The organism is Nonomuraea sp. NPDC049421 (assembly GCF_040677005.1).
Lineage (GTDB): Bacteria > Actinomycetota > Actinomycetes > Streptosporangiales > Streptosporangiaceae > Nonomuraea > Nonomuraea salmonea.
In genome coordinates, this window is sequence record NZ_JBFAQA010000001.1 from 361,497 (window position 1) to 415,503 (window position 54,007).

General features: G+C 71.0%; 61 protein-coding genes (1 of these 61 running past the window's edge). 33 read left to right on the top strand and 28 right to left on the bottom strand.

Annotation, left to right across the window (positions count from 1 at the left end; all coding sequences use genetic code 11):
* Positions 1 to 145: 145 nt before the first annotated feature.
* From AB0K18_RS01615 to AB0K18_RS01645, 7 genes are all read left to right on the top strand, one after another.
* Positions 146 to 1,039: a hypothetical protein gene (locus AB0K18_RS01615; RefSeq protein ID WP_364908323.1), complete on the top strand. Its 894-nt coding sequence runs from the start codon at positions 146 to 148 to the stop codon at positions 1,037 to 1,039.
* Positions 1,036 to 1,845: a deaminated glutathione amidase gene (locus AB0K18_RS01620; RefSeq protein WP_364908325.1), complete on the top strand. Its 810-nt coding sequence runs from the start codon at positions 1,036 to 1,038 to the stop codon at positions 1,843 to 1,845. The genes AB0K18_RS01615 and AB0K18_RS01620 overlap by 4 nt, the downstream gene beginning before the upstream one ends.
* On the top strand, positions 1,838 to 2,758 hold the full coding sequence (locus AB0K18_RS01625; RefSeq protein ID WP_364908326.1) for an ABC transporter substrate-binding protein: 921 nt from the start codon (positions 1,838 to 1,840) through the stop codon (positions 2,756 to 2,758). The genes AB0K18_RS01620 and AB0K18_RS01625 overlap by 8 nt, the downstream gene beginning before the upstream one ends.
* Positions 2,755 to 3,678 carry an amino acid ABC transporter permease gene (locus AB0K18_RS01630; protein WP_364908329.1) on the top strand — a complete coding sequence of 308 codons (924 nt, stop codon included), beginning with the start codon at positions 2,755 to 2,757 and terminating at the stop codon, positions 3,676 to 3,678. Before AB0K18_RS01625 ends, AB0K18_RS01630 begins: the two co-directional genes overlap by 4 nt.
* Positions 3,675 to 4,439 carry an amino acid ABC transporter ATP-binding protein gene (locus AB0K18_RS01635; protein WP_364908331.1) on the top strand — a complete coding sequence of 255 codons (765 nt, stop codon included), beginning with the start codon at positions 3,675 to 3,677 and terminating at the stop codon, positions 4,437 to 4,439. Before AB0K18_RS01630 ends, AB0K18_RS01635 begins: the two co-directional genes overlap by 4 nt.
* 5 nt (positions 4,440 to 4,444) lie before the next feature.
* Positions 4,445 to 4,969 (top strand): GNAT family N-acetyltransferase, encoded by a 525-nt coding sequence (locus tag AB0K18_RS01640; protein ID WP_364908334.1) that lies wholly within the window; start codon positions 4,445 to 4,447, stop codon positions 4,967 to 4,969.
* Positions 4,970 to 5,033: 64 nt separating this feature from the next.
* Complete coding sequence (locus AB0K18_RS01645) at positions 5,034 to 5,726, top strand: phenylalanine--tRNA ligase beta subunit-related protein (RefSeq protein ID WP_364908337.1); 693 nt, start codon at positions 5,034 to 5,036, stop codon at positions 5,724 to 5,726.
* Here the strand turns inward: AB0K18_RS01645 and AB0K18_RS01650 are convergent.
* From AB0K18_RS01650 to AB0K18_RS01665, 4 genes are all read right to left on the bottom strand, one after another.
* Entirely contained in the window at positions 5,723 to 5,920 is a 198-nt protein-coding gene (locus AB0K18_RS01650) for a DUF5708 family protein (RefSeq protein WP_364908340.1), read from the bottom strand. The genes AB0K18_RS01645 and AB0K18_RS01650 overlap by 4 nt on opposite strands.
* A 116-nt stretch (positions 5,921 to 6,036) precedes the next feature.
* Positions 6,037 to 6,384, bottom strand: a complete 348-nt coding sequence (locus AB0K18_RS01655) for a hypothetical protein (RefSeq protein WP_364908343.1) — start codon at positions 6,382 to 6,384, stop codon at positions 6,037 to 6,039.
* 135 nt (positions 6,385 to 6,519) lie between these two features.
* Positions 6,520 to 7,944: a type I glutamate--ammonia ligase gene (glnA, locus tag AB0K18_RS01660; protein ID WP_345400843.1), complete on the bottom strand. Its 1,425-nt coding sequence runs from the start codon at positions 7,942 to 7,944 to the stop codon at positions 6,520 to 6,522.
* A gap of 126 nt (positions 7,945 to 8,070) precedes the next feature.
* Entirely contained in the window at positions 8,071 to 9,108 is a 1,038-nt protein-coding gene (locus AB0K18_RS01665) for a hypothetical protein (protein ID WP_364908346.1), read from the bottom strand.
* A 78-nt stretch (positions 9,109 to 9,186) separates the two neighbouring features.
* On the opposite strand from AB0K18_RS01665, the gene AB0K18_RS01670 reads away from it, so the two are divergent.
* The 3 genes from AB0K18_RS01670 (at position 9,187) to AB0K18_RS01680 (ending at position 11,269) form a co-directional block, all read left to right on the top strand.
* Entirely contained in the window at positions 9,187 to 9,648 is a 462-nt protein-coding gene (locus tag AB0K18_RS01670) for an RDD family protein (RefSeq protein ID WP_364908348.1), read from the top strand.
* Positions 9,649 to 9,713: 65 nt separating this feature from the next.
* Complete coding sequence (locus AB0K18_RS01675) at positions 9,714 to 10,334, top strand: helix-turn-helix domain-containing protein (RefSeq protein WP_364908350.1); 621 nt, start codon at positions 9,714 to 9,716, stop codon at positions 10,332 to 10,334.
* Positions 10,331 to 11,269, top strand: coding sequence for a hypothetical protein (locus AB0K18_RS01680; RefSeq protein WP_364908353.1), 939 nt, complete (start codon positions 10,331 to 10,333; stop codon positions 11,267 to 11,269). The genes AB0K18_RS01675 and AB0K18_RS01680 overlap by 4 nt, the downstream gene beginning before the upstream one ends.
* On the opposite strand, the gene AB0K18_RS01685 is transcribed toward AB0K18_RS01680, so the two are convergent.
* From AB0K18_RS01685 to AB0K18_RS01750, 14 genes are all read right to left on the bottom strand, one after another.
* Positions 11,250 to 12,014 carry a class I SAM-dependent methyltransferase gene (locus tag AB0K18_RS01685; RefSeq protein ID WP_364908356.1) on the bottom strand — a complete coding sequence of 255 codons (765 nt, stop codon included), beginning with the start codon at positions 12,012 to 12,014 and terminating at the stop codon, positions 11,250 to 11,252. The two genes, AB0K18_RS01680 and AB0K18_RS01685, sit on opposite strands and share 20 nt — an antisense overlap.
* On the bottom strand, positions 12,014 to 12,694 hold the full coding sequence (locus AB0K18_RS01690; protein ID WP_355427017.1) for a DUF4191 domain-containing protein: 681 nt from the start codon (positions 12,692 to 12,694) through the stop codon (positions 12,014 to 12,016). Before AB0K18_RS01690 ends, AB0K18_RS01685 begins: the two co-directional genes overlap by 1 nt.
* A 68-nt stretch (positions 12,695 to 12,762) precedes the next feature.
* A complete protein-coding gene (locus AB0K18_RS01695; RefSeq protein ID WP_364908359.1) occupies positions 12,763 to 13,065 on the bottom strand; it encodes a hypothetical protein in 303 nt (100 codons plus the stop codon).
* Positions 13,066 to 13,352: 287 nt separating this feature from the next.
* A complete protein-coding gene (locus AB0K18_RS01700) occupies positions 13,353 to 14,147 on the bottom strand; it encodes an alpha/beta hydrolase (RefSeq protein ID WP_364908362.1) in 795 nt (264 codons plus the stop codon).
* 20 nt (positions 14,148 to 14,167) lie between these two features.
* Positions 14,168 to 14,554 (bottom strand): VOC family protein, encoded by a 387-nt coding sequence (locus tag AB0K18_RS01705; protein WP_364908365.1) that lies wholly within the window; start codon positions 14,552 to 14,554, stop codon positions 14,168 to 14,170.
* A gap of 99 nt (positions 14,555 to 14,653) precedes the next feature.
* Positions 14,654 to 15,610 carry a helix-turn-helix domain-containing protein gene (locus tag AB0K18_RS01710; RefSeq protein ID WP_364908368.1) on the bottom strand — a complete coding sequence of 319 codons (957 nt, stop codon included), beginning with the start codon at positions 15,608 to 15,610 and terminating at the stop codon, positions 14,654 to 14,656.
* Positions 15,611 to 15,749: 139 nt separating this feature from the next.
* Positions 15,750 to 16,679, bottom strand: coding sequence for a lipoyl synthase (lipA, locus tag AB0K18_RS01715; RefSeq protein WP_364908370.1), 930 nt, complete (start codon positions 16,677 to 16,679; stop codon positions 15,750 to 15,752).
* Positions 16,680 to 16,721: 42 nt separating this feature from the next.
* A complete protein-coding gene (locus tag AB0K18_RS01720; protein ID WP_364908373.1) occupies positions 16,722 to 17,702 on the bottom strand; it encodes a hypothetical protein in 981 nt (326 codons plus the stop codon).
* A gap of 58 nt (positions 17,703 to 17,760) precedes the next feature.
* The gene (lipB, locus tag AB0K18_RS01725) at positions 17,761 to 18,453 is read right to left on the bottom strand and encodes a lipoyl(octanoyl) transferase LipB (RefSeq protein WP_364559621.1); all 693 of its coding nucleotides are present in this window, start codon (positions 18,451 to 18,453) and stop codon (positions 17,761 to 17,763) included.
* Between the two features lie 37 nt (positions 18,454 to 18,490).
* Positions 18,491 to 19,228: a peptidase E gene (locus AB0K18_RS01730; RefSeq protein WP_364908376.1), complete on the bottom strand. Its 738-nt coding sequence runs from the start codon at positions 19,226 to 19,228 to the stop codon at positions 18,491 to 18,493.
* 39 nt (positions 19,229 to 19,267) lie between these two features.
* Positions 19,268 to 20,161: a TIGR01777 family oxidoreductase gene (locus tag AB0K18_RS01735; protein WP_364908379.1), complete on the bottom strand. Its 894-nt coding sequence runs from the start codon at positions 20,159 to 20,161 to the stop codon at positions 19,268 to 19,270.
* A 205-nt stretch (positions 20,162 to 20,366) separates the two neighbouring features.
* Positions 20,367 to 21,824, bottom strand: a complete 1,458-nt coding sequence (gene sucB / locus AB0K18_RS01740; RefSeq protein WP_364908382.1) for a 2-oxoglutarate dehydrogenase, E2 component, dihydrolipoamide succinyltransferase — start codon at positions 21,822 to 21,824, stop codon at positions 20,367 to 20,369.
* 38 nt (positions 21,825 to 21,862) lie between these two features.
* Complete coding sequence (gene lpdA / locus AB0K18_RS01745) at positions 21,863 to 23,227, bottom strand: dihydrolipoyl dehydrogenase (RefSeq protein ID WP_364908385.1); 1,365 nt, start codon at positions 23,225 to 23,227, stop codon at positions 21,863 to 21,865.
* A 51-nt stretch (positions 23,228 to 23,278) separates the two neighbouring features.
* Positions 23,279 to 24,748, bottom strand: a complete 1,470-nt coding sequence (locus tag AB0K18_RS01750) for a leucyl aminopeptidase (RefSeq protein ID WP_364908388.1) — start codon at positions 24,746 to 24,748, stop codon at positions 23,279 to 23,281.
* Positions 24,749 to 24,853: 105 nt separating this feature from the next.
* Between AB0K18_RS01750 and AB0K18_RS01755 the strand changes: the two genes are divergently transcribed.
* The 3 genes from AB0K18_RS01755 to AB0K18_RS01765 are packed head-to-tail and all read left to right on the top strand — an operon-like array spanning position 24,854 to position 27,122.
* Positions 24,854 to 25,201 (top strand): GntR family transcriptional regulator, encoded by a 348-nt coding sequence (locus tag AB0K18_RS01755; protein ID WP_345400901.1) that lies wholly within the window; start codon positions 24,854 to 24,856, stop codon positions 25,199 to 25,201.
* Positions 25,198 to 26,157, top strand: a complete 960-nt coding sequence (locus AB0K18_RS01760) for a hypothetical protein (RefSeq protein ID WP_364908390.1) — start codon at positions 25,198 to 25,200, stop codon at positions 26,155 to 26,157. Before AB0K18_RS01755 ends, AB0K18_RS01760 begins: the two co-directional genes overlap by 4 nt.
* A complete protein-coding gene (locus AB0K18_RS01765; RefSeq protein ID WP_364908392.1) occupies positions 26,154 to 27,122 on the top strand; it encodes a CPBP family intramembrane glutamic endopeptidase in 969 nt (322 codons plus the stop codon). Before AB0K18_RS01760 ends, AB0K18_RS01765 begins: the two co-directional genes overlap by 4 nt.
* 4 nt (positions 27,123 to 27,126) lie before the next feature.
* Here AB0K18_RS01765 and AB0K18_RS01770 read toward each other — a convergent pair whose 3' ends face one another.
* A complete protein-coding gene (locus tag AB0K18_RS01770; protein WP_364908395.1) occupies positions 27,127 to 28,092 on the bottom strand; it encodes an adenosylcobinamide-GDP ribazoletransferase in 966 nt (321 codons plus the stop codon).
* Between the two features lie 34 nt (positions 28,093 to 28,126).
* Here AB0K18_RS01770 and AB0K18_RS01775 point away from each other — a divergent pair, with 34 nt between their 5' ends.
* Complete coding sequence (locus tag AB0K18_RS01775) at positions 28,127 to 28,927, top strand: ATP-binding cassette domain-containing protein (protein ID WP_355425035.1); 801 nt, start codon at positions 28,127 to 28,129, stop codon at positions 28,925 to 28,927.
* A gap of 15 nt (positions 28,928 to 28,942) precedes the next feature.
* On the opposite strand, the gene AB0K18_RS01780 is transcribed toward AB0K18_RS01775, so the two are convergent.
* Positions 28,943 to 29,956 carry a bifunctional adenosylcobinamide kinase/adenosylcobinamide-phosphate guanylyltransferase gene (locus AB0K18_RS01780; RefSeq protein WP_364908398.1) on the bottom strand — a complete coding sequence of 338 codons (1,014 nt, stop codon included), beginning with the start codon at positions 29,954 to 29,956 and terminating at the stop codon, positions 28,943 to 28,945.
* Between the two features lie 198 nt (positions 29,957 to 30,154).
* On the opposite strand from AB0K18_RS01780, the gene AB0K18_RS01785 reads away from it, so the two are divergent.
* The gene (locus AB0K18_RS01785) at positions 30,155 to 30,367 is read left to right on the top strand and encodes a hypothetical protein (protein WP_364908401.1); all 213 of its coding nucleotides are present in this window, start codon (positions 30,155 to 30,157) and stop codon (positions 30,365 to 30,367) included.
* A gap of 68 nt (positions 30,368 to 30,435) precedes the next feature.
* On the opposite strand, the gene AB0K18_RS01790 is transcribed toward AB0K18_RS01785, so the two are convergent.
* A complete protein-coding gene (locus AB0K18_RS01790) occupies positions 30,436 to 31,434 on the bottom strand; it encodes an aldo/keto reductase family protein (protein WP_355425027.1) in 999 nt (332 codons plus the stop codon).
* A gap of 57 nt (positions 31,435 to 31,491) precedes the next feature.
* Here AB0K18_RS01790 and AB0K18_RS01795 point away from each other — a divergent pair, with 57 nt between their 5' ends.
* Positions 31,492 to 32,466, top strand: coding sequence for an SMI1/KNR4 family protein (locus AB0K18_RS01795; RefSeq protein ID WP_364908404.1), 975 nt, complete (start codon positions 31,492 to 31,494; stop codon positions 32,464 to 32,466).
* Between the two features lie 30 nt (positions 32,467 to 32,496).
* Here AB0K18_RS01795 and AB0K18_RS01800 read toward each other — a convergent pair whose 3' ends face one another.
* A complete protein-coding gene (locus AB0K18_RS01800) occupies positions 32,497 to 33,081 on the bottom strand; it encodes a DUF3043 domain-containing protein (RefSeq protein WP_364374027.1) in 585 nt (194 codons plus the stop codon).
* Positions 33,082 to 33,234: 153 nt separating this feature from the next.
* Between AB0K18_RS01800 and AB0K18_RS01805 the strand changes: the two genes are divergently transcribed.
* The 7 genes from AB0K18_RS01805 to AB0K18_RS01835 all read left to right on the top strand — a co-directional run bounded on the left by AB0K18_RS01805 (position 33,235) and on the right by AB0K18_RS01835 (position 40,059).
* The gene (locus tag AB0K18_RS01805; protein WP_355425019.1) at positions 33,235 to 34,062 is read left to right on the top strand and encodes a PspA/IM30 family protein; all 828 of its coding nucleotides are present in this window, start codon (positions 33,235 to 33,237) and stop codon (positions 34,060 to 34,062) included.
* Complete coding sequence (locus AB0K18_RS01810) at positions 34,059 to 34,337, top strand: hypothetical protein (protein ID WP_355425016.1); 279 nt, start codon at positions 34,059 to 34,061, stop codon at positions 34,335 to 34,337. The genes AB0K18_RS01805 and AB0K18_RS01810 overlap by 4 nt, the downstream gene beginning before the upstream one ends.
* 4 nt (positions 34,338 to 34,341) lie before the next feature.
* A complete protein-coding gene (gene htpX / locus AB0K18_RS01815; protein WP_364908407.1) occupies positions 34,342 to 35,241 on the top strand; it encodes a zinc metalloprotease HtpX in 900 nt (299 codons plus the stop codon).
* 5 nt (positions 35,242 to 35,246) lie between these two features.
* A complete protein-coding gene (locus AB0K18_RS01820) occupies positions 35,247 to 35,807 on the top strand; it encodes a hypothetical protein (protein ID WP_364908410.1) in 561 nt (186 codons plus the stop codon).
* 83 nt (positions 35,808 to 35,890) lie between these two features.
* Positions 35,891 to 37,381, top strand: a complete 1,491-nt coding sequence (locus AB0K18_RS01825) for an alpha/beta fold hydrolase (protein ID WP_364908413.1) — start codon at positions 35,891 to 35,893, stop codon at positions 37,379 to 37,381.
* Positions 37,382 to 37,441: 60 nt separating this feature from the next.
* On the top strand, positions 37,442 to 39,346 hold the full coding sequence (locus AB0K18_RS01830) for a serine/threonine-protein kinase (RefSeq protein WP_364908415.1): 1,905 nt from the start codon (positions 37,442 to 37,444) through the stop codon (positions 39,344 to 39,346).
* 53 nt (positions 39,347 to 39,399) lie between these two features.
* Positions 39,400 to 40,059, top strand: coding sequence for an SIMPL domain-containing protein (locus tag AB0K18_RS01835; protein WP_364908418.1), 660 nt, complete (start codon positions 39,400 to 39,402; stop codon positions 40,057 to 40,059).
* Positions 40,060 to 40,067: 8 nt separating this feature from the next.
* On the opposite strand, the gene nadA is transcribed toward AB0K18_RS01835, so the two are convergent.
* Positions 40,068 to 41,219, bottom strand: a complete 1,152-nt coding sequence (nadA, locus tag AB0K18_RS01840) for a quinolinate synthase NadA (protein ID WP_364908420.1) — start codon at positions 41,217 to 41,219, stop codon at positions 40,068 to 40,070.
* Positions 41,220 to 41,383: 164 nt separating this feature from the next.
* Between nadA and erpA the strand changes: the two genes are divergently transcribed.
* A complete protein-coding gene (gene erpA, locus AB0K18_RS01845) occupies positions 41,384 to 41,737 on the top strand; it encodes an iron-sulfur cluster insertion protein ErpA (protein ID WP_043638338.1) in 354 nt (117 codons plus the stop codon).
* Positions 41,738 to 41,847: 110 nt separating this feature from the next.
* Positions 41,848 to 42,834 (top strand): carbohydrate kinase family protein, encoded by a 987-nt coding sequence (locus AB0K18_RS01850; RefSeq protein ID WP_364908423.1) that lies wholly within the window; start codon positions 41,848 to 41,850, stop codon positions 42,832 to 42,834.
* 126 nt (positions 42,835 to 42,960) lie between these two features.
* Here the strand turns inward: AB0K18_RS01850 and AB0K18_RS01855 are convergent, their stop codons facing one another.
* The 3 genes from AB0K18_RS01855 to AB0K18_RS01865 form a co-directional block, all read right to left on the bottom strand.
* Positions 42,961 to 43,356, bottom strand: a complete 396-nt coding sequence (locus AB0K18_RS01855) for a CBS domain-containing protein (RefSeq protein ID WP_364908426.1) — start codon at positions 43,354 to 43,356, stop codon at positions 42,961 to 42,963.
* Between the two features lie 112 nt (positions 43,357 to 43,468).
* Positions 43,469 to 43,714 (bottom strand): sulfurtransferase TusA family protein, encoded by a 246-nt coding sequence (locus tag AB0K18_RS01860; protein ID WP_195899870.1) that lies wholly within the window; start codon positions 43,712 to 43,714, stop codon positions 43,469 to 43,471.
* Positions 43,711 to 44,853, bottom strand: a complete 1,143-nt coding sequence (locus tag AB0K18_RS01865) for a cysteine desulfurase family protein (RefSeq protein ID WP_364908428.1) — start codon at positions 44,851 to 44,853, stop codon at positions 43,711 to 43,713. The genes AB0K18_RS01860 and AB0K18_RS01865 overlap by 4 nt, the downstream gene beginning before the upstream one ends.
* A 175-nt stretch (positions 44,854 to 45,028) precedes the next feature.
* Here AB0K18_RS01865 and AB0K18_RS01870 point away from each other — a divergent pair, with 175 nt between their 5' ends.
* The 4 genes from AB0K18_RS01870 (at position 45,029) to AB0K18_RS01885 (ending at position 49,271) form a co-directional block, all read left to right on the top strand.
* On the top strand, positions 45,029 to 45,826 hold the full coding sequence (locus AB0K18_RS01870) for a cytochrome c oxidase subunit II (protein ID WP_364908431.1): 798 nt from the start codon (positions 45,029 to 45,031) through the stop codon (positions 45,824 to 45,826).
* 77 nt (positions 45,827 to 45,903) lie between these two features.
* Entirely contained in the window at positions 45,904 to 47,493 is a 1,590-nt protein-coding gene (ctaD, locus tag AB0K18_RS01875; RefSeq protein WP_345409672.1) for a cytochrome c oxidase subunit I, read from the top strand.
* The gene (locus tag AB0K18_RS01880) at positions 47,493 to 47,906 is read left to right on the top strand and encodes a cytochrome c oxidase subunit 4 (RefSeq protein WP_364559689.1); all 414 of its coding nucleotides are present in this window, start codon (positions 47,493 to 47,495) and stop codon (positions 47,904 to 47,906) included. The genes ctaD and AB0K18_RS01880 overlap by 1 nt, the downstream gene beginning before the upstream one ends.
* A gap of 144 nt (positions 47,907 to 48,050) precedes the next feature.
* A complete protein-coding gene (locus AB0K18_RS01885) occupies positions 48,051 to 49,271 on the top strand; it encodes an Ig-like domain-containing protein (protein ID WP_364908433.1) in 1,221 nt (406 codons plus the stop codon).
* Positions 49,272 to 49,404: 133 nt separating this feature from the next.
* Here the strand turns inward: AB0K18_RS01885 and trpD are convergent, their stop codons facing one another.
* Together trpD and AB0K18_RS01895 are read right to left on the bottom strand one after the other, a co-directional pair.
* Positions 49,405 to 50,451 (bottom strand): anthranilate phosphoribosyltransferase, encoded by a 1,047-nt coding sequence (trpD, locus tag AB0K18_RS01890; RefSeq protein WP_364908436.1) that lies wholly within the window; start codon positions 50,449 to 50,451, stop codon positions 49,405 to 49,407.
* A 6-nt stretch (positions 50,452 to 50,457) separates the two neighbouring features.
* Positions 50,458 to 50,883 carry a hypothetical protein gene (locus AB0K18_RS01895; protein ID WP_345400966.1) on the bottom strand — a complete coding sequence of 142 codons (426 nt, stop codon included), beginning with the start codon at positions 50,881 to 50,883 and terminating at the stop codon, positions 50,458 to 50,460.
* Between the two features lie 179 nt (positions 50,884 to 51,062).
* On the opposite strand from AB0K18_RS01895, the gene AB0K18_RS01900 reads away from it, so the two are divergent.
* The 4 genes in view from AB0K18_RS01900 to AB0K18_RS01915 are tightly spaced (at most 14 nt apart) and all read left to right on the top strand, a layout consistent with a single transcriptional unit that may run on beyond the window.
* Complete coding sequence (locus tag AB0K18_RS01900; protein ID WP_364908439.1) at positions 51,063 to 51,716, top strand: heme-copper oxidase subunit III; 654 nt, start codon at positions 51,063 to 51,065, stop codon at positions 51,714 to 51,716.
* Between the two features lie 14 nt (positions 51,717 to 51,730).
* Positions 51,731 to 52,540 carry a c-type cytochrome gene (locus tag AB0K18_RS01905; RefSeq protein ID WP_355424969.1) on the top strand — a complete coding sequence of 270 codons (810 nt, stop codon included), beginning with the start codon at positions 51,731 to 51,733 and terminating at the stop codon, positions 52,538 to 52,540.
* On the top strand, positions 52,537 to 53,649 hold the full coding sequence (locus AB0K18_RS01910) for a Rieske 2Fe-2S domain-containing protein (protein ID WP_364908442.1): 1,113 nt from the start codon (positions 52,537 to 52,539) through the stop codon (positions 53,647 to 53,649). The genes AB0K18_RS01905 and AB0K18_RS01910 overlap by 4 nt, the downstream gene beginning before the upstream one ends.
* Positions 53,646 to 54,007: the start of a ubiquinol-cytochrome c reductase cytochrome b subunit gene (locus AB0K18_RS01915; RefSeq protein ID WP_364908444.1), read on the top strand. Its footprint extends 1,333 nt past the window's final position; the window shows 362 of its 1,695 coding nt (coding positions 1–362); its start codon is at positions 53,646 to 53,648; its stop codon lies off the right edge, out of view. The genes AB0K18_RS01910 and AB0K18_RS01915 overlap by 4 nt, the downstream gene beginning before the upstream one ends.

The window sequence follows — 54,007 nt, forward strand, 5'->3', positions numbered from 1 at the left end:
CTGTAAATCTTTGTTCAGCAACAAAGATCTTCTTGTGCAGTTTGCTCCGCTGAACATATGGTCTGGGGCTATTAACGGCAAGTACGTACTGTTTGGGGGATTTGTGGCGACCGTTCGCCTTGCTCTGCGAGATTGGGACCATCTCGTGCCGATCGTCACCGGCGCCGTCCGGGCCGAGGGATTCGAGCTGGACCTCGACTCCAGAGCCGTCACACCGGACGTGCTCAGCGAGCCGGGACTGGACGGCGGCGAGACCTCCTTCAGCCGGTACGTGCTCGGCCGCGCCGCAGGCGACGACCGGCTCGTGGGCCTGCCCGTGTTCGTGATGCGCGGGTTCCGCCACCGCTGCGTGCTCGTCCGCCGCGACAGCGACCTGACCGCGCTCGGCCAGCTGAAGGGCGCCCGCATCGGGCTCACCGGCTGGCCCGACTCCGGCAACACCTGGACCCGCGCCCTGCTGCGCGCCGAGGGCGTGGACCTGACCGGCGTCACCTGGACGGTCGGCCCGCTCGTCGCGGGGGAGACCGGCAAGGACCGCGTCGGCCCCGTGCCGTTCCCCGACAACGTCTCGCTCAGCGACGACGGCCTGGCCGAAGGGCTCGCCGAGGGCCGCTACGACGCCATCATGACCCCGTTCATGCCGGAGGAGTTCTTCACCCAGGAGAGCCGCTTCCGTCACCTGCTGCCCGACCACCGCGCCGCCGAGCTGGCCTACTACCGGCGGACCGGCTTCGTGCCCGGCATCCACCTGGTGACGCTCAAGCGCGAGAGCGTCGAGCGGAACCCGTGGCTGCCGCAGGCCGTGACGGAGCTGTTCGAGCGCTCCAAGCGGCACTGGCTGGCCCGCCGCCGCCTGCTCGCCGACACCACGCCGTGGCTGCTCGCCGACCTCACCGGCACGGCCGCCACCTTCGGCGCCGACTGGATGCCGTACGGCGCCGCCCCCAACGCCGCCATGGTCGCCGCGTTCTGCACCGAACTGCACGCCCAGGGCATCGCGAACCGCCGCATCGAAGCCGAGGAGGTCTTCACCGCATGACCGACCTGAGAATCGCCGTGGGCCAGTTCGCCTCGGCCGAGGACTGGACCGCCAACCTCAAGACCTGCGAGGAGCTGATCGACGACGCCGTCGCCGGCGGGGCGGACCTGCTCGTGCTGCCCGAGGGCGCGCTCGCGCTCTTCGTGGACGAGCCGGTACGCATCCGAGAGGCCGCCCAGCCGCTGGACGGCCCGTTCGTCACCGGCCTGGTCGAGCACACCCGCGGCTCGTCCACCACCGTCATCGCCGGCGTGCACGTGCCCGCCGCCGACGGCCGCGTCTCCAACGTGCTCGTCGCCGCCAGGGACGGCGAGATCGTCGGCACGTACGTCAAGCTCCACCTGTACGACGCCTTCGGCCGCCGCGAGTCCGACAACGTCGTCCCCGGCGCGGACGCGCCCGTCGTCATCGACGTCGCCGGCTGGAAGGTCGGCCTGATGACCTGCTACGACGTGCGCTTCCCCGAGATGGCGCGGCTGCTCGCCGACCAGGGCGCCCAGGTGCTCGCGCTGCCCGCCGCCTGGGTGCGCGGCCCGGCCAAGGAATGGCACTGGGAGGTCATGGTCACCGCCCGCGCCCTGGAGAACACCTGCTACGTCGCCGCGTCCGGCGAGTGCGGCCGCCGCAACATCGGCGCCAGCATGATCGTCGACCCGCTCGGCATCACCAGGGCCCGCCTCGGCGACGCGCCCGGCCTGCTGTGGTCCGACGCCTCCGCCGCCGAGCTGGAAGCCGCCCGCACGACGCTGCCCGTCCTCGAGAACCGGCGCTTCGCCGTGGACCCGCGATTGGAGCCGCATGTCTAAGCACGCGACCGCGCTGCTCGCCACCGCCGCACTCCTGCTGGCCGGCTGCGGCGCCAACCCCCCGGAGGCCGAGGGCGTGCTGGAGCCCACGGGACAGACCTCCGCCGCCGCCCAGACCAAGGACCAGGCCCTGCACGACCGGCTGCCCGACAAGGTGAAGCAGGCCGGCAAGCTGATCTCGGTCAACAACGGCTCGTTCCCGCCGTACGAGATCGCCGGCCCCGACGGCAGGTCGCTGACCGGCGCCGCCGCGGACATGGCCGACGCGCTCGGCCAGGTGCTCGGCGTGAAGATCGAGCACGTCACCGTGGACGGCCTGCCCAGCTCACTGACCGGCATCGCCTCAGGCCGTTACGACTTCGCCATCGGCCCCGTCGGTGACTTCCCCGACCGGCAGAAGGCCAACGACTTCATCGACTGGGTCAAGGAGTACGTCGTCTTCGCCGTGCCCAAGGGCAACCCCGACGGCATCGGCTCGGTCGCCGACACGTGCGGGCTGAAGATCTCCGTCATGGCCGGCGGCTCCGCCGAGGCGGTGATCAAGGGACAGTCGGCGGCCTGCGCCAAGGAGGGCAAGCCGAAGATCACCGTGCAGTCGTACAAGGACCAGCCGACCTCCGTGCTGGCCGTCAGCTCGGGCCGCGCGGACGCGTTCTTCTCCTCGCAGGCGCCGCTCACGTACTTCGTCGACCAGGCCGGCGGCAAGCTGGAGCTGGCCGGCAAGGGGCAGCCCAACGGCTTCGACGACCTCTACCAGGGCGCCGTCGTGGCCAAGGACTCGCCGCTGCGCGACGTGCTCAAGGACGCCTTCCAGCAGCTCATGGACAACGGCACCTACGACAGGATCATGGCCAAGTGGAAGACCGGCGACAACAAGCTGGATCAGGCCGGCGTCAACCTGGCGAAATCATGACTCAACCCTCCGAGATCGACGTCGCGGGCGCCGCGCGCACCCGCCATCCGCTGCGCTGGGTCGCCTCGGTCGTCCTGCTCGTCCTCGCCGCCCAGCTCGTCAGCCTGCTGGTCACCAACCCCAACTTCCAGTGGGACGTCGTCGGCAGCTACGTCAACGCGCAGATCATCGGCCAGGGCATCTTCACCACGCTGCTGCTCACCGTCATCGCCATGACGGTCGGCGTGGCGCTGGGCGTGCTGCTGGCCGTCGGCCGCCTGTCGGAGAACCCCGTCGCCCGCGCCGCCTGCGGGCTCTACGTCTGGTTCTTCCGCGGCACGCCGGTGCTGGTGCAGCTCGTGCTCTGGTACAACCTGTCGTACCTGCTGCCGGAGATCTCCTTCGGCATCCCGTTCGGGCCCGAGTTCGTCACCGCCGACACCAACGTGCTCATCACGCCCCTCCTGGCCGCCATCCTCGGGCTCGGGCTGAACGAGGGCGCGTACATGGCGGAGATCATCCGTGGCGGCCTCATGTCCGTCGACCCCGGCCAGAGCGAGGCCGCCGCCGCGCTCGGCATGAGCGACGGCCGTACCTTCCGCCGCATCGTGCTGCCCCAGGCCATGCGCTTCATCATCCCGCCCACCGGCAGCCAGGTCATCAGCATGCTCAAGGCGACCTCGCTGGTGAGCGTCATCGCGCTGGCCGACCTGCTCTACACCGTGCAGTCGATCTACAACCGCACCTTCCAGACCATCCCGCTGCTGATCGTCGCCTGCGTCTGGTACCTGATCATCACCTCGATCCTGTACGTCGGCCAGTCGTTCATCGAGCGCCACTACGCGCGCGGCGCCACCAGGAACGCGCCGCAGAGCTTCTGGGCCTTCGCGACCTTCCGCCGCCGCCGTCCTGCGGCTGATCCCACGGAGGTGTCCTCATGAGCATGCCCATGGTGCACGCCCGCGCCGTACGCAAGCACTTCGGCCACCTGGAGGTGCTCAAGGGCATCGACCTCGACGTCCAGGCCGGCGAGGTCGTGGTCGTCCTCGGGCCGTCCGGCTCCGGCAAGTCCACGTTCCTGCGCTGCGTCAACCACCTGGAGACCATCGACGGCGGCGCCATCCACGTGGACGGCGAGCTGATCGGTTTCGAGGCGAGCGGCGGCAAGGTCCGGCACCTGCGCAAGCGCGACATCACCCGGCAGCGCAGGGAGATCGGCATGGTCTTCCAGCAGTTCAACCTCTTCCCGCACATGACCGTGCTGCAGAACGTCATGGAGGCCCCCGTCGGCGTCCGCGGCGAGCCGCGCGAGCAGGCCAGGGAACGCGTGCACGCGCTGCTGCGCCGCGTCGGCCTGGAGGACAAGGCGGGCAGCTACCCCCGCCAGCTCTCCGGCGGCCAGCAGCAGCGCGTCGCGATCGCCAGGGCGCTCGCCATGCGGCCCAAACTCATGCTGTTCGACGAACCCACCAGCGCCCTCGACCCCGAGCTGGTCGGCGAGGTGCTGGCCACCATGAAGGGCCTCGCCGAGGACGGGCTCACCATGATCGTGGTGACCCACGAGATCGGCTTCGCCCGCGAGGTGGCCGATCGGGTGGTGTTCATGGACGGGGGAGTGGTCGTCGAGTCAGGCACCCCCGCCGAGGTGCTGGACAACCCCGGCAGCGAGCGGACCAAGGCGTTCCTCAGCCGCGTACTGTAGATCAAATGGAGACAGAACGGCTGGTCATGCGCCGCTGGCGCGAGGAGGACAAAGAACCTTTCGCCGCCATGAACGCCGACCCCGAGGTCATGGAGCACTTCCCCGCCCTGATGACCCGCGAGGAGAGTGACACCTTCGTCGACCGGATCGAGCGGCACTTCGACGAGCGCGGCTACTCGCTCTGGGCGCTCGAACTGCGCGATACCGGCCGGTTCATCGGGTTCACCGGCCTGGCGCTGCAGACCTTCGACGCGCCCTTCCTGCCCGCCGTCGAGATCGGCTGGCGGCTGACCCGCTCCGCCTGGGGCCACGGCTATGCCATCGAGGCCGCCAGGCGCGCCGCCCGCTACGCCTTCGAGGAGGCCGGGCTGGACGACATCATCTCGATGACGGCCGTCCAGAACCGGCGCTCGCGCTCGGTCATGGAACGCCTCGGCATGACCCGCGACCCGGCCGAGGACTTCGACCACCCCAGGCTCCCGAAGGACAGCCCCATCCTCCGCCACGTCCTGTACCGCCTGCACCGATGACGCGCGCCCCCGCTATAGGCTGCCGGGAAACGACCCCGGCAGCCTTCCAGCGGAGTGAGGATCGATGCGCTTCCAGCATTCAGCCGCCATCTGGACCGACTTCCCGGCCCTCATCCCCATGGCCCTGTACGCCGAAGGCATCACGCCGGACGTCTCCGTCAAGGACCGTGTGGCCGCCTACGCCGAACGCGCCGCCGCCAGGCTCGCCACCGCCTCCGAGAGCGACCTGCCGGAGATCCAGGCCTGGCGCCGCGCCTTCTCCCGCATGGGGCTCAAGCCCACGCAGTACAGGTGCGCGTCGGAGTCGCTGCTGCGCCGCTTCAGGAAGGAGGGCGCGCTTCCGTCCCTCCACCCCCTGATCGACCTGTGCAACGCCCTGTCGATCGCGTACGCCGTCCCGATCGCGGTCTTCGACGTCTCGAAGATCGCCGGCTCCCTCGAGGTCCGCTACGCCAAGGGCGACGAGACGTACCTCACCTTCGCCGGCGAGACGGAGCACCCGCCCGCCGGCGAGGTCGTCTTCGCCGACGCCGAGGGCCGCGCCCACGCCCGCCGCTGGACCAACCGCCAGAGCGGCCTGTCGGCCGTCCGCGAGGAGACCTCGACCGTCCTGATCATCGCCGAAGCCCTCCACGAAACCGCCGAAGCGGACCTGACGAGCCTGCTGACCACGCTGACGACCGACCTCACCACCCTCTGGCCCACCACCCCGGCGTCCGCCCTCCTCACGCCGACCTCCCCGGCCTTCACCGCCTAACCGGCGGTGTCCTCGGGCCGTTTGAGCTTGTAGACCCCGTACAGCGTCTCCAGGCCGCCGAGGACCATCAGGACGACGCCGATCTTGGACGGGGTGAAGATGACGATCTCCTCATCGAGCCCGAACAACCAGAGCGCCAGCCCTGCCACGAAGGTGAGCGAACCGGTGAACAGTGTCTTCCGGGCAGAAGCCATGGGCAGTCCTTGCATCGCGTACGGATCTTGGCGAAAAGCCTAGTCAGGCACCGTCCACGCGACCTCCTGCCGCTGTGGGAGATCGCCGTACACCTTTCGGCTGACCCGCGCTGCGGCTAGGACATGCAGGCGCCGGCCTGGGCGATGTCGCGCTGGTCCACCCAGAAGCGCGTGCTGCCCACCACGGTCGTCGTCTTCACGACCACGAGCCCGTCGGCGATCTTGCGGGTCTCGCCCTGGTAGACCCTGACCGTGCTGCCCTTCCTGAAGAAGTTGCTCCAGTCCCACCCGGTCTTCGTCGGGAAGTGGCGCCGGGTGCTCCTGACGACCTCCATCGGGCAGATGACCGCCGCGGCCTGCTGCGCCGCCGTCGCGGACGAGCTCGTCGCGGCGAAGGAGGTCGCCGGCGTGATGAGGGTGAGGGTGGCGACGGCGGTGACGGCGGCCGACCTGGTGAATGCCATGCGATTCCCTTTCCTGCCTGTCCGGACGTTCCACAGGAGATAAAAAGGGACGGCCTGTTTCTGCGGCGTTTCCGCGACACGAGAACGGCCCGGCATCAGGAAGCGATGCCGGGCCGTTTCGAAGAAGCCGCGTGTTCACACGTCGTAGTAGAGCTCGAACTCGTGCGGGTGCGGGCGGAGGCGGATCGGGTCGACCTCGTTCTCCCGCTTGTACGACACCCACGTCTCGATCAGGTCAGGCGTGAACACGCCGCCCTCGAGCAGATAGTCGTGGTCGGCCTCCAGGGCGGCGAGCACCTCGGGCAGCGAGCCGGGCACCTGCGGCACCTGGCGCGCCTCCTCCGGCGGCAGCTCGTAGAGGTCCTTGTCGACCGGCTCCGGCGGCTCGATCTTGTTGCGGATGCCGTCGATGCCGGCCATCAGCATGGCCGAGAACGCGAAGTACGGGTTGCACGACGGGTCGGGCACCCGGAACTCGATGCGCTTGGCCTTCGGGTTGGAGCCCGTGATCGGGATGCGGACGCAGGCCGACCGGTTGCGCTGGGAGTAGACCAGGTTGACCGGAGCCTCGTAGCCCGGCACCAGACGGTGGTAGGAGTTGACCGTCGGGTTGGTGAACGCCAGCAGCGACGCGGCGTGCTTGAGCAGGCCGCCGATGTAGTAGCGGGCGGTGTCGGACAGGCCCGCGTAGCCGACCTCGTCGTAGAAGAGCGGCGAGCCGTCCTTCCACAGCGACTGGTGGCAGTGCATGCCGGAGCCGTTGTCACCGAAGATGGGCTTCGGCATGAACGTCACCGTGTGCCCGTATTCGAGCGCCGTGCTCTTGATGACGTACTTGTAGAGCATGAGGTTGTCGGCCGTCTTGAGCAGCGTGCCGAACTTGAAGTCGATCTCCGCCTGCCCGGCCGTGCCGACCTCGTGGTGCTGCATCTCGACCTCGATGCCGGCCTCGATGAGGTTGCGGACCATCTCGGAGCGCAGGTCGGTGAAGTGGTCCATCGGCGGCACCGGGAAGTAGCCGCCCTTGTAGCGCGGCTTGTAGCCGAGGTTGCCGCCCTCGGTGGCCTTGCCGGTGTTCCAGGCGCCCTCGATGGAGTCGATGTAGTAGTAGCCGGCGTTCTGCTTCGTCTCGAAGCGCACGTCGTCGAAGATGTAGAACTCGGCCTCGGGGCCGAAGTAGACCGTGTCGGCGATGCCCGTGCCCTTGAGGTATTCCTCCGCCTTGCGTGCGACGTTGCGCGGGTCGCGGCTGTAGGCCTCGCCCGTCAGCGGGTCGTGCACGAAGAAGTTGAGGTTGAGCGTCTTGTGCTGACGGAACGGGTCGAGCACGGCGCTGGAGGGGTCGGGCAGAAGGAGCATGTCGGACTCGTGGATCTGCTGGAAGCCGCGGATCGACGAGCCGTCGAACATGAGTCCGTCGGTGAAGACACTCGCACTGAAGTTCTCGACCGGGAAGGTGAAGTGGTGCGTCGTCCCCGGCAGGTCGGTGAACCTGACATCGACGAACTGCACCCCTTCGTCACTGATGAACTTCAGGACGTCGTCGGCGGAGTTGAACACTCTCGAACCTCCCTGGGGACTGGCCATCATGGCGACGCTAGGGCGTGGCCGTTTCCGTACGGTGTCCCGATTGTTTCGCACGTGTTACGCGCGGTCTGCCTGGTCACAGGGCCTGCGGGGGGCCGCTCACGTCCCTTCGACGGCCTGGCACCTCCCGCCGCCGTCCGGCGTGTCGTCCAGCGCGTACGGATCGTCGACCTTGCCGTCCGGCACCGTCAGGTCCGCCGGCGAGTCGGCGTACATGGGGTGGATGTAGTCGTCGTCCACGTCGCACCGGGCCGGCGCGAAGCCGGCGCCCCACGTGTCGGCCCAGACGACCAGCTCGCCGTCCTCGCGGTAGACCGTCACCGCGCCCTCGTGCTCGGCGACCAGCCGGATGGCCGAGCCGGGCTGGCCAGGCCGCTGGATCGCGTACGCGATGAGGTATTTCGTGCTGAGCTTGGCGCCGATGCGCCCGTCCTCCTTGTACTCCGAGATCGTCGTCCGGCCCTTCACCTTGATCACTCCGGACGCGAACTCGGCGGTCTTCGGCGCGAAGATCGGCAGCCAGGTGGCCGCGCCTTCCTTGCGGAAGTTCGCCCGCTGCTCGGGGTGCAGGTGCCGGGTGAACGCCGTGGGCCGGCCGCCCACCATGATCTTCCTGTCGAGGTACGCCGCGGTCAGCAGCCTGCGCGTCCGCGCCAGGCCCCTCGCGACGTCCTGCTTCGACAGCCCGCCGACCGCCTTGGCGGGCGGCATGACGAACCCGGCGGCGCCGGTCGGCCACTTCTCGGCCGGTGAGCCCTTGAACGGCTCGGCGGAGTCGCTCACGGCCGCGTCGGACGCGCCGTTCTCCTTCACCGGGCCCTGGACGGCCGTGGTCTCCTCCGGCACCACGCCCGTGAAGGGGACCAGGTCGGGGCGGAACTCCACGACGACCCAGCCCACCAGGATCACCACCGACAGCACGGCGCCCGCCCACCACGCCGCGCTCGCCCTGCGGCGTGGCGGCTCAGGCTCGTCCCAGTCGGGCTCACGGCGTAAGGGCTGAGGCTCGGTGTCCATGGCGTGCCGCGACGCCCTGGCGCCCCTCTTCGCCGCCGCGCTCATCTCGCGCTGCTGCTCGGGGCCGATCTGTCCGACGACGTCGGTGAAGCGCTGGTCAAGGTCATCTCCATGTGGCATGACGACTATCTTGGCCGATCTCACGACGTGCTCGGGCCACAATTCGGACCGGCCCCGCGTGCGGCTACCGTGGAGTGCATGAGCAGCAAGGAGCCTCGGTGGACGCAGACCTGGCTGGGCGGCGTCCGCGCCGCGGGGGTCGATCTCGGCTACCCGGGAGAGCGTCTGGGGCTGCCCCAGGAGGGCAGCGGGTCGGTGGCCGGATGGGGGCGCAGGATCGGCGCGCTCGTCATCGACTGGATGATCTGCACGTGGGTGGTCGTGCAGCTGCTGCTCAGGATGAACCCGGGCGAGTCGCCGTGGGCGCCCGCGCTGGTGTTCGCCGTTCAATATCTGCTGCTCGTCGGCTTCATGGGGCAGACGTTCGGCCACCGGCTCATGGGCGTCAGGGTCGCCGCGATGGACGGGCGTGACCCGCGCTGGCTGCCCGTCCTCGTGCGTACGGTGCTGCTCTCCCTGGCCGTGCCCGCGGTCATCTGGGACCGCGACCACCGCGGCGTGCACGACCGCGTGTCCAACACGGTCGTCGTCCGCATGTGACGCCTCCTCGGTGAAAAACCGTACCGGGTATGGATTTATACCCGGTACGGTTTTATGCTGTCCGCATGATGATGGCGGGGCTCAGGGAGCGGAAGAAGGAGCAGACCAGGCAGCGCATCGCCGAGACGGCGCTGCGGTTGTTCGGCGAGCGCGGCTACGACACGGTGACCGTCAACGAGGTCGCCGAGGCGGCCGGGGTCGCCAAGGTGACGCTGTTCTCGTACTTTCCCAGCAAGGAATGCCTGGTCCTCGACCCGATCAAGGACGACTACGCCGCGGCCGTGAGGGGCCGGCGCGAGGGGCAGACACCGCTCGGAGCACTGCGCGAGCACTGCAGGGGCATCGCCAGGCGCGGCGCCGAGACGTCCGTCGAGGCGTTGATCACCAGGGTGCAGGTGGTCGCGTCGAGTCCCGCGCTGCTGTCGGAGGTCTACAAGACGAACATGGGCGAGCGCGAGGAACTGGCCGCCGCGCTCGAAGCCGCCATGCCGGACGCGGGCCTGGTGCCCCGCCTCATGGCGGCGCAGATCACCGCCGTCATCACCACGCTGCAGGAGACGTTCTTCCAGCGGCTCTTCACGGGCGTGCCACTGGAGGAGGCCGAGCGGCTGCTCCAGGAGGAGGTCGAAGTGGCCTTCGACCTCCTCGAACACGGGCTTTCACCTGACGATGAGGATAAATCGTGAAAAAAGGCATCAACTACGACACAGGGTTCCTGCCCGGCGACGACCTCTCACGCAAGACCTTCGACCCCGCCGGCGTCGCGCGCGAGATGCGCGTCATCGCCGACGAGCTGCACTGCCAGGTCGTCCGGGTCTCCGGCGGCGACCCGCGCAGGCTGGCCGTCGCGGCCGAGCAGGCCGCCGCCGCGGGCCTCGAGATCTGGTACGCGCCCTTCCCCGTCGACCTCACCGAGGACGAGACGCTCGACCTGTTCACCGACGCGGCCGCCCAGGCCGAGTCGCTGCGCAGGGACGGCGCCGTGATCACGTACGTCACCGGCTGCGAGATCACCGCCTTCTGCCACGGCTACATCGAGGGCGCGACCTACCGCGAGCGGCTCAACGCGATGGCGACCGCCGACGTCACGTGGTGGACGACGCTCATGCAGGTCATGCCGCGCTTCAACGCCTACCTGGCGCGGGTGGTCGAGGCGGTGCGGCCGCGGTTCGGCGGGCGGGTGTCGTACGCGGCGGGGCCGTGGGAGCCGGTGGACTGGGCGCCGTACGACGTGGCGGGCGTGGACGCCTACCGCGCCTCCTACAACGCCCACGACTTCGCCGACGAGCTGCGCGCCCACTTCAAGCACGGCAAGCCGGTCGCCGTCACCGAGTTCGGCACCTGCCCCTACCAGGGAGCCGGCGAGCGCGGCGGCATGGCCTGGGCCGTGCCGGACGGCGCGGTGCGCGACGAGGGCGAGCAGGTGCGCTATTTCCATGAGCTGCTCGACGTCTTCGAGGCCGAGGGCGTCGACACCGCCCTGTGGTTCACCTACGCCGCCTACAACCGCACCGGCGGGGCCGACCTCGGCTCCTACGGCGTCGTCACCATGCTCGACGACACCCGCCATCGGCCCAGGGAGCTCTTCCACGCCATGGCGGCTAGATATTCGCGCAGCTGAAGATGGCGGTGCCGGGAAGGTGCCGGCCGCGCAGCGGGCTCCAGCCGCCCCACACCCGCTCGTGCCCCTCGGGCCACTCGGGCTCGACCAGCCCGGTGATCGTCAGACCTGACGCGGCCAGCAGGTTGACCCAGTCGGCCATCGTCCGGTGGTGCTCGACGTAGGTGAGCGTGCCGCGCTCGTCGCGCTCCTCGTAGGGGGAGCGGTCGAAGTAGGAACGGTCGGAGGTCAGCCCCCGCGGCCCTGGATCGTCGGGGAAGGCCCACCTGATCGGGTGGCTCACCGAGAACACGAACCGCCCGCCCGGCCGCAGCACCCTGCGCACCTCGCGGAAGACCGCCGGCGGATCGGCCACGAAGGGCAGCGCGCCGTACGCCGAGCAGACCACGTCGAACGTCTCACCGGCGAACGGCAGCAGCTCGGCGTCGGCCTGCACCACCGGGACGTGGACGCCGCTGTCGAGGTCGATGCGCTGGGAGTGACGGAGCTGGCGGTGCGAGATGTCGAACGCCGCCACCCGCGCTCCGCGCGTCACCAGCCACCGCGCGCACTGGGCGGCGCCGCAGCCGATCTCCAGCACCCGCCGCCCGCGCACGTCGCCGAGCAGGCCCGCGTCGGCCTCGTCGAGCCCCTCAGGGCACCACACGAAGCCGCTGTCACGCAGGAACCCGCCGTGCTCGACCTGGTAGTCGTCGGCGTTGCCGTCCCACCAGCCGCGGTTGGCCCGCGATGAAGGCGACAGCACTAGCGCATCTTTGGGCCGCGCGGAATGCGGGCGCCCTTCGGCATCGGGCCCTTCGGCATCGGCATGTTGCGCGGCAGCGAGCGCAGGCGGTCCTTCACCTCGTTGACCGACGGCTTCTTCAGGTTGCGCGGCAGCTTCATCAGGTGGCGCTGCAGCTTGCCGAGCGGCACCTGGCCCTCGCCGTCGCCGCACTGCACGTCGTAGATCTCGACGCCCAGCACCACCCGCGAGATGCGCTGCTTCTCCGCCTTGAGCATCTTCGCCACCCGGTTGCCCGGGCCCTCGGACACCAGCACCACGCCGGGATAGCCGACCACGAGGTGCACGATGTCCTGGTCACGGTTGACCGCGATGGCCGGGGTGACCTGCCAGTTGCCGCGCATGCCCTGCAGCACGGCCGCGGCCGCGCCGGTCTGGCCGTGCAGGATCGAATATTGGGCCTTCTGGGCGAGCTGCCCGAAGACCACCAGGCCGACGGTGAACGCGGCCAGGATGCCGAGGAACACCGAATACCACAAGTAGTCCGTGACCAGGCCGATCACGACGACCACCGCCAGCGTGCCCACCGCCGAAAGGAAGACGATCGGCATACCCTTGGGGTTGGCCTGCTGAATGATCTTCGCGATCATGCGGAGCTGCTTGATGCGCCCCGGCTTCTCTGGGTCCTCGGACTTTGCCATGCTCAGAAGGATACAAACCAACTGGTGCGGGAGGGAAAACGCGACCCTCGCCGTTCTTCCCTTGTGACCTAGATTTTCACGGTTACGGCCAGGGGGAGGTCGGCCGCGTTACGCCCGGCGCGTACGACGTGCCCGCCCTCGACCGTCCGCCACCCGCCCTCCCACACCTCGAACGCCCGCCCGGGCAGGGACATCGTGGCCGCCACCGACTGCCCGGGCTCCGCCTCCACCAAGGTGGCGGCCAGCGCGGTGGGGCTCGGCAGGGCGACGGAGGGGTCACCGGCCCGCCACTGCCCGCCGCGTACCCCGATGGGCCCGTCGCTCATCACGATCGCGTCCAGCCCGATCTCGGGCAGCGCGGCAGCGACCACATGCCCGCCCCCGTGAGCAGACGGAGCTTGGCGGTCAGGTCGAGCCGGGAGATCAGGCTGCCGAAGTCCACGAGCCCCAGTGTCCCCAAAGCCCCACAAACCCGGCACCCTCTATTTCACCGCGCCACTCGCACCGCGCCACTCGCACCGCGCCACTCGCACCGCGCCACTCGCACCGCGCCACTCGCACCGCGCCACTCGCACCGCGCCACTCGCACCGCGCCGCCCGGCCGGGCCGCCCGGCAGCCCACCGTGCCCCGCGCCGCGTCGTCCGGCCGCGCCGCGCGTCAGGCCGCTACGAAGAACTCCAGGAGTTCGGGGACCAGCGCCTCCGGTGCCACGTTGTGCGCCTGGCCCGGCAGTACGCGCCGTACCGCCCCCGGCACCGTCGCCACCACCGCCGCGCCCGCGTTCGCCATCCAGGCCGGGCTCTCGCCCCCGTTGAGCACGAGCGTCGGCTGGGTGAGCCCGGCGAGCCGGGCGGCCGGCAGGGCGTTGCCCGGCCCGAGCACCGCCGCCTCGTACACCAGCGTGTGCGCCACCGCCTCCATGGCGGCCCAGGACGGATGCCCGCGCATCGCGTCCAGCATGGAGACCGGCACCTCGGCCGCCTCCACCATGAACCGCTCCACGACCTCGCCCCGCCGCCCGGCCGCGACGAGCGCGCCGAGCTGCCCCGCGAAGTCGCCGGGCAGCGGGGGAGCGGAGTCGTCCACGTGGTACGGCGGCTCCCACACCGCCAGATGCGTGACGGCGGACATGACCGCGGCGGCCTCCAGCGCCAGCGCCGCCCCCGAGGAGCCGCCGAACACCATGGCCGTCCCGCCCGCCGCCCCGATCACCGCGGCCAGGTCCTCGACCTCCCGCTCGACCGCGTACGGCGCGGTGTCGCCGCTGTCACCCCGCCCCCGCCGGTCGTAGGCGTACACCGTGAACCACCGGGACAGCCCGGCCGCGACGGCCGCCATCGTGGGGTCGCTCCGGTCCGCGAAAGCGCCCTGGACCAGCACGACCGCCGGCCCTGAGCCGCAGCGCTCGAAGACGATGGGCGTGCCGTCGGCAGAGGCGGCGACCGTGCTCATCGAGGGGCTCATCGAGGGGCTCACTGCGCGGGCTGAACCAGGCACAGCGCCTCCCAGTGGTGACCGTCGAGGTCGGCGAAGCCGCGCTGGTACCGCACGCCGTCCTCCTGCCGCACGCCCGCCAGGGTGGCGCCGGCCGCCAGCGCCTTGTCCACGAGCTCGTCCACCTGCGCCGGGTTCTCCATGCCGAGCACCAGGATCGCCTCGGTGGCCGTGGCGGCGTCGGAGATCTCCTTGGTGACGTAACCGGCGAACACCGGCTCCTCCAGCAGCATGACCTGCGTCTGCTCACTGATGACCACCGACGCCATGCCGTCCATCATGCCGAAGATGGTGAAGCCGAGGCCGGTGAAGAACTCCTTGGACTTGGCGAGGTCCTTGACGGGGAGGTTCACGAAGAGCTGCATCGCTCGGGGTCCCTTCTCTCGATCGCGCTTTCGGATGCCATGAGCATGCCGCGCGCGGGACCCCGCGGTCTTGCACGTGAGTGCCAGGCCGGTTGACGTTCAGTGCACGGCGTGGGCGCGGCGGAACTCGGCGGGCGGCACCCCGTACGCGCGCCGGAACAACCTGCTGAAGTGCGCGGAGTCGGGCAGCCCCCACCGCGCGCCGACGGCGCTGACCGACAGGCCGCCGCCCGCCAGCAGGTCGGCGCGGCAGCGTTCGAGCCGCCGCCGCCTGATCCACGCGGCGACCGTGGTGTGCTCCGACTCGAACAGCCGGTGCAGGTGGCGCAAGGAGATGTGGCAGGCGGCGGCGATGGCCGCCGGGTCGAGGCCGGGGTCGCCGAGCCGTTCCTCGATGAAGGCGTGCACCTGCCGCAGCAGCGTCCGCCGCCGCGCCTGCTCGGGTAACTCGTCCGTACGGCCGGCGCGCTCGGCGACGGCGGTGCCGATGAGGTCCATCGCCACTGTGGCCAGGCGCGCGGCGCTGTCGGGACGGTAGGTCGCGTGGTCGTCGGCCACCCGCCGCAGCAGCGGCGCGGCCAGCGCGCCCGTGCCCGACGCGCTGTCGATGGGCACCGCGGTGAACGGCGCCACCCGCCCGGCGGGCAGCGCCAGCAGGTCGTGCGGGAAGCTGAACACCGCGAGCCTGACCGAGGCGTCATAGGCCAGCTCGTACGGCCGCCCGAAGTCGTAGACGGCGAACCCGCCCGCGCCCAGCCGCGCCTGCCTGCCGTCCTGCTCCAGCCGGGCGCCGCCCGAGACCACCAGCACCACCCGGTACAACCCGGGGTCGTCGCGGCGGATCAGCCCGGGCGTGCGGTGCATGCTGTGGGGGGTGGAGGTGCGGACCCGGCCCACGCTCATGGGCCCGAGCCTGCCCAGCTCGATCTCGCCCCGCAGCGGCGCGCCCGGCGCGATGTGCGTGTCGAGCGGGCCGAGCGTGTCGCCCACGATGGACCGCCACGCCTCGTGGCGGTCCTTGGCGGGCAGGTCGCTCGTGCGGATCAGGATGGCCATGCGGGTCGTCCCCTCCGTCGGCTGCGCTGACATGCTAACCACGCCGCGCCCGCCCCGCATTCGGGCATGAAGGAAGCCCCGGGACGCCGTCCCGGGGCTCACGTCACAGGGCTCACCTCACAGGGCTCACCTCACGGGGTCAGGCGGTCTGCCTGGCCTCGATGGCCTGCTGGTAGAGCCGGCCCGCGCGGTACGACGAGCGCACCAGCGGCCCCGACATCACGCCGGCGAACCCGATGGCCTCGGCCTCGGCCTGCAGCTCCACGAACTCCTCCGGCTTGACCCAGCGCTCCACCGGGTGGTGGCGCGGCGTCGGCCGCAGGTATTGGGTGATCGTCAGCAGGTCGGTGCCGGCCTCGTGGAGGTGGCGCATGGCCTCGACGATCTCCTCGCGCGTCTCGCCCATGCCCAGGATCAGGTTGGACTTGGTGACGAGCCCGGCCTCGCGGGCCGCGGTGAGCACGCCGAGCGAGCGCTCGTAGCGGAAGGCCGGCCTGATGCGCTTGAAGATGCGCGGCACGGTCTCGACGTTGTGGGCGAACACCTCGGGCTTGCTGGAGAAGACCTCCTCCAGCTGCTCGCGGTTGCCGTTGAAGTCGGGCACCAGCAGCTCGACGCCGCAGCCGGGCAGCAGCGCGTGGATCTGCCTGGCGGTCTCGGCGTAGAGCCAGGCGCCGCCGTCGGGCAGGTCGTCGCGGGCCACGCCGGTCACGGTGGCGTACCTGAGACCCATCTGCTGGACCGACTCGGCCACCCTGCGCGGCTCGTCGCGGTCGTATTCCTGGGGCTTGCCGGTGTCGATCAGGCAGAAGTCACAGCGGCGGGTGCACTGGTCGCCGCCGATCAGGAAGGTCGCCTCGCGGTCTTCCCAGCACTCGTAGATATTGGGACAGCCCGCCTCTTCACAGACCGTGTGCAGGCCCTCCCGGCGCACGAGCGATTTCAGCTCGGTGTATTCGGGGCCCGTCCTCATCTTGGTCTTGATCCACGGGGGCTTGCGCTCGATAGGGGTTTCGGCGTTACGCACCTCCAGGCGGAGGAGCTTTCGGCCTTCAGGAGCAACGGTCACGTTCTCAGCTTACGTCTCCTGGCAAAGCGTCCGGTTCCAGGGTCAGGAGATGAGCCCGAACCCGCGCACGGCCCGCGCGTAGTGCTGGGCCAGCTCCTCGTCGATCCGCTCCGACTCCTCGACCCCGAGCAGCTCCGACGGGGGCGCAGACGGCAGCACGCCGTCGGCCGTGAGCTGGAACTTGGTCAGCGCCGCCGCCCTGATCGCCGCGACGCTCTCGCCACGCAGCGCCGCCGCCTGCATCGGCGCCAGGTAGCGCCCGCCGGCCGCCTGCTCGTCCAGCTCGGCCAGATCCTCCTCGGGGACGGCCCGCCGGGCCAGCGCGCGCTGCCTGGCACGCACGCGGGGCTCGCCCGAACGGGCCAGCCGCGACAGCGCGTACCGCAGCAGCAGCACAGGGCCGCCCAGCACCCGGCCGACGACCCGGCCGAGGAACGTCGCCACGTCGTACGTCGTGTCCGGGGCCTGGGAGCCGCCCAGCGCGTACGCGATGCGTTCCTGGGCCTGCTCCCGCACCTGCAGCGGCGCCGCCCCCAGCAGCGCGTCGCGCCACGCGTCGAGGGTGGACAGCGCCTCGCTCACCACCCGCTCGTCGCCGGTCGGCAGCCGCGCGTACGCCGTCGCCAGCAGCGCCACCCGCTGCCTGGGCGGCAACGCCAGCCACAGCGGCAGCCCGACGAGCAGGACCGGGGTGCGGGCCATGCCGACGCGGTCGTAGCGGGTCTCGGGGCTCAGGTCGACGACCGCGATCGTGGCGGGCGGCCAGACCCCGATCTTCGCCGCCACCCGGCGGGCGAGCGCGTGCAGCTCGGGCGCGCCGTCGCGGCCCACCTGCTCGGCGTCGGCGGGCAACCGGCCCAGCCGGGGGCGCAGCGCCCACCCGACGGCCAGGCAGAGCAGCCCCACGAACCACCCCAGGACCGAGTCGGGCTCGCTAACGATCACCCAGCAGCCCAGCGCGACGAAGGCCAGCGTCAGGAGGTGGACGGCGCACGCGAGCAGGAGGGCTGTGAGGCGCTTCACACCGGGATCGTAAGCCGAACCCAGGACATGCTTCCGCTGCTTTTCCGTGCCGATTCGATTACCGGCGCAGCAGGTCCTCCTCGTGCAGGTCGAACGGCTGTCTGCCGAGCGCCTCCGCCAGCCGCTTCTCCGCGATCGGCATGACCTCTTCGACCACGATGCGCCGCCCGGTCTCGGCCGACAGCGAGGAGACGCCCACGCCGGGGAGACCGCACGGCGTGATGCGGTTGAACCAGCTCGGGTCGTTGGCGCAGTTGAGCGCGAACCCGTGCATGGTGACGCCGCGCGACAGCCGCAGCCCCACCGCGCCGAGCTGGCGGTCGGGCAGGCCGAGCGCCGGGTCACCGGCCGCCCACACGCCCGCGCGCCCAGGCACCCGCCGGGCCGTCACGCCGAAGTCGGCGCACACCTGGATCATCGTGTCCTCGAGCCGGCAGGCGTAGGCCACCACGTCGGTGACGGCCACGATGGGGTAGGCGACGAGCTGCCCCGGCCCGTGCCACGTCAGCCGCCCGCCCCGGTCGACGTCGACGACAGGGGTGCCGTCGGACGGCCGCTCGTGCGGCGCGGTGCGCTTGCCCGCGGTGTAGACGGGGGCGTGCTCGAGGATCAGGACGGTGTCGGGAAGCTCGCCTGCGGCGCGCTTGCCGTGCACCCAGCGCTGCAGGGACCAGGCCTGCTCGTAGGGGACGTCGACACCGAGGCGGACGATGGCGAGTGCGTGGGGATCGTCCCCGGGGATGGGGCGCATGAGCCTATTGTGCCGTTCCCTCACCCTTGAAGGGTAATCAGGGGGTCAGCAACCGTGGCTCGATCCTGAACTCCTTGACCCCGTCCGTGCCCTCGCGCTCCACCTTGTACGCGTAGCCGCCCGCCGACACGCTCACCGCCTGGATGAACTCGGTGCCCACGTAGTGCAGCGCCACGCCCTCGTCGGCGGCGTAACCGCCGGGCAGTTCGCCGGAGGCCACCGACGCCTGCAGCAGCGGCCGCCGCTGCGGCTCGGAGTCGTAGTGGACCCCGCACGAGTACGGCAGCAGCGCCATGCCCTCGGCCCACACCGCCAGGTCGGGCCCGAAGGAGTCGGTGTTGCCGCCGACGTGCCAGCACAACGCGCCCGCGCTCTGGCCCGACAGCACCACCCCGGACCGCCACGCCTCCTCGAACGCCTCGTCAAGCCCGTGCAGCCGCCACAACGTCATCAGGTTGGCCACGCTGCCGCCGCTGACGTAGATCATGTCCTGGTCGAGCATCCAGGCACGCGGGTCGGGCACGTTGGGCATCGGGAAGACCGTCAGGTGGCTCACCTCGACGTCCCAGCCGGCGAACGCGCCGTACATCTTCAGGATCCAGTCGGCGGAGTCGCCCGTCGCGGTGGCCACCAAGCCCAGCTTCGGCCGGTCCTGGCCGGTGAGGTCGAGCCCGTAGCGCAGCAGCCCGCTCGCCTCCATCTGGCCGTGGCGCCTGCTCGGGCGGAACGACCCGCCCCCGATCGCCAGGATGTGCGACTGTCCGGACCGGTTCATGTCAGAGCCCCCCACGTGCGGAAAACGACGAACAGGCCACTAGAGTACGGCCCGCAGCGCCTCGTCGAGACTGGTATGGGCGAAGCCGTATCCGCCGCTCAGCAGCTTGGCCGGGCGCAGGCGGTGGCTCGACAGCAGCCCCTCGCGGGCGAACTCGCCCAGCCCGGCCGACAGCGCGAACGCCGGCACCGGGATCGGCATCGTGCTCCTGCGCATCGCCTTGCCGAGCTCGCGGGTGAACTCCGTGTTGGTGACGGGAGTGGGCGAGACGAGGTTCACCGGCCCGTGGAGCTCACGCGCGCCGAGCAGGTGCAGCACCGCCCCCACCCAGTCGTCCAGGCTGATCCACGACCAGTACTGCCGGCCCGTGCCGAGCGGCGCACCGAGCCCGATCCTGAAGATCGGCAACATCCGGCCGAGCGCGCCACCCCGCCCGCTGAGCACCAGCCCGGTCCGCAGGAACACGGTCCTGACGCCCGCCTCCGCGGCCCCCGCCGCCGCGCCCTCCCAGCGCTCGCACAGCTCGGCCAGGAACCCGCGCCCCTTGCCCTGCTCCTCGTCCACCCACCGGTCGCCGGTGTCGCCGTAGAAGTCGACGCCCGACGCCGACAGCAGCACCTCAGGCGGCCGCGACAGCCCTCGCAGCGCGTCGACCAGTACCCGCGTCCCCTCGACCCGGCTGGAGAGCAGCTCCCGCTTGTACGCGGGCGTCCACCGCCGCTCGGCGATGGGCGCCCCGGCGAGATGCACGACCGCCTCGGCCCCCTCCAGCGGCGCCAGGTCCACGACCTGCTCAGCGGGCTGCCAGAACGCCTCACCAGGACCGCGGGGAGGCCGCCGTACCAGCCGCACGACCGCACGGCCGCGCGCCTCCAGCGCCTCGGCAAGCGCCGTCCCGAGCAACCCCGACGCCCCCGTCACGATGATCGCCATACCCGCACCCTACGCCGCCGCCGGCCACCACCCCGGCAACGCACGACGAGCGGGCGGAAGAGGGCACGCCGGTGGGCGGTGAAGGGAAGGCGCGTCAGGGGAGCCGCCGTGGAACGCGAGGGCCGGGCGGCCCCCCGTGAGGGGAGCCGCCCGGCCGGTCGGCGAGCAGCAGGCCGCGCGGCTTCAAGGCCGCACGGCCGCGTGACTACGCGAGGCCGAGCTGGGCCTCGAAGCGGCCCTCCTCCAGGCGACGCTTGATCGTCGTCAGGAAGCGGGCGGCGTCGGCGCCGTCGACGAGGCGGTGGTCGTAGGTCAGCGCCAGGTAGACCATCGAGCGCACCGCGATGACCTCGCCCTCGGCGGTGTCGATCACCACGGGCCGCTTGACGACCGCGCCGGTGCCGAGCATGCCGACCTGCGGCTGGTTGAGTATCGGCGTGTCGAACAGCGCGCCACGGCTGCCGGTGTTGGTCAGCGTGAACGTGCCGCCGGTGATCTCGTCGGGCGTCACCTTGTTGGCGCGGGTGCGCTCGGCGAGGTCGGCCGTCTTGCGGGCCAGACCGGCGAGGTTGAGGTCACCGGCGTTCTTGATGACCGCCGCGATCAGGCCGCGCTCGGTGTCGACCGCGATGCCCAGGTGCTCGACGTCGAAGTACGTGACCTCCATGGTCTCGTTGTTGATCGTCGCGTTGAGCTTGGGGTGCTGCTTGAGCGCCTCGATGGCGGCCAGCTCGAAGAACGGCATGAACGTGAGCTTGACGCCCTCACGCCGCTGGAACTCGGCCTTGGCCTGGTCGCGCAGCCGCGCGATCTTGGTGACGTCGACCTCGACCACGGTGGTGAGCTGGGCGGCCGTCTGCAGCGACTCCACCAGGCGCTTGGACATCGTCTGACGCAGGCGCGACATCTTCTCGGTGCGGCCGCGCAGCGTGGTGTCGACCTCGACCGGCTCGGGACCGGCGGCGGCCGGAGCCTGAGCGGCGGCGGCCGGAGCGGCGGCGGGCGCGGCCTGGGCGGGCGCCTGGGCCGGGGCGGCGGGAGCGGCGGCGGCCTGGGCCTTCTCGCGCTGTGCCTTGGCGGCCTCGAGGACGTCCTGCTTGCGGATGCGGCCACCGACGCCGGTGCCGGTGATGGAGTCGAGGTCGACCCCGTGCTCGTTGGCGAGCTTGCGCACCAGCGGCGTCACGTAGGGGCTCTCACCCGACGGTACGGCGGGGGCGGGCTGCGCCTGCGGAGCGGGGGCGGGAGCGGCCTGCGGGGCGGGGGCAGGAGCGGGCGCAGGCGCGGGGGCGGGCTGCGCAGGAGCCGGCTGCGGGATCGAGGAGGCCGGGGCGGCGGGGGCGGGCTCCGGCTCAGGCTCGGGCTCAGGCTCGGGAGCCGGCGGGGCGGCCGCCTCGGGCGCCGGGGCGGCGCCGCCGGGCTGGCCGTTCTCGTCGATGACCGCGAGCTCGGCCCCGACCTCGACCGTCTCGTCCTCAGCCACGACGATCTTGGTGAGGACACCCGCGGACGGCGACGGGATCTCGGTGTCGACCTTGTCGGTCGACACCTCGAGGAGCGGCTCGTCGGCCTCGACGCGCTCGCCCTCCTTCTTCAGCCAACGGGTTACCGTGCCCTCGGTCACGCTCTCGCCGAGCTGGGGCATCTGTACGGAGACCGGCATCGTTATTCTTCTCTCGCGTTCTGATCTCGAGGGCTGGACTAGTTGTGTACGTGCAGCGGCTTGCCGGCCAGAGCCAGCATCGCCTCACCCATGGCCTCGGACTGGGTCGGGTGTGCGTGAACGAGCTGGGCGACCTCTGCGGGCAGGGCCTCCCAGTTGTAGATGAGCTGGCCTTCTGTGACGAGCTCGCCGATGCGCCGGCCCACCATGTGGACGCCGACGACGGGCCCGTCCTTCTGCGCGATGACCTTCACGGCGCCCGCCGTGCCGAGGATCTGGCTCTTGGGGTTGCCCGCGAGGTCGTAGACCTGCTCGACGATCTCGATGCCGCGCTCGGCCGCCTGCGCCGAGGTGAGGCCCACCGAGGCCACCTCGGGGTCGGAGTAGGTGATGCGCGGCACGCCCGCGTAGTCGATGGGCGGCGGGTTGAGCCCGGCGATGTGCTCGGCGACCATGATGCCCTCGGCGAACCCGGCGTGGGCGAGCTGCAGTGTGGGGATGAGGTCGCCGATGGCGTAGACGCCGGGCACGGAGGTCTGGCAGTGCTCGTCGACCACGACGGTGCCGCGCTCGATGGCGATGCCCTGCTCCTCGAAGCCCATGCCGGCCGAGACCGCGCCGCGGCCGACGGCGACGAGCAGCAGCTCGGCCTCGAGGGTCTTGCCGTTGGCCAGGGTGACGACGACGCCGGTCTCGGTGGTCTTGGCCCCGTCGAAGAAGACGCCCAGCTCGTATTTGATGCCGCGGCGGCGGAAGGCCCGCTCGAGCAGCTTGGAGCTGGACTCCTCCTCGGTCGGCAGCAGATGGGGCAGCGCCTCGACGATGGTGACCTCGGCGCCGAAGGAGCGGTAGACGCTCGCCAGCTCGACGCCGATGACGCCGCCGCCGAGGACGACCACCGAGGCGGGGACGCGGTCCATCTTGAGCGTGTGCTCGCTGGTGATGACGCGCTCGCCGTCGATCTCCAGGCCGGGCAGCGACTTCGGCGCCGAACCGGTGGCCAGGACGATGTTGCGGCCCTCGTAGACCTCGGAGCCGACCTGGATCCGGTTGGCGCCGACGAGCTTGCCCTCGCCCTCGACGATCGTCACGCCCGCGGCCTTCAGCAGGCCCTGCACGCCCTTCCAGGCCCGGGTGACGATCTTGTCCTTGAAGGCGTGGACGCCCTGGACGTCGATGCCCTCGAAGCTCGCCTTGACGCCGTAGGTCTCGCTCTCGCGGGTCTCGTCGGCGATCTCGGCGGAGTGCAGCAGGGCCTTCGTGGGGATGCATCCCCTGTGGAGGCAGGTGCCGCCGATCTTGTCCTTTTCGATCAGGGCGACCGACTTGCCCAGCTCAGCCGCCCGCAGGGCACAGGCGTAACCGCCGCTGCCGCCTCCTAGGACGACGATGTCATAGGCCACAGGAAGGCTCCTTGTCGGGGTGTTCGTGATGCCGTCATCTTTTCATTTGTTTCAGATGCTCGCGTGCCGCTCTGCGAGTCCGATCAGGGTGCGCGTGATGGCGCCCGTGCCGCCCTTGGGCGTGTAGCCGTACGGCTCGCCCTTGTTGTACGCGGGACCGGCCATGTCGATGTGGGCCCAGCGCACCCCGTCGGGCACGAACTCCTTCAGGAAGATGCCCGCGGCGAGCATGCTGCCCCACCGCTCGGGCTGCAGGTTGGCGATGTCGGCGACCGGGGAGTCGAGGCCCTTGCGCAGTTCCTCGGGCAGCGGCATGCCCCACGCGCCCTCGCCCGCGGCGCCGGCGGCCTCGACCACCAGCTCCCTGACGGCGTCGTCGTTGGACATGACGCCGGCGGTGCGCCAGCCGAGCGAGACGATCTGGGCGCCGGTGAGGGTGGCGACGTCGACGATGAGGTCGGGCTGGTCCTCGGCGGCGCGGGCGATGCCGTCCATGAGCACGAGGCGGCCCTCGGCGTCGGTGTCGAGCACCTCGACGGTCTTGCCGCTGTAGCTGTGGATGACGTCGGAGGGACGCTGGGCGGTGCCGCTCGGCAGGTTCTCGGCCAGGCAGAGGTAGCCGACGGCGTTGACCGGCAGGCCGAGCCTGGCGATGCCGATGAGCGCGCCGAGCACGGCGCCCGCGCCGCCCATGTCGGACTTCATCCAGTCCATCGAGGCGGACGGCTTGAGCGACAGGCCGCCGGAGTCGAACGTGATGCCCTTGCCCACGAACGCGAGCGTCTTGCTCGCCTCGGGGTGGCTGTAGGAGAGGCGGACCAGGCGCGGCGGGCGGGCCGAGCCCTGGCCGACGCCGATGAGGCCGCCGTAGCCGCCGGCCTTGAGCTGCTCGTCGTCGAGCACCTCGACGCTCACCCCCGCCTTGTCGCCCACCTGCTCGGCGATCTCGGCGAACTTCGCCGGCCACAGGTCGGACGGCGGGGTGTTGACCAGGTCGCGGACGAGCGAGACGGCGTCGGCGAGCACGCCCGCGCGCTCGGCCACGCCGTCGCCCTGCTCCGACAGCACGGTCAGCTCGGCGACCGGGGCCTTCTGCTCGCCGTCGGTGCGGTAGCGCGAGAAGGCGTACGCGCCGAGCAGGCCGCCGAGCGCGACGGCCTCGGCCTCGTCGGGGGTGCCCGCGGGCAGCGCGAGCGCGGCCCTGGAGACGCCGGCGACGGAGCGTACGGCGGCGCCGGCGGCGCGGCGCAGGCCCTCGATGCCGGGGGAGTCGCCGAGGCCGACGGCGACGAGCACGGAGGCGGTGACCGAGCCGAACGTCGGCAGCTTGGCCAGCTCACCCGCCTTGCCGGTGAAGCCCACGGCGTCGAGTGAGGCGGCCAGCTTGCCGCCGAACGCGGATTCCAGGGCCTCCACGCCCACCGCGGGGACGGGGCCGTCCTGGCCTGACCGGAAGCCGACGATCAAAGCGTCGGTGTCGATGGAGACTGGATCTGCTGAGTTCAGCCGCACTGTGGTCACGTAAACCGATGCTATCCACGGTTTCTGCGTACTCACAAACAGGGGTTCATCCCACCAATCGCAGCTCAGGACCCCGCACATAATGGTGCTAGCGTCATTGGCACCATGTTGCTGACGCTCGACCTCAACGACGCCCGGCCGCTCCACGAGCAGGTGGCCGGCGCGATCCGCCGTGCCATAGGCGAGGGCTCCTACCGGCCGGGCGACCGCCTGCCGCCGGCCCGCGACCTGGCCGGCGCTCTGGGCATCAACCCCAACACCGTGCTGCGCGCCCTGCGCGACCTGCGCGACGAGGGGCTGCTGGAGTTCAGGAGAGGCCGCGGCGTCAGCGTCGCGCGGCGCGCCGACGGGCGCGCCCTGCTCGCCCAGCGGGCACGCGAACTGCTCGAGGAGGCCAAGAAGCACGGCTACAGCCGTGACGACCTCATCACCATCCTGGAGGAACTGACGTGATAGCCCGTGCCGTCGCCGCCGCGTGGGGGCTGGCCGTGACCGCCGCGCTCGTCCTGCCCGCCTACGCCGTACGCGACCGGCTGCCCGATCCGATGGCCACCCACTGGTCGGGCACCTCGCCCGACGGGTCCAACTCGTTCACCGGGCACGTGCTCGTCAGCGCCGGCGTCTGGGTGGTGCCGGCGGTGGCCATGGTCGTGCTGAGCGGGCGGGCCCAGGTGCGCCGCGCGTCCAGGATGACCTGGTGGGGCCTGCTGTTCGGGACGGGTGTGCTGCTGATGGGCGCCCAGGGCTCGACGCTGTCAGCCAACCTCGACGTCCCCGACTGGACGGCCGCCACGCTGCCGGGCTGGCACATCGCCGCCATACTCGGGGGCATGCTCGCGGCCACGGCGTCGGCCGCCGTCCTCGCCAAGGGAGAGCCCGACGAGCCGGCGCCGGGCAGCCAGGCGCCGCCCGTGCTGCGGCTGCGGTCCGGCCAGCGGGCCGTCTGGGTCAGCCGGGTGGTCAACCGCGGGCTCACCGCGGCCGTCGTCGCCGTGTTCGCCGTCACCGTGGTCATGACCCTGCTCGGGCTGCGCGGCCAGGGCGGCTCCCTCATGGCCGCGGTCCTGCCGGGCGCCGTCATCCTCCTCGTCGTCGGGCTCGCCACCATGGCCGTGTCCGTGCGCGTCGGCGACGGCCTGATCAGGATCGGCTTCGGGCCGTTCGGCTGGCCCGCGCGGCGGATCAGGCTGTCGTCCGTCGAGTCGGCCTGGGCCGAGCGGCGCTCGCCCGCCGATGCCGGCGGCTGGGGCTTCCGCGGCGTGCCCGGAGCCGCCACCATCATGTTGCGCGGTGGCGAGTGCCTCGTGCTCCGCTACCGTTCCGGTGGGCAGCTCGCGATCAGCATCGACGACGCCGAGCGCGGCGCCGCCCTCATCAACGCCCTCGTCGCGGAGCGTGCCCAGCCATGAAGAGACCGCTGCTCGTCTACCTCGTCCTCGCCTTCGGCCTGTCCTGGGCCGCGGCCCTGCCCCTCTGGCTGAGCGACGGCCTCGGCACGCCGTCCAAGGTGCAGGCGCTCGCCGCGCTGATGATGCTCACGCCCACGATCGGCGTGCTCGGCGTGTGGATCGCGGCGCGCACCCCGTTCCGGCGGTGGGCGAAGGAGACGGGCCTGACCTTCGGCGAGCACAGGGGCCGCACCCTGCGGCTCGTGCTGGCCGCCTGGCTCGGCGTGCCGCTCCTGACGCTGCTCGCCATGGGCGTGAGCGCCGCCGTCGGCCTGGTCTCGCTGGACCTCGGCGGGTTCAGCCTGCTCGCCGAGGTGCTGCGGGCGCGCGGCGTGCGGCCGCCTGACGAGATGACCTCCGTGGCCGTCATGCAGCTCGTGCTGGCGGCGCTGCTGGGGCCCGTGCCGATCATGCTCCCGGCGCTGGGGGAGGAGTGGGGCTGGCGCGGCTGGCTGCTACCCCGGCTCACCGCCGCCAACGGCGCCGTCATGGGGCTGGTCTACTCCGGGCTCATCTGGGGGCTGTGGCACGCCCCGATCACCCTGCTCGGCTACAACTACCCGCGGCTCGGCTCGTGGGCGGCGCTCGCGTTCATCGGCTTCTGCACGGTGGCCGGCGTGGTCATCGGCTGGCTGCGGCTGCGGTCGGGCAGCGTGTGGCCCGCGGTGGTGGCCCACGCGTCGCTCAACGCCGTCGCCGGGCCCGTCCTGCTGCTCGGCGACGCCGCCCACCCGCCGAACGAGATCTTCGCCGGCATCACCGGCGTGGTGGGCTGGGTGCTGCTCGCCCTGGTGGGCGCGGCCCTGCTCCGCTTCCTCCCGCTGGCCGCACGGGCTCCCGCCGCCCCGCCGGCGCGGGACGTCCCCGAGGACGCCGAGCCGGAGTCGGCTCCGTCCGGGCCGGGGCGGTCCGGCGAGGCGGGCTGAGGCGTCAGGCGAGCAGCGCGTACGCCACCAGCGTCACCGTGACGGCCGTCTCCACGAGCGCGCCGAGCACGTCCCCCGTGACGCCGCCGAGGCGGCGCCGGGCGCGGCCGAGCAGCAGCAGGGCGGCGGCCAGCCCGGCGAGCAGCGCGACAGGGGCCGCCAGTGTCCGCCCGAGCGCCGCGATGCCGCCCGGCAGGAGACCGCTCGCCTCCTCGTACCGCATGCCGGGCACGGCCGGCTCAGGGCAGTCGGGGAAGGCCGCGAAGTCCAAGGGACATTCCTGGACCACCACCGCCGTCACGTTGACGAAACTCTCCACGACGAGACCGTCCACGGCCGGGTGGTCGTCCACGGGCGCCGGGCCCGGGGCGGCGAGCAGGCCGATCGCGGCGGCGGCGAGTACGGCGGCCAGGGTGACGAGCACGACGGCCCGGCGGCGTACGGTGCCCGCGACCATCGCGCCCAGGCCGTCGGGCCGGGCGGCGGGCACGCCCGCCCGGCAGGCCCAGGTCAGCGCGAGCCGCCCGGCCAGGCAGGCGGTCACCAGCGCGGCGTAACGCGCGTAAGGAGCGTCGCCTGGCGGGCTGACGGAGACCAGGGCCGTGACCTGGACGAGCAGCGTGAACACCAGCGTCACGACCCCGAAAGGTCCGATGTCCGACTTTTTCATGATGTCGAGCGCCTGGTCGGCCGGTCTGGCGCTGCCCAGCCCGTCCGCGAGATCGGCCAGCCCGTCGAGGTGCAGCGCGCGGGTGAGCAGCGCCAGCAACGCCAGCGCCAGCGCCGCCGCCAGCAACGGCCGCCCGCCGAACAGCACCAGCGGCAGCCCGCCCGCCAGGCCGAGCACCAGCCCGACGGCCGGGGCGAGCGCCATCGCCCGGCCCGCCACCTGGCGGTCCACCCGCTCCACGCGTACGGGGAAGACGCTCAGCGTGCCCACGGCGAACCGCAGCCCGTCCATCGACCGCATAACGGACGATCCTAGGGCCCACTAGTGTGGCGGGATGCACGTGGTTGAACTGGAAGGCGTGGGCGTCCGGGTCGTCGGCAAAACGCTGCTGGACGGCGTCGACTGGCAGGTGGACTACGGCGATCACTGGGCGGTCCTGGGGCCCAACGGGGCGGGCAAGACGACGTTGCTCTCCCTCGTGGGCGCCGTACGTCACCCGAGCGAGGGCGCGGTCAGCGTGCTCGGCCACCGGCTCGGCCGGGTCGACGTACGTGAGCTGCGCCGCCACATCGGGCTGGTCACCTCCAGCCAGCGGCTCATCGACGAGGAGCTGATGGAGGAGGAGGGGGCGACCGCGCACACGGTGGTGCTCACCGGCCACACCAGCACGAGCGTGCCCCTGTGGGACCGGTACGGCGACGCCGAGCACGACCGCGCCCACCGCCTCCTCGCCGACCTCGGCTGCAAGGAGCTGGCAGAGCGGCCCTTCCGCGTGTGCTCCCAGGGCGAGCGGGCCCGCGTCAGGGTGGCCAGGGCGCTCATGTCCGACCCCGCGGTGCTGCTGCTCGACGAGCCGTTCGCCGGGCTCGACCTGCCCGCCCGCGAAGACCTCATCAGCGCCGTCGAACACCTCGCCGCCATCAGGCCCGTGCTCACCACCGTGACCGTCACGCACCACCTGGAGGAGGTGCCCGCGACGACCACGCACGCCATGCTGATGCGCGACGCCCGGGTGCTCGCCGCCGGGCCGGTCGCCGACGTGCTCACCTCCGATCTGCTCAGCGACTGCTTCGGCCGCCCGCTCCAGGTCGACAGGATCGACGGCCGCTGGTACGCCCGCGCCACCCGCCCCTGACCCCGCACAAGGCCGTCAGAGGGCGAGCACGCGGCCGGCCACCACCAGGGCGACGTACTCCGATTCGGCCGCCAGGCGCTCGTTGAGGCGGCCCAGGGCGTCCCTGAACGCGCGCCCGCTGGCCGTAGCGGGCACCACGCCCATGCCGACCTCGTCCGAGACCGCCACCAGGGGCTGGGGCGTCTGCCGCCACGCGGCCACCAGCTCGTCGCAGCGGGCGATCACCGGGGCCCGGTCACCCTCCCAGGCGCCGTGCTCGTCGAACACGGCCGCCAGCCACGTCCCCAGCCCGTCGATCAGCAGCGGCGTGGTGGCCGCGCGGATCGCCGCCGCCAGAGCGGTCGTCTCCACGGTGGCCCAGTGCGCGGGCCTGCGCTCCCGATGCGCCCGCACCCGCGCCGCCCACTCGCCGTCGCCCGTGCCGTCAGGGCCGGTGGCGACGTACGTGACGTGCGGCTCGGCCGCCAGCCTCGCCTCCGCCTCCGCCGACTTCCCCGACCTGGACCCGCCCAGCAGCAGCGCCCGCAGCGGCGTCAGCGGCGTCAGCGGCGTCAGCGGCGCGGCACCCTGGCCCGGCGTCACCTCCGTGCCGTCGGGGACGGTGATCGCGCCCCACAGCCGCAGGCGCCCGGCCAGCTCCTCCTCCGACCGGATCCGGTGGTCGAGCCCGACGGCCACCACCGTGGTCGCCGCGTCCGCGAGCCCGGCCCGGCGCAGCTCCCCGAGGCGCTCAGGACGGTCGAGGAGGTCGATCAGCACGACGTCGTACCGGGAGGTCTCCTGGACGGGCACGGAGGCGCCCCGAGGGAGGTGGAGGAGGCGGGTGCCGTCGGGGCAGGCCAGCCCCAGGCCGCCGGCGCACGGCCGGTAGCCGTCGGGCAGGTCGCGGAAGGGGTACGTGACCACGCCGTCCACCACGAAGCCGAACGGGCGGCGACGGTCAGGGGGCGGCGTGGCGCAGGAGACGCAGCGGCAGCCGGGCTCCGGCCGGCCCGAGGCGCCCGCCGTACCGGTGAGAAGGACTTTCACCGCGCCGAGCGTACAAAAGGACCAGGGGTGAGGCGGGCGCCGAACCGGGGGAGACAGAGGGAAGGCGGCCGCCGTCCAGGCGACCCCTGCCGCAACACGGGAACGCGCGCGGCATCGATTGACCGGAAAGCTCGGGAGTAGGGTTCCCAGTGCCTGCGGAGGGTGCGCCGGCGAACCCGCGGAAAAGGAGCGTATGGCATGACATGGCGGTGGCGTTATGAAAATGCGCGTGGTGCTGAGGTGACGGATCGCCCTTTGCCGCGAGAGGTTTTTCCCAGCCAGGCGGACGCCGAGTCGTGGATCGGTGAAAACTGGCGTGAGCTGCTCGAATCGGGTGTCGAGCAGGTCGCGTTGCTTGAGGAGGAACGAGTGGAGTACACGGGATTGTCCTTGCGCCCCGAGTCGCCTTAAGCAGGGGCAGGAGAAACGAAAACCCCTTGAGCGGAAAGTCCGGCTCAAGGGGTTTCGTCGTGGAGAACCTACGGGCGGCTGCTCGGGCTCGCCGTCTTCGACGCGTCACGCTCGACCACGTCGCCGAGCACGTCGTCGATCTTCTTCAGCACGTCCGCGTCGAGCTTGACGCCCGCCGCCTTGACGTTGTCGCGCACCTGCTCGGGGCGGGTGGCGCCGACGATGGCGCTGGAGACGTTGGGGTTCTGCAGCACCCAGGCGACGGCCAGCTGCGCCATGCTGAGGCCCAGGTCGGCGGCGATCGGCTTGAGCTCCTGGACGCGGGTCAGCACGTCGTCGCGCATGAACCGGGCGATCATCGCGCCGCCGGTCTTGTCGGTCGCCCGCGAGCCCTCGGGCGCCTGCCGGCCGGGCAGGTACTTACCGGTCAGCACGCCCTGGGCGATCGGCGACCAGACGATCTGGCCCACGCCCTCCTTCTCGCTGAGCGGCACGACCTCGGACTCGATGACCCGCCACAGCATGGAGTACTGCGGCTGGTTGGACACGAGCCGGTCGAAGCCCATCTCGTCGGCGATCTTCAGGGCGCGGCCGATCTGCTCGGCCGTCCACTCGCTGACGCCGATGTAGAGGACCTTGCCCTGGCGGACGAGGTCGTCGAACGTCTTGAGCGTCTCCTCGAGCGGGGTCTCGTAGTCGAAGCGGTGTGCCTGGTAGAGGTCCACGTAGTCGGTCTGCAGGCGACGCAGCGAGCCGTGGATCGACTCGAAGATGTGCTTGCGCGACAATCCGCGGTCGTTCTTGCCGGGCCCGGTCGGCCAGTAGACCTTGGTGAAGATCTCCAGCGACTCCCTGCGAACGCCCTTGAGCGCGCGTCCCAGCACCTCCTCGGCCTTGGTCCCGGCGTAGACGTCGGCGGTGTCGAAGGTGGTGATGCCCTCGTCGAGGGCCGCCTGCACGCACTGCTTGGCGGCGTCCTCCTCGACCTGGGAGCCGTGAGTGATCCAGTTGCCGTAGCTGATCTCGCTGACCATGAGACCGCTGCGACCAAGGTGTCGGAATTCCATGCGTCCGACTCTAATGGTGGAACATCGGATGATCTGATTCGGGATAGGGTGCGCGACGTGCTGAAGCTCGTACGGCTGGCGCTCACGGCCGCGATCCTGGCCGCCGTCGCGGTCCGGCTGCGCCGGCGCGCCCGCATGCCCGCCAGGCCGCCCGCCCCGCGCAAGAGCGCTCAGGGGCCCGCCGCGTGGTGGCCGGGCCGCCCGGTGCGCAACAGGCCGGTGTGGCCGGTCTGGGCGGCCGTCGCGGGGGTCGTGACGGTGGTCCTGGTGGCCGCGCTGCTGCCGTACGAGGACACCTCGGACGCCCGGCTGCAGGCTCAGCGCGAACGGCACAGCGCGCTGGTGGCCGCGGCCCAGCGGACGGTCGCGCCGCCGTCCCCGACCCCCGAGCCGGCCCCGACGCCCGACCTCTACTGCTCGCCGGTCACGGGCCCGGTGACCGTCCGCCCGATCGACCCCGAGGTCAGGCGGGCGGTGAACCGGCAGTGGCGGCGCATCGAGCGGTGGCTGAAGGCGAACGCGCCGCAGACGTACCGCGGGCTCGGACGGCCCGGCAGGGCCCGCACGATCGCGATCGCCGAGGCGCAGATGGGCGTGCACTTCCCCGACGACCTGCGCGCCTCGCTGCTGCGTCACGACGGGGCGGCCGGGTTCGGGTTCGGGGCGTGGTTCGACGGCGCGTCGAATCTCAGCGTCCGCGAGATCAGGGACACCTGGCGCCATGAGTGCAGGCTCGACTCCACGGACCGCGGTGACGACCCCTGGGACGAGCTGTGGAGCGGCCGGTTGATCCCGGTCCTCGTCTTCGCCGACATGGAGGAGTATTCGGCGTACGCGCTGGTCGACTCCGCCGACGGCAGCGTCGGCTGGGACGACACAATCGGCGGCATGGGGCCACGGCGGCCGTCGTACCACGCACTCATGCGGGCCGTCGCCGACGCCCTGGAGGAAGGGAAGGACTTCGACGGCTGGCGGCCCGCGGTCGAGCGAGGCGTGCTGCGCTGGGAGATCGTGGAGCAGGGCGATCCGTGACGGCCGCTGCTACGGCCGTTCCTGAGGCCGCTACTTCTTAGGCGGCACGGGCCGGCCGCCGGGCAGCACCCGCGGCGGCGGGAAGCGCAGCTTGCGGATCTGCAGGGCCCGCATCGCCGCGTAGAAGCCCACGCCCTTGACGCTCTCGTCAGGCAGCTTCTCGGCGACCTCCTTCTTCACCTTGAAGGCCACGAAGACCGAGGTGAACAGCACGCCGAGCATCATGATCGGCCAGCCGATCGTGACGACGTAGCCCAGCACCTGGGCGCGGATCGCCATCGGCCAGGGAATCCACGTGGCCAGCAGGATCACCAGCGAGAACGGCAGGAAATACTGGCTCGGCAGCCGCCGGGCGTCGACCCAGTCGCGCGCGAATTTGCGGGCGGGACCCTTGTCGCGAACGGGAAGATACCGCTCGTCACCGGCGAGCATGCCCTGACGGGCCTTTTCTCGCTCGGTGGCCTGTTTGGCACGCATCTGCCGGTATGCCTCTTTGCGGTCTTTCGGCGCGGAGACGTACTGGCGGCGCCTGCCTTCGGCATCCCGGCGCTTGGGTGTGGGACGACCTTTACCCTGGGGCTTAGGATCGTCATCGGGGACGGGGGTGTCGTCCACGGAGGTTTGGGAACGGCGTCGCAACACGACGTCAACCCTACCTGGACTGCAACTTAGTGACGCCCTCGTGCGTTATGCGTAGGGTAATCCCAAGGCGGCTGCGCTGCATCGGGATTGACACCAGCACGACCTAGAAGGGGACGGCCGACGCGCATGAGCGTGATGAAGAGACTTTCGATGATCTTCAAGTCCAAGGCCAACAAGGCCTTGGACAAGATGGAGGATCCGCGCGAGACCCTTGACTACTCCTACCAGCGGCAACTCGAGCTGCTGCAGAAGGTGCGCAGGGGGGTGGCCGACGTCGCCACCTCGCGCAAGAGGGTGGAGCTGCAGATAACCGGCTTGGAGAACCAGGCCAGGAGGCTGGAGGAGCAGGGCCGCAAGGCGCTGTCCGTCGGCCGCGAGGACCTTGCCCGTGAGGCGCTGCAGCGGCGCTCCAACCTGCAGGCGCAGATGGCCGACCTGAAGGTTCAGCACGACAACCTGCAGGCCGAGGAGGAGAAGCTGACCACGGCCTCCCAGCGGCTGCAGGCCAAGGTCGACTCCTTCCGCACGAAGAAGGAGACCATCAAGGCCACCTACACCGCGGCCGAGGCCCAGACGCGCATCAACGAGGCGTTCTCCGGCATCTCCGAGGAGATGGGCGACGTCGGCCTCGCGATCCAGCGCGCCGAGGACAAGACGGCGCAGATGCAGGCCCGCGCCGGCGCCATCGACGAGCTGCTCGCCAGCGGCGCGCTCGACGACTTCAGCGGCACCCGCGGCGACGACATCCAGGCCGAGCTCGACCGCATGGGCGGCGGCATGGACGTCGAGCTGGAGCTGGCCAGGATGAAGGCCGAGCTGGGCCAGGGCTCCGCGCCGCAGCCGTCCATCGAGCAGGGACAGCCGCAGCAGCAGGCCCAGCCGCAGGCACAGCCTCAGCAGCAGCAGCAGGCCGGCCCCACCCAGCAGTACCGTCAGCCTGGGGAGGGCGCATGATCGTCAGAATCATGGGCGAGGGTCAGATCGAGATCTCCGCCGACGACATCGCCGTACTCAACGAGCTCGACACCGAGCTGGAGGCGGCCATCGACGCGGGCGACGAGAAGGCCTTCCGCGTCAAGCTGCACGCGCTGCTCGACAAGGTGCGCCACGTGGGCAAGGCGCTTCCCGACGACAGCCTTGAGCCGTCAGAGCTGATCCTTCCCCCCGCGGACGCCTCGATCGAGGAGGTCCGGGAGATGCTGGGCGACCAGGGCCTCATCCCGGGCTGACGCCGTGAGCACGCGGTTCGCGTCCGACCCCGGCCTCACCCGCCGGATGGTCGTGACGATGTTCCTGCTCGGGCTGCTCTACGTCGTGTTCGTCGGCGTCCTGATCGCCCTGGGCGCCCAGGCGCTGACCGTGCTGGTGCTGGCGGGCGCCTTCCTGCTGGTGCAGTACTTCCTGTCCGACCGCATCGCCCTGTTCGCGATGCACGGCCGGGAGGTCTCACCGCAGGAGGCGCCAGAGCTGCACGCCCTGATCGACCGGCTCTGCGCGCTGGCCGACATGCCGAAACCGCGGGTGGCGATCGCCGAGTCCGACGTCCCCAACGCGTTCGCCACCGGCCGCGACCAGAAGCACGCCGTCGTCTGCGTGACGACCGGCATCCTGCGCCGCCTTGAGCCGCAGGAGCTGGAGGGCGTGATCGCGCACGAGCTGTCCCACGTCGCCCACCGCGACGTGGCCGTCATGACGATCGCCTCGTTCCTCGGCATCGTGGCGGGGCTGATGACCAGGTTCGCGCTCTACACGGGGCTCGGCGGCCGCCGCAACGGCGGCCAGGGCGGGCTGCCCATCGGCGTGATCATCCTGCTGGTGTCCGTCGTCGTGTACGCGGTCAGCTTCCTGCTCACCCGCGCCCTGTCGCGCTACCGCGAGCTGGCCGCCGACCGGGCCGGCGCCCTGCTCACGCAGCGCCCGTCCGCGCTGGCCAGCGCGCTGACCAAGGTCTCCGGCGACATGGCCAGGATCCCGACCCGCGACCTGCGGGAGGCGGAGCCGTTCAACGCCTTCTACTTCGCGCCCGCGCTGGCCAAGGGCGCGACGCTGGCCGCGCTGTTCTCCACGCACCCGCCGCTCGAGCGCCGCCTTGAGCAGCTGGCCGGCATCTCCCGGCAACTGGGAAGGGGCTGAGGCCCATGGGCTGGCTCGACGCGCTGCTCGGCCGGTCGAAGCCGGTCAAGCCCAACCTCGACGCGCTGTTCGCGCTGCCGTCGGCGGCGGTGACGCTGCAGGCGGCGACCGGGCTCGAGCCGACCGGGCTCGGCTCGGTGGCCTTCCGGGCCGCCGAGGGCGGTGCGTTCGCCACCGTCGAACGCGACGCCAAGGCGCTGCTGGGGGAGCGCGTCGAGGAGTCCGACGACGGCTACGGCTACACCTGGCTGCTCGTCCGCCGCACGTCCGAGGCGCTCAGCGACCTCGTGACCGAGCTGCACGCGGTCAACTCCTCGCTGGAGGGCGCCGGGTTCGGGCCGTCGCTGCTCTGCTCGCTGGTGTCGTTCGCGCGGCCTGACGGCGGCGGCCGGCTGGCCGTCGTCTACCTGTACAAGCGCGGCACCTTCTACCCGTTCGCGCCGCTCGCCGGGCAGAAGCGCGACAACGCGCTCGAACTGCAGGCCAGAGGCGCTCTGGAGGGTGAGCTGCCGCTGGAGAAGGATCTCGGCCGATGGTTCCCGGTGTGGGGGGCTCCGGGGCTCTGACGGGGGCTCTGACGGGGGCACTGACGGGGGAGCCGGCAGGGGCGCTTACCTGCGACTTTCGCGTACGGTGATCTAATTGTCACGTGGAGCGAAGGTTGTACGTGTTCGCCGCGTGCGCGTTCATCATGGCGGCGGTGCTGGGCAGTGCCTGGATCACCGGCCAGTTCACCACGCCCGCAGTGGACAGGACCCACGGGTACGTCAGCGAGCTGGCCGCCCGTGACCAGCCGTGGAGCCCGCTGTTCCGGGCCGGCGACGCGCTGTCGGGGCTCGCGTGCGTCCTGGGGGTGCTGCTGGTGCCCAGGGTGGTCCGCGAGTGGCCGGGCTGGCTGGCGCTGGCCGCGTTCGGGGTGTTCACCTTCCTGGGCGGGCTGTTCCCGCTCGACTGCGCCACGCTCAGCGACCCCGCCTGCGGCGGCTCGGGCACCTCGCTCAGCCACCTGCTGCACGGCCTGACCGGGGCGTCCGGCACGCTCGCCGTCCTCGCCGCCATGGCGCTGCTCGGCGTGCGGTGGCGGTCGTGGCTGTCATGGGCGCTCACCTGGCTGAGCCTGGTGGCCACGCTGCTGCTGGTCATCGCCCTGATCGCGGGGCACGGCGCCGGGCTCGCGCATCGCGCCCAGCTCACGGTGATCGCGTTCTGGCTCGTGTACGTGGCACTCCACCTCCTCGTGGCCGACGACCCCGCGCCGGCGCCCGTCACCGGCGACGACCCGTACGGGGAGGACGGCTGCCTGCGGGTCGCTCCCGGCCGCATGGGCGGGGTGGGCGGCGCCCGCGTGCTCCCCCCGCCTCCGCCGGACGCCGCCGCCCGCGTGCGGGTGTCTCATCACGCGGACACCCATGTCGTCGAGGAGGGGGCAGGGCCCACGGTGCTGATCACGTCGGGACCGGGCGGGGCGTGGTTCCACTGGGACGCCGTGGCGGGGCTGCTCGCCGGGTCGCGCCGGGTCGTGCGCTTCGATCGGCCCGGGCTCGGGCGCAGCGCCAGGCCGGTGGCGCCGCCCACCCTGTACGCCGAGGTCGCCCGCCTGGTCGCGCTCGCCCCCGCGCACCCCGAGCGGGTCACCCTCGTCGCGCACGGCGTGGCCTGCTGGCACGCGGAGGCGTTCGCCCGGCTGCACCCGCTGTGCCTGGCCGGGCTCGTCCTGGTGGACCCCGCCTGCGTCACCGGGCGCAGGCCGCTCGCCGCCGCCAGGACCGCCGGGCGGTGGCTGCCCGTGCTGGGCGGCACATGGGGCGCGGCCGTGGTGGCCCGCCTGGCGGGGCCCGCCGCGCACCGGCTGCTCACCGGCCGGCCCGACCCGTCGGGCGTCTCCACCATGGGCAAGGTGCCCGCCGCGATGGCGGGGGAGTGGCTCGCCCGCCGCGACATGGCCGCCGACCTGCTGCTGCTGCGCGCCGGCAAGCCGTTCCCCGCCGTCCCCGTCACCGTGATCAGCGGCGACGACGCCGACGCCTGCCAGGCCCGGCTGGCCACCGCCCTGGGAGCCGCCCACGTACGCCTGCCGGTGGCCGGCCGCCGCCTCCCCCTCCGCGCCCCGCAGGCGATCGCCGACGCCGTGAACGCGTGACGGCGAGGGCCCCAAGCCAGCAGAATGGCGGGAAAGTCGCCATTTGTGGGGGTTGTGCCGATGCCTGACCTCGCGCCCCTGCGTCCAGGGGACCCGGCGGAGGCGGGCGCGTACCGCCTGACCGGGCGGCTCGGCGAGGGCGGGCAGGGCATCGTGTACCTCGCGACCGGCCCCGACGGGACGCAGGCCGCGGTCAAGCTGCTGCGCGCCGACCTGGCGGGCGACGCCGAGGCGTCCGAGCGGTTCGTCCGCGAGGTGGCGATGGCGCGGCGGGTGGCGCCGTTCTGCACCGCGCAGGTCATCGAGACCGGGCTGGCGGGCGGGCGGCCGTACATCGTGAGCGAGTACATCGACGGCCGCACCCTGTCCGACGTCGTACGCGAGCAGGGCCCCCGCACCGGCGCCGCCCTGCACCGGCTGGCGGTCGGCACCGTCACCGCGCTGGTCGCCATCCACCGGGCCGGCATCGTGCACCGCGACTTCAAGCCGTCGAACGTGGTGCTCGCCCCCGACGGGCCCCGCGTCATCGACTTCGGCATCGCCAAGGCGCTCGACCTGGCCTCGACGCTCACCGGGACGGTGGTGGGCACGCCGTCGTACATGGCGCCCGAGCAGCTCGACGAGGAGGGGCCGGGCCCGAAGTCGGACATGTTCGCCTGGGCAGGCACGCTGCTGTTCGCCGCGTCGGGACGGCCGCCGTTCGGCCAGGACGGCGTGGCGGCCGTGGTGCACCGCATCCTGCACGCCGAGCCCGACGTCACCTGCATCGACGACCCGGCCCTGCGCGCGCTGGTCGCCGACTGCCTGGCCAAGGACCCGGACACCAGGCCGTCGGCCGCCGAGGCCCTCATGCGCCTGCTCGGCCACGCCCGGCCGCGGACCCCTGACCTCCTCCAAGAGGGCAGCACCGCCTCCAGGAACCCCGCCCGGGGCCGGCGGATCGGGTGGGCGGCGGCGGCCGGAGTGCTGGCGCTGGCCGCCACGGGCACGCTGGTCGCCGTACGGCTGAGCGGCCCGCCGCCGCGTACCGTCACCTCCACGCCGTCGGCCGCCGCCGTCACGACCCCGGCGACGCCCGCGACCCGGTCGTACACGCTGCCCGGCACGTCCGTGCGGATCAGCGAGCGCGACGGCGACCCGCTCAGGCTCGCCTCCTACACCCTGGACGGCGGCAAGCGCCTCTACGTCAGGAAGCACGACACCGGCGAGTTCGCCCGCGAGACCCGCTACTTCGAGTACGCCCTGGATCCCAGGACGAACCTCGCTCTGGCCACCGACGTGGACTACAGCACCGACCTGTTCGCCACCGTCTCCATCGTCGACCACGTCACCGGCGCGAGACGCGTGGTCAAGCTCAGCCCGAAGCCGGTCTACCCGGCCACGCCGCGCTGGTCGCCGGACGGCGAGCGGGCCCTGGTCACCCTCTACAAGGACGAGGGCGGCGCCGCGCAGGCGTACGGCTTCGGCGTCATCGACGTCGCCACGGGCAGGGGCGAGGTGCTCAGGACCGGCGAGCAGGGCGCGGGGGAGTGGCGCTTCTTCTGGGACGCCGGCGGCCGCGCGGTGGGTACCTGGACGGGCGGCGCGATGACGTTCTACGGCCTCGACGGCAAGGTCCAGCGCACGCTCAAGGACGTGGGCAGCCCGGTGTGGGTGGAGGGCGACGACGTCTCGCCGTCGGGCGGCCGGTTCCTGGCGCACTGCACGGCCGCCGGCACCGCGCTGTGCGCGCACCCGACGACCGGCACCGGCACCGGCACCGGCACGGTGACGGTCCCGGTCGCCGCGGAACGGCTCATCGGCTGGTGGGACGACGACCACCTCGCGGTGTGGCGGGCCAAGGACGGCGGGTACGAGGCGGTCGTCGTGGACATGAAGGGCCGGGCGGTCCGGGTGCTGGCGACGGCCGGGGGCAAGGCCGAGTTCGACACGATGGGTTTCCGCTTCGCCAGGCCCGCCACGTGAGGCGGGGTCGCGACCTAGGATCGGGGCCTGGACCCAACCGCGAGGGGGCGCCCGTGGACATCACCGTGGTCGGCGAGGGCTCGGTCCTGGCCGCGCCCGACACCCTGCGGCTCTACGCGGGCGTCGAGGTCCGCAGGTCCTCCGCCGCGGACGCGTTCCAAGCCGCCCGCGCCGCCGCGGCCCGGCTCACCGAGGCGCTGGGACGCGCGGGGGTGGCCGCCCGCGACGTGACGACGGTCGAGCTGTCCCTGGGCCCCGAGTACGAGGCCTATCCCCAGGTCGCGGCCTACCGGGCGGCGCAGGGCGTCGAGGTCGTCGTCCGCGACGTCGTCCCAGATGCGGGCCCAGATGCGGGCCCAGATGCGGGCCCAGATGCGGGCCCAGATGCGGGCAGGGCCGACCACGTCATCGACACGGTGGCGGGGGTGGGTGAGGAGGCCAGGCTGAACGGCGTGGCGTTCGAGCTGTCCGACCCGGCCGCGGCGCTGGCCGAGGCCAGGGAGCGGGCGTTCAGGGACGCCGCCGCCAAGGCCGCCCAGTACGCCGCGCTGGCCGGCCGGCCGCTCGGCCGGGTGGTGTCGGTGAGCGAGCTGCGCCAGGCGCCGCCGCAGCCGATGCGCGCGGCGGCGATGGTGGCCGAGGCCGGGGCCTCGGTCAGCCCCGGCATGCGGCCGGTCACGGTCTTCGTGGAAGTGGGCTACGACTTCGCGTAGGCCGGGCGTTACGGCAGCGCCAGCATGCGGTCGAGCGCGACCTTGGCCCAGTGGGTGGTGTCGTCGTCCACGGTGATCTGGTTGACGACCTCGCTGAGCACCAGCGACTCCAGCGCCCACACCAGGTGCGGCAGGTCGATGCGGTTCATCGTGGAGCAGTAGCAGACGGTCCTGTCGAGGAACGAGATGTTCTTGTCGGGGAACATCTGGGCGAGCCGCTTGACCAGGTTCAGCTCGGTGCCGACGGCCCAGCTCGACCCGGCGGGCGCGGCCTGGAGCGTCTTGATGATGTGCTCGGTGGAGCCGATGTGGTCGGCCTTGAGCACGACCTCGTGGCGGCACTCGGGGTGCACGAGCACGTTGACGCCGGGGATGCGGGCGCGTACGTCGTCCACGGACTCGGCGGTGAAGCGGCCGTGCACCGAGCAGTGGCCGCGCCACAGGATCATCTTCGCCCGCTCCAGCTCCTCCTGGGTCAGGCCGCCGTTGGGGCGGTGCGGGTTCCACACCACGCAGTCGTCGAGCGTCATGCCCATCTCCAGCACCGCCGTGTTGCGGCCCAGGTGCTGGTCGGGCAGGAACAGCACCTTCTCGCCCTGCTCGAACGCCCAGTCCAGGGCGCGCCGGGCGTTGGAGGAGGTGCACACCGCGCCGCCGTTGCGCCCGCAGAACGCCTTGATGTCGGCGCTGGAGTTCATGTACGTGACCGGCACCACCGACTCCGCCAGCCCGGCGTCCTCAAGCGCCTCCCAGCACTCCTCGACCTGGTCGTAGGTCGCCATGTCGGCCATGGAGCAGCCCGCCGCGAGGTCCGGCAGGATCACCTTCTGGGCGTCGCCGGTCAAGATGTCGGCCGACTCGGCCATGAAGTGCACGCCGCAGAAGACGATGAACTCCGCCTCCGGACGCGCCGCCGCCTGCTGGGCCAGCTTGAACGAGTCACCCGTCACGTCGGCGAACTGGATGACCTCGTCGCGCTGGTAGTGGTGGCCGAGCACGAACAGGCGGTCGCCGAGCGCCTCCTTGGCCTTGCGGGCGCGCTCCACCAGTCCGGGGTCGGAGGCGGGCGGCAGCTCGCCGGGACAGTCGACCCCCTTCTCGCTGTGCGGATCGGCACCCCTGCCGAGGACGAAGAGCGGCAGTCCGGTCTGGGTGGCCATCGCCTTACCCCCTTATCGTCGGTTTGACGATACTCATGATGACACACCCCCGAAACGGTTTATTCCGGGGCGTCCGACACCCGGGAATGTGTGGACACCCCCAGGTGTTGGTAGCGTCATCAGTAGGACGTCGAAAACAGACAGCCGGGTTAGGGAGTCAGCAGATGACGGTTGAGAGCAGCGAGACCACGGCACAGGGCCTGATCCTGACTGACGCGGCCGCCGCCAAGGTCAAGAGCCTGCTCGAGCAGCAGGGCGAAGAGGGTCTGCAGCTGCGGGTCGCCGTGCAGCCGGGAGGCTGTTCCGGCCTGCGCTACCAGCTCTTCTTCGACGACCGTTCGATGGACGGCGACGTCGTGTCCGACTTCGGCGGTGTCAGTGTGGTCACCGACCGGATGAGCGCCCCCTACCTGATGGGCGCCTCCATCGACTTCGTCGACACCATCGAGAAGCAGGGCTTCACCATCGACAACCCCAACGCCACGGGCTCGTGCGCCTGCGGTGACTCGTTCAACTAAACGGGTCGCGCCATAAAGGCCGCCAGGTCCCGTCCGCCTTTGAGCGGGCGGGACCTTCGCGTATTCTCGTGGGGCTCTTTGGCCTGCTGACAACGAGGAAGAAGAATCCCGTGCGCATCGCCGTAACCGGCTCCATCGCGACAGACCACCTGATGACCTTCCCCGGCAGCTTCGGCGAGCAGCTCATCGCCGAGCAGCTCGACCGGGTGTCGCTCTCCTTCCTGGTCGATGACCTGCAGATCCGTCGCGGCGGTTGCGCGGCGAACATCGCCTTCGGAATGGCCTGTCTCGGCCTGCGGCCGATCCTCGTGGGCGCCGTGGGCAACGACTTCGCCGACTACCGCTCCTGGCTGGAGCGCCACGGCGTCGACTGCGACTCCGTGCACGTCTCCGAGACCCAGCACACCGCGCGCTTCCTGTGCACCACCGACGAGCACCACAACCAGATCGCCTCCTTCTACACGGGGGCCATGGCCGAGGCCAGGCTGATCGAGCTCAAGCCGGTCTCCGACCGCGTGGACGGGCTCGACCTGGTGCTGATCAGCCCCAACGACCCCGACGCGATGCTGCGTCACACCGAGGAGTGCCGCCAGCGCGGCATCCCGTTCGCCGCCGACATCTCCCAGCAGCTCGCCCGCATGGAGGACGAGCAGATCCGCCAGCTCGTCGACGGCGCCGCCTACCTGTTCTCCAACGACTACGAGAAGGGGCTCATCGAGCAGAAGACCGGCTGGTCCGACGCCGAGGTCCTCGACCGCGTGGGCGTGCGCATCACCACGCTCGGCCCCAAGGGCGCCGTCATCGACCGCAAGGGCGAGCCGGCCATCCAGGTCGCCCCCGCTCCCGAGCGCGGCAAGGCCGACCCCACGGGCGTCGGCGACGCCTTCCGCGCGGGCTTCCTGGCCGGCCTGGCCTGGGACCTGTCGCTGGAGCGGTGCGGGCAGATCGGCAACCTCACCGCCACCCACGTGCTGGAGCGCGTGGGTGGTCAGGAGTACGAGCTGGGCCAGCAGGTCTTCCTCGAGCGGTTCGGGGCCGCGTACGGCGCCGACGCGGCCGCCGAGATCGCCCAGCACGTGCGCTGCTACCACCCCTGACCCGCACATCTGCTACCACCCCTGACCCGCACACAGGTGAGCCGGGCCGCTCAGTGGCGGTCCTGCCCCGACCCGGACGCGGGTGAGCCGGGCCGCCCAGCGGCGGTCCGGCTCTTTTCCGTGCGGTTAGTGCGGGGCGTAGACGCGGTGGACGAACTCGGCGAGCTTGTCGTCGCTCAGGTGCGCGGCCAGGTCCGCCTCGCTGATCATGCCCACCAGCCGGCCGTCGTCCATCACCGGCAGCCGCTTGATCTGGTGCTCCTCCATGCGGGCGAGCGCCTCTTCCACCGAGGCGTCCGGCGCCACCCACACCAGCCCGGTGGCGAGCTCGCCCGCCGTGGTCTCGGCCGGGTCGTGGCCGGTCGCGACGCACTTGACCACGATGTCGCGGTCGGTGATGATGCCCGTCACCCGGTCGTCGGGCCCGCATACGGGCAGTGCCCCCACCTCGTACTCGCGCATCATCTGCGCGGCGCGATCGAGGGTCTCTTGCGCGCTGATGCACTCGGCGCCCGTGCTCATGACGTCGCGTGCGCATTCTTGTGGCTTTGCGCTGCTCATGGTTTTCCCCTGGATGTCGGCGGCTTCCTTCGGAAGTCTCCTACCCGACATATCGGGACAAATCGGTCAGGCCCTAGTAATTGCGCCGGACGTGGATCGCCCAGCCCCCGTCCGGCAGCTCGTACGAGCCGACGTGGCGATGCGACTTCAGCCTGCACCACGCCGGCACGTCCGTGTACGCCGCGGGATCGTCGGCCAGCACGGCCACCACCGCGTTGAGCGGGACGTAGTTGATCTGCTCGGCGAGCATGATGATCGGGATCGGGCACTTCTTCCCGAGCGCGTCGATCGTCAAAGCCGGCTGGGTAACCTCGGTCATGCGACTCCTGCGTCCTGGCGGATGCGGCGCACCAGCTCGGGCAGCACGGCGAGGAACTCGTCGACCTCGGCCGCTGATGTGCCCCTGGGCAGCGACACCCGGACATTCCCATGCGTCAGCACGCCCATCGCTTCAAGAACGTGCGATGGACGAAGCGTACTAGCGGTGCACGAACTCCCGGACGATACGGCGAATCCGGCCTTGTCGAGCTCGGTCAGCAGCGCCTCGCCGTCGACGTAGAGGCACGAGAAGGTCACGATGTGCGGCGCCCGCTCGACCGGCTCGCCGATGACCTCGACGTCGGGCACGATCTTCGGGACGGTCTCCCTGATCCGGTCGACCAGCGCCGAAAGCCGCGCCTGCTCACTCTCCGCCTCGTCGAGCGAGGCGCGCAATGCCGCCGCCGCCGCGACCGCCGCGGGCACGTTCTCGAACCCCGGCACCCGCCGCCGCTCGCGCTCGTCGTCGGGCAGGTGGGAGCGGAACCTCGTGCCCTTGCGCACCGCCAGCACGCCCACCCCGGCGGGGCCGCCCCACTTGTGCGCGCTGGCCGTCAGGACCGACCAGCCCTGCGGGACGGGCAGCCGGCCGGCCGTCTGGGCCGCGTCCACCAGCAGCGGCACGCCGTGCTCGCGGCACGCCTCGGCCGCCGCGGCGACCGGCTGCAGCGTGCCGACCTCGTGGTTGGCCGTCTGCAGGCAGGCCAGCGCCATGCCGGGACGCGCCACGGCCGCGGCGAACGCGTCGAGGTCGACCCGGCCGGTCAGGCTCACGCCCACCGTCTCGACCGTGCCGCCCGCGCGTTCGTGCACCTCGCCGGCGTGCAGCACGCTCGAATGCTCGACCGCGCTCGTGACCATGTGGCGCCCGGCCCTGCGCCTGCCGTGTAGGGTGCCGAGGACGCCGAGATGCACGGCCTGCGTGCCGGATGAGGTGAACGACACCTCGTCGGGCCGCGCGCCGAGCAGCTCGGCCACCTCCGTGCGGGCCTGCTCAAGCAGCAGGTGCGCACGGCGGGCAGCGCCGTAGAGTCTCGCGGGGTCGGCCCAGCCGGCGTCGACGGCCGCCAGCAGCGCCTCGCGCGCCTGGGGGTGCAGCGGCTCGGTTGAAGCCGCGTCGAAATACGCCACGAGACTCATCGTCCCACTTCCGGCGCCATGGAGGGGTCGCGCGGTGGGGCAAGGCACCTGCACGCTAATGTGTCTGCAATCAGCTGTGCATCTGGAAATACGAGCGCCCAAGGGAAAGACTCTTGGGCTTCATCTGTGGGGTAGGCGATCCGTGAGTCCGACTCGCCGTACGACGCGGCGTTCGTTGGCCCGGCGCAGGGTGCCGCGCGCCGCCGCTTTGGCGTTGCTGCTGGCCACTGCTACGGCGTGTGCTAATGACGTCCCCGAGGCCTCCTGGTCTCGCGGCCTTCTTCCCGAACACGTCACCGAGCAGGGCGGCGTCGTTCAGAGCCTGTGGAACGGGGCCTGGATCGCCGCACTCGCCACGGGCGCAGTGGTCATCGTCCTGATCTTGTGGGCCTCGATGTTCCACCGCAAGCGCAGGGCCAAGGCCGAGCTTCCGCCGCAGGTGCGCTACAACCTGCCCATCGAGATCCTCTACACCGTGATCCCGCTGGTCATGGTCTCGGTGTTCTTCTTCTTCACCGCGCGCGACAGCGAGACGCTCACCAAGGTGAGCGGCGACGCGCCGGTCAAGGTCAAGGTCGAGGCGTTCCAGTGGAGCTGGCGCTTCACCACGACCTTCAACGGCAAGACGATCGAGCCCGTCGCGGGCGTGCCGGTGAGCGACTACAACCAGGGCCCCCAGCTGGTCCTGCCGACGAAGACGAAGGTCGAGTTCGACCTGTCGACCGACGACGTCATCCACTCGTTCTGGGTGCCGGAGTTCCTCTTCAAGCGTGACGTCATCCCCGGCATCCCCGAGGACAACCCCGGCCGCAAGTTCGAGATCACCACGCTCGACAGGACCGGCACCTTCGCCGGCCGCTGCGCCGAGCTCTGCGGTGTCGACCACAGCCGGATGCTCTTCTCGGTGAAGCTCGTGCCGCAGGCTGAGTTCGACCAGTACATCGCGACCCACCAGGCTGGGAGTGCCCAGTGACCGCCATCCAAGAACCACCCCTGACGACGACGCCGCGGGTCCGGCCCACCACCAAGGGCCAGATCATCGCCAAGTGGATGTCCTCGACCGATCACAAGATCATCGGGCACATGTACTTGATCACGTCGTTCGCCTTCTTCCTCATCGGCGGCGTGATGGCCCTGGTCATGCGGGCCGAGCTGGCGCAGCCCGGCCTGCAGTTCACCAGCAACGAGCAGTTCAACCAGCTGTTCACCATGCACGGCACGATCATGCTGCTGATGTTCGCGACGCCGCTGTTCGCCGGCTTCGCCAACGAGCTGATGCCGCTGCAGATCGGCGCCCCCGACGTGGCGTTCCCGCGCCTCAACATGGTGAGCTACTGGCTCTACCTCTTCGGCAGCCTCATCGCCGTCTCCGGCTTCTTCACCCCGGGCGGCGCCGCCTCGTTCGGCTGGTTCGCCTACACGCCGCTGTCCAACGCGATCAACTCGCCGGGCATCGGCGGTGACCTGTGGATCATGGGCCTGGCCCTGTCGGGTCTGGGCACCATCCTCGGCGCGGTCAACTTCATCACCACGATCATCTGCATGCGCGCGCCCGGCATGACCATGTTCCGTATGCCGATCTTCACCTGGAACGTCCTGCTGACCAGCATGCTCGTGCTGATGGCGTTCCCGGTGCTGGCCGCCGCGCTGCTGGCGCTGGAGTCCGACCGCAAGCTCGGCACCCACATCTTCGACTCCGAGAACGGCGGCGCGCTGCTCTGGCAGCACCTGTTCTGGTTCTTCGGGCACCCCGAGGTCTACATCATCGCGCTGCCGTTCTTCGGCATCGTGACCGAGGTCCTGCCGGTCTTCAGCCGCAAGCCGATCTTCGGTTACATCAGCCTCGTGGCCGCGACGATCTCGATCGCCGGTCTGTCCATCACGGTCTGGGCGCACCACATGTTCCCGACCGGGCAGGTGTTGCTGCCGTTCTTCTCGTTCATGACGTTCCTCATCGCGGTACCGACCGGTGTGAAGTTCTTCAACTGGATCGGCACGATGTGGCGCGGGCACCTGACGTTCGAGTCGCCGATGCTGTTCTCGGTCGGCTTCCTCATCACGTTCCTGCTCGGCGGCCTGACCGGCGTCATCCTGGCCTCGCCGCCGCTCGACTTCCACATCAGCGACACCTACTTCGTCGTCGCCCACTTCCACTACGTGGTCTTCGGCACCGTCGTGTTCGCGATGTTCGCCGGGTTCTACTTCTGGTGGCCCAAGTTCACCGGCAAGATGCTCGACGACAAGCTCGGCAAGCTGCACTTCTGGCTGCTGTTCATCGGCTTCCACGCGACGTTCCTCGTCCAGCACTGGCTCGGCATGCTCGGCTTCCCGCGCCGCTACGCCGACTACAGCGCGGCCGACGGCTTCACCGACCTCAACATGCTGTCGTCGGTGGGCGCGTTCGTGCTCGGCGCCTCGACGCTGCCGTTCTTCTACAACGTCTGGAAGACCTGGCGCAGCGCGCCCAAGGTCACCGTCGACGACCCCTGGGGCTACGGCGGCTCGCTCGAATGGGCGACCTCCTGCCCGCCGCCGCGGCACAACTTCACCTCGCTGCCGCGCATCCGGTCCGAGCGTCCCGCGTTCGACCTGCACTACCCGCACGCGTCCAGCAAGTCCGCCGGGGAGGTTGAGGCCTGATGAAGGTCCAGGGTTGGCTGTTCCTGCTGTGCGGGATCTTCTTCGCCGGCGTCGACATCGCGTATTGGTTCTGGACCAAGGCGGCCACCGGGCAGGGTGAGCCGGTCGGCACCACCGCGATGGCCATCTCGGTCGGGTTCGCCTTCATGGTGGGCTACTACCTGATGTTCACCTCGCGCCGCATCGGCGCGCAGCCGGAGGACGACAAGCAGGCCGACATCAGCGAGGGCGCCGGCGAGATCGGCTTCTTCAGCCCGAGCAGCTGGTGGCCGTTGTTCCTGTGCCTGGCGGCGGCGTTCGCCTTCGCCGGGTTCGTGATCGGCTTCTGGATGTTCCTGATCGGGGTCTTCCTGGTCATCATGGCCATGATCGGGTTCGTGTTCCAGTACTACCGGGGCCACTTCTCGCACTAGGTCGTACGTCTGGGAACGGGCGTCCTCCCTTGGGGGAGGACGCCCGTTTTTTGGTGTTCTTTACCGGTGTACGGATGTGGTGATTCGATCACTCAGGGTAATAAAGGAGGCAGAAGCGGTTCGATAGTGGGCGAGGGAGTACTCGTGGGGCGCAGTACGTATGGATGCGGCCTGCTGGCCATGGCCCTGCTGGCGGCGTGCTCGGCCGGGTGCTCGGCGAGCGAGCCGGCCGGCGCCCCCAAGGAGGGCGTCGCGATGGCGGGCGGCGCGCGGAGCGCCCCCGTGGGGGTCTCTCCGGCGGACAAGGCCGCGAACGTCCCCACCGACCGGCCCGTGGTCGTCGCCGCCAACGGCGGCACGCTGAAGAGCGTCAAGGTGGACGGGGGCAAGGCGGGGCCGCTCAAGGGCGTGCTGAGCGGCGACCGTACGCGCTGGCGCAGCCTCGGCACCGCCAAGCCGAGCGCGTCGTACACGGTGACCGCGGTCTCCCTGGACGCCACGGGCAAGGAGACCAGGACCACCAGCGCCTTCTCCACGGTCAAGGGCACCAAGACGTTCGACATCGAGCGGATCACCCCGAACAAGGACGACACAGGACTGACCGTCGGGGTCGGCATGCCCGTCATGATCGCCTTCGACCAGCCCGTCACCGACCGGGTCGCCGTCGAGCGCAACCTCACCGTGCGCAGCTCCAAGCCGGTGGAGGGGGCCTGGCACTGGTTCGACGACCAGCACGTGGACTTCCGGCCGAAGAAGTACTGGCCGGCCAGGACCAAGGTGCGGGTGGAGGCCAAGCTGGCGGGGGTGCGCGGCGGGCCCGGCATGTACGGCAAGCGCGACGTACGGCTCGACTTCAAGATCGGCCGCCAGCAGATCACCAAGGGCAGCGTCAACGAGCACGTGCTGGTGGTCAGGCGGGACGGCAAGAAGGTCAGGACGATGCCCATGAGCGCCGGCCAGGGCGGCCAGTGGAAGTACCACACGACCTCCGGCATCCACCTGGCGATGTCGCGCGAGCCCGTCACGATCATGACCTCGCCTGGCATCGGGCCCGGCTCGGCCGGCTACTACCGGCTGACCGTCTACAACACCGTCCGCATCTCCAACAGCGGCGAGTACGTGCACAGCGCGCCCTGGTCGGTCGGCTCGCAGGGCCGCGCCAACGTCAGCCACGGCTGCGTGAACGTCAGCCCGGCCAACGCGATCTGGTTCCTCAAGAACACCCTGATCGGCGACCCGATCATCATCACCGGCTCGCCCCGCAAGCTGGAGCCCACGAACGGCTGGGGGCACTGGCAGGAGGACTGGAAGCAGTGGCTCAAGTGGAGCTCGCTCAAGGCGGGCCCCACCGTCACGCTGCCCTGAGAGCGCCGCTCAGAGCACGGGAACGGCGCCGCCACTCCGAGTGAGGGCGGCGCCGTCACTCGTGCTCAGGGCCTGCTCAGGGGCGCGGGAGGGCTTGGTGCGGGCGGCGCTGTCGCTCGCGCTCAGGGGCTGCTCAGGAGCGCGGGAAGGCGCTGCTGGCCTCGATCCAGCGGTCGAGGGTGCCCGCGGCGGCGCCGGAGTCGATCGCCTGGACCGCGCGGGCGTAGCCGTCGATCATGGCGGAGTCGAGGTCGTCGCCCGGCCCGTCGAGCGCCACCAGCGCGGCCGCCGCGTTGAGCAGCACCGCGTCGCGCACCGGCCCGGTCTTGCCCTGCACGAGGTCGTGCACGGCCTGGGCGTTGAAGGCGACGTCGCCGCCGCGCAGCGCGCCCACGTCGGCGCGCGGGATGCCGAGCACCGCCGGGTCGAACGTGGTCTGCGTGGCCGTGCCGTCCTTGACCATCCAGACGGTGGAGGTGGCCGCGATGGTCAGCTCGTCGAGGCCGTCGTCGCCGCGGAAGACCAGGGCGGACACGCCCCGCTCGGCGAACACGCCGGCCAGAACCGGCAGCATGCCGGCGTCGTAGACGCCGATGGCCTGCGCAGAGGGGCGGGCCGGGTTGGTCAGCGGGCCGAGGAAGTTGAAGATCGTCGGAACGCCGATCTCCTTGCGCGTCGGCCCGGCGAAGCGCAGCGCGGGGTGGTAGACGGGCGCGAAGCAGAACGCGATGCCCGCCTCGCTCGCCACCCGCGCCGTCTGCTCGGGCGTGAGGTCGAGCCTGATGCCGAGGTGCTCCAGGACGTCGGCGGCGCCGCACGAGGACGACGCGGCGCGGTTGCCGTGCTTGACCACCCTGGCGCCCGCGGCGGCGGCCACGATGGCGGCCATCGTCGAGACGTTGACGGTGTGGGCGCGGTCGCCGCCGGTGCCCACGATGTCGACCACCGGGCCCTCGACGCGGAGCGGCGTGGCGAGGTCGAGCATCGTGCGGGCCAGGCCCACGACCTCGGCCACGGTCTCGCCCTTGGCACGCAGCGCGATCACGAAGCCGGCGATCTGGGACGGCGTCGCGGCGCCGGACATGATCTCCCGCATCGCCCAGGCCGACTCGTCAGAGGTGAGGTGCTCTCCTGACAGGAGGGCGTTGAGCAGGGTGGGCCAGGTCGTCCGGGAGTCCATGGGCACCTACTTAGCGTTGAGACGGGTGGCGGAGCGGCGGCGCATGAGGTCGGCCACGGTGTCGGCGAGCACCAGGGGCTCGAGAGGCTGGGCCACCACGGCGTCGGCCTTCGACCAGTCGGCCAGCCACCTGTCGTCGCGCCTGGCGATGATCAGGCAGATGGGCGGGCAGTCGTAGACCTCGTCCTTGGCCTGACGCGAGACGCCCATGCCGCCGGCCGGCTGGGTCTCGCCGTCGAGGACGGCGACGTCGATCTCACCGGAGCCGAGCCACTGGTGCACCTTGGGCTCGGTGGCGCACTCCACGATCTCCACGAGGGGTAGGTCGGCCGCGGGGCGCCTGCCGATGGCCTGGATCACCTCGGCCCTGGTGGCGGCGTCGTCGCTGTAGACGAGGACTTTCATCTTCTCGTCGGTGCTCCCACTGGACATCGGTCGCGCTCACTATCAGTCGAAGAGGTATGGTCACCTGGGATCGTACCGGTGCGTGGGCATGCGTACCCAGGCCACCATGCCTGGTGGGCGTTTTATGGCAATTATCCCAGGTTGGTCGGTGGTTCGTACCTGCTAACGGGGGGTCGTGCGCCGGACCGACCACCGGAGCCGCAATAATGCTGCCCGTGGCGACAGCATCCGCAATAACTTCGACGACGACAGCACAGTCGTACCGCAGACCCAACTTGGTCAGCGTGGGCACGATCGTGTGGCTGTCCTCTGAGCTCATGTTCTTCGCGGCGCTGTTCGCGATGTACTTCACCATCCGGTCGGTGAGCGTCGGCAAGGGCCTCGAGTGGGGCCCGGCGCTGCTTCCTGCTGGCGCGCACGCAGCAGAGGCCGCTCACCTGAACATCCCGTTCGCGACGGTCAACACGATCATCCTGGTTCTGTCGAGTGTGACGTGCCAGCTGGGCGTGTGGGCCGCAGAGAAGGGGCAGGTCGGAAAGCTCCGCTTCTGGTACTTCGTCAGTTTCCTCATGGGCGCGATCTTCGTGGCCGGGCAGCTGTACGAGTACGGTGAGCTGGCGTCAGAGGGCGCGACCCTGTCCGCTAACGCTTACACCTCGGTGTTCTACCTGACGACGGGCTTCCACGGCCTGCACGTGACCGGTGGACTGATCGCGTTCCTGTTCATGCTGGGACGCACGTACGCCGCGAAGCGCTTCACGCATGAGCAGGCCACCAGCGCGATCGTCGTGTCCTACTACTGGCACTTCGTAGACGTCGTCTGGATCGGTCTTTTCGCGACCATCTACATCATTCGTTAAGGAACGGGATCTCTGTGACTAGGATCACCGCTTGGCGGCGGCATCCCCTCGCGAGATACGCCGTCCTGATTTTGGCGTTGGCGCTGGTCGGGATGGTATACGCCGCCTTTGTCCAGGCGGGTAAGCCTGCCGACGCGGCATTGGCGGCAGGCAAGGTCGATGACGTGGCCGAGGGCAAGAGCCTGTTCGTCCAGCACTGCTCCAGCTGCCACGGCATGAACGCGCAGGGCACCGGCACGGCGCCCACGCTCATCGGCGTCGGCGCCGCGGCCGTCGACTTCCAGATGAGCACCGGGCGCATGCCGGCGGGCGCTCCTGGCCCGCAGGCGCCGCGCAAGCCGCTGGCGCCCTGGGTCAACGAGACCACGACCCGCCAGATCGCCGCCTACGTGCAGTCGCTCGGCGGCGGCCCGCAGGTGCCGGGGCACGAGCAGGTCGACCCCAAGCTCGGTGACGCCGGCAAGGGCGGCGAGCTGTTCCGCGCCAACTGCATCCAGTGCCACAACTGGGCAGGTGCGGGCGGCGCGCTGACGCAGGGCAAGTACGCGCCCAACTTGAACGAGGCGACGCCCACGCAGATCTACGAGGCGATGGTCACCGGCCCGCAGGCGATGCCGGTCTTCAACGACACGACGATCACGCCCGAGGAGAAGCGGAGCATGATCGCGTACATCACCCAGGTCCGCGAGCAGAAGGACCCGGGCGGCTTCGGCCTCGGCCGCATCGGCCCGGTCACCGAAGGTCTCGTGGCGTGGATCGTGGGCCTGAGCGCCCTCGCACTCGCCGCCATCTGGATCACCGCGAAGAAGCGACAGAAGTCATGACAGACAACGAGCACGAGATCGAGCAGCCGGACGAGCGCGTCCCCAAGCGCGTCATCGGCACCCCCGCACCGGGCACCTCGATGCTCGGCACGGCGGAGACCGAAGAGGTCGAGCGCGACGTCCCCGGCGTGACGCTGCAGGACGAGGCCAAGGCCCGCAAGGCCGAGAAGATCGTGGCGCTCTGCTTCACGATCACCTTCCTGGCCGCCATCGCGTTCATCATCTCCTACGTGGTGTTCCAGGTCGGCAGTCCCGAGGCCACGGGCACCTCCACCTTCGCGCTGGGCACCTCGCTCACCGTCGCGATCCTCGGCCTGGCGGTCGGCATCGTGATCTGGGTCCGCCAGATCATGCCGAAATACTCGCTGGTCCAGGAGCGCCACACGATGGCCTCCGACGAGGACGACCGCGAGGTCGTGAGCGACACCTTCGTGCAGGGCGCCAACGAGAGCGGCTTCGTCAAGCGCAAGCTGCTGCGCCGCACCCTGCTGCTGGCCGCCGCGCCGCTGGGCCTGGTCCCCCTGGTCCTGCTGCGCGACCTCGACAACAGCAAGATGCCTGGCGCCAAGTTCAACAAGACGCTGCGGCACACCGTCTGGGGCGAGACCACCAAGGAGGGCAAGCCGCTCAGGCTCGTCGTCGAGGGCACCGGTCAGCCCATCAGGGCGGCCGACTTCAACTCGCCCGGCGGCATCCTGTCGGTCGTGCCCGAAGGTTACGAGCACGACCTCAACGCCCTGGCCAAGGCCACGCTGATCCTGATCAAGTTCCGTCCTGAGGAGATCAAGGGCGGCACCAACAGAAACTGGACGCACGACGGCATCGTCGCGTACTCCAAGATCTGCACCCACGTGGGCTGCCCCGCGGCCCTGTACGAGCAGAACACCCACCACATCCTCTGCCCGTGCCACCAGTCGACGTTCGACGCCGCCGACGGCGCGAAGGTCATCTTCGGCCCGGCCGCCCGGCCGCTGCCGCAGCTGCCCATCACCGTCGACGCCGAGGGCTACCTCATCGCCAAGGGCGATTTCCCGGTGCCCCCCGGGCCCAGCTACTGGGAACGCGGTGACGCGGAGGCCGAGGCCAGGTCGAAGGGAGGCCAGGCATGAGCACCGAGCTGAAGGCCGCGCCCAAGGCCATCGCCGGCCCGTCGAACTGGCTCGACGAGCGCCTTGGCGGTGCCAGCTTCCTTAAGCGCAACATGCGCAAGATCTTCCCGGACCACTGGTCGTTCCTCCTGGGTGAGATCGCGCTCTACTCCTTCGTCGTGCTGCTGCTGACCGGGACGTTCCTGACGCTCTGGTTCAAGCCCAGCATGATGGAGATCGCCTACGACGGCTCGTACGCGCCGCTCAAGGGCGTCATGATGTCCGAGGCCTACGCGTCGTCGCTGGAGATCAGCTTCGACGTCCGCGGTGGTCTGCTCATGCGGCAGATGCACCACTGGGCGGCCCTGCTCTTCGTGGC

What these genes read in the sequence shown, in the direction of transcription:
- AB0K18_RS01710 (WP_364908368.1), bottom strand. Translation starts at nt 15,610, where the DNA reads ATGGCCATCCTGATCCGCACGAGCGACCTGCCCGCCAAGGACCGCCAC.
- AB0K18_RS01700 (WP_364908362.1), bottom strand. Translation starts at nt 14,147, where the DNA reads ATGAGCACGGTCGCCGCCTCTGCCGACGGCACGCCCATCGTCTTCGAG.
- lipB (WP_364559621.1), bottom strand. Translation starts at nt 18,453, where the DNA reads ATGCGCCCCATCCCCGGGGACGATCCCCACGCACTCGCCATCGTCCGC.
- AB0K18_RS01650 (WP_364908340.1), bottom strand. Translation starts at nt 5,920, where the DNA reads ATGGCTTCTGCCCGGAAGACACTGTTCACCGGTTCGCTCACCTTCGTG.
- AB0K18_RS01755 (WP_345400901.1), top strand. Translation starts at nt 24,854, where the DNA reads ATGTTGCTGACGCTCGACCTCAACGACGCCCGGCCGCTCCACGAGCAG.
- AB0K18_RS01765 (WP_364908392.1), top strand. Translation starts at nt 26,154, where the DNA reads ATGAAGAGACCGCTGCTCGTCTACCTCGTCCTCGCCTTCGGCCTGTCC.
- AB0K18_RS01790 (WP_355425027.1), bottom strand. Translation starts at nt 31,434, where the DNA reads ATGGAATTCCGACACCTTGGTCGCAGCGGTCTCATGGTCAGCGAGATC.
- AB0K18_RS01805 (WP_355425019.1), top strand. Translation starts at nt 33,235, where the DNA reads ATGAGCGTGATGAAGAGACTTTCGATGATCTTCAAGTCCAAGGCCAAC.
- AB0K18_RS01860 (WP_195899870.1), bottom strand. Translation starts at nt 43,714, where the DNA reads ATGACCGAGGTTACCCAGCCGGCTTTGACGATCGACGCGCTCGGGAAG.
- AB0K18_RS01735 (WP_364908379.1), bottom strand. Translation starts at nt 20,161, where the DNA reads ATGGCGATCATCGTGACGGGGGCGTCGGGGTTGCTCGGGACGGCGCTT.
- sucB (WP_364908382.1), bottom strand. Translation starts at nt 21,824, where the DNA reads ATGCCGGTCTCCGTACAGATGCCCCAGCTCGGCGAGAGCGTGACCGAG.
- AB0K18_RS01730 (WP_364908376.1), bottom strand. Translation starts at nt 19,228, where the DNA reads ATGAACCGGTCCGGACAGTCGCACATCCTGGCGATCGGGGGCGGGTCG.
- AB0K18_RS01770 (WP_364908395.1), bottom strand. Translation starts at nt 28,092, where the DNA reads ATGCGGTCGATGGACGGGCTGCGGTTCGCCGTGGGCACGCTGAGCGTC.
- AB0K18_RS01670 (WP_364908348.1), top strand. Translation starts at nt 9,187, where the DNA reads ATGAGCAGCAAGGAGCCTCGGTGGACGCAGACCTGGCTGGGCGGCGTC.
- AB0K18_RS01655 (WP_364908343.1), bottom strand. Translation starts at nt 6,384, where the DNA reads ATGGCATTCACCAGGTCGGCCGCCGTCACCGCCGTCGCCACCCTCACC.
- nadA (WP_364908420.1), bottom strand. Translation starts at nt 41,219, where the DNA reads ATGGCCACCCAGACCGGACTGCCGCTCTTCGTCCTCGGCAGGGGTGCC.
- AB0K18_RS01880 (WP_364559689.1), top strand. Translation starts at nt 47,493, where the DNA reads ATGAAGGTCCAGGGTTGGCTGTTCCTGCTGTGCGGGATCTTCTTCGCC.
- AB0K18_RS01690 (WP_355427017.1), bottom strand. Translation starts at nt 12,694, where the DNA reads ATGGCAAAGTCCGAGGACCCAGAGAAGCCGGGGCGCATCAAGCAGCTC.
- AB0K18_RS01855 (WP_364908426.1), bottom strand. Translation starts at nt 43,356, where the DNA reads ATGAGCACGGGCGCCGAGTGCATCAGCGCGCAAGAGACCCTCGATCGC.
- AB0K18_RS01665 (WP_364908346.1), bottom strand. Translation starts at nt 9,108, where the DNA reads ATGCCACATGGAGATGACCTTGACCAGCGCTTCACCGACGTCGTCGGA.
- ctaD (WP_345409672.1), top strand. Translation starts at nt 45,904, where the DNA reads ATGTCCTCGACCGATCACAAGATCATCGGGCACATGTACTTGATCACG.
- AB0K18_RS01705 (WP_364908365.1), bottom strand. Translation starts at nt 14,554, where the DNA reads ATGCAGCTCTTCGTGAACCTCCCCGTCAAGGACCTCGCCAAGTCCAAG.
- AB0K18_RS01635 (WP_364908331.1), top strand. Translation starts at nt 3,675, where the DNA reads ATGAGCATGCCCATGGTGCACGCCCGCGCCGTACGCAAGCACTTCGGC.
- AB0K18_RS01830 (WP_364908415.1), top strand. Translation starts at nt 37,442, where the DNA reads ATGCCTGACCTCGCGCCCCTGCGTCCAGGGGACCCGGCGGAGGCGGGC.
- AB0K18_RS01900 (WP_364908439.1), top strand. Translation starts at nt 51,063, where the DNA reads ATGCTGCCCGTGGCGACAGCATCCGCAATAACTTCGACGACGACAGCA.
- erpA (WP_043638338.1), top strand. Translation starts at nt 41,384, where the DNA reads ATGACGGTTGAGAGCAGCGAGACCACGGCACAGGGCCTGATCCTGACT.
- AB0K18_RS01895 (WP_345400966.1), bottom strand. Translation starts at nt 50,883, where the DNA reads ATGTCCAGTGGGAGCACCGACGAGAAGATGAAAGTCCTCGTCTACAGC.
- AB0K18_RS01785 (WP_364908401.1), top strand. Translation starts at nt 30,155, where the DNA reads ATGACATGGCGGTGGCGTTATGAAAATGCGCGTGGTGCTGAGGTGACG.
- AB0K18_RS01630 (WP_364908329.1), top strand. Translation starts at nt 2,755, where the DNA reads ATGACTCAACCCTCCGAGATCGACGTCGCGGGCGCCGCGCGCACCCGC.
- AB0K18_RS01865 (WP_364908428.1), bottom strand. Translation starts at nt 44,853, where the DNA reads ATGAGTCTCGTGGCGTATTTCGACGCGGCTTCAACCGAGCCGCTGCAC.
- AB0K18_RS01810 (WP_355425016.1), top strand. Translation starts at nt 34,059, where the DNA reads ATGATCGTCAGAATCATGGGCGAGGGTCAGATCGAGATCTCCGCCGAC.
- AB0K18_RS01625 (WP_364908326.1), top strand. Translation starts at nt 1,838, where the DNA reads ATGTCTAAGCACGCGACCGCGCTGCTCGCCACCGCCGCACTCCTGCTG.
- AB0K18_RS01910 (WP_364908442.1), top strand. Translation starts at nt 52,537, where the DNA reads ATGACAGACAACGAGCACGAGATCGAGCAGCCGGACGAGCGCGTCCCC.
- AB0K18_RS01675 (WP_364908350.1), top strand. Translation starts at nt 9,714, where the DNA reads ATGATGATGGCGGGGCTCAGGGAGCGGAAGAAGGAGCAGACCAGGCAG.
- AB0K18_RS01820 (WP_364908410.1), top strand. Translation starts at nt 35,247, where the DNA reads ATGGGCTGGCTCGACGCGCTGCTCGGCCGGTCGAAGCCGGTCAAGCCC.
- AB0K18_RS01640 (WP_364908334.1), top strand. Translation starts at nt 4,445, where the DNA reads ATGGAGACAGAACGGCTGGTCATGCGCCGCTGGCGCGAGGAGGACAAA.
- trpD (WP_364908436.1), bottom strand. Translation starts at nt 50,451, where the DNA reads ATGGACTCCCGGACGACCTGGCCCACCCTGCTCAACGCCCTCCTGTCA.
- AB0K18_RS01645 (WP_364908337.1), top strand. Translation starts at nt 5,034, where the DNA reads ATGCGCTTCCAGCATTCAGCCGCCATCTGGACCGACTTCCCGGCCCTC.
- AB0K18_RS01775 (WP_355425035.1), top strand. Translation starts at nt 28,127, where the DNA reads ATGCACGTGGTTGAACTGGAAGGCGTGGGCGTCCGGGTCGTCGGCAAA.
- AB0K18_RS01620 (WP_364908325.1), top strand. Translation starts at nt 1,036, where the DNA reads ATGACCGACCTGAGAATCGCCGTGGGCCAGTTCGCCTCGGCCGAGGAC.